The organism is Mesorhizobium sp. 43Arga, from assembly GCF_053714255.1.
The window spans coordinates 1-45,478 of record NZ_JBSKBO010000019.1 but is presented as its reverse complement, the minus strand read 5'-3'; the positions used below and the strand labels follow the sequence as shown (position 1 = coordinate 45,478).

The following is a 45,478-nucleotide window of genomic DNA, read 5'->3' as shown; positions in this document are numbered from 1 at the left end:
CAGCGGTCATTGAAATCGACCGCACTAAAGGCCGAATACATGACCGCTCCAGACTTACGCCGTCGCCGTCATTTTGCCTCTTGCCCAAAAGGGGCCGTCCATACATGACGACCTCATGTTTGGCTGCGTATGAACTCTGCGAAACCCTGCACCGCATTACGCATCGCCATCACATTTTCCGGCTCCCCCAAAATAGCCTCCAGCTCCGGCGGCCTCTTCCCCAGCAGGGCAATCTCCAGCACCGCATCCTCATACATCGCGAACGACATTGTCCGCATGATCTCGGCCAAAGCGGCGCGGGCGAACAGCGAACGCGGCGAGGCGTGGGCCAGCATGGCGGGCTTGGCGACGGCGGCGTCGCGCGAGACCAGCCAGTCGAGCGCGTTCTTCAGCCCGCCCGGCACGCCATGGGCATATTCGGGACAGGAGACGATGATGCCGTCGGCGGCGGTGACGGCGTCGATCAACTCGGCCGCTTCGCGCGGCGTGCGCTCGCCCTCGTCGTCGGGATTGAAGATCGGCAGACGGCCGAGCCCGTCATAGATTGTGACGCGGCAGCCTGAAGGCGCGTTGCGCGCCAGTGCCGCGGCCAGTGCGGAATTGGTGGAGGCGGCGCGCAGGCTGCCGGAGATGGCGAGGAGGTTCAGCACAGCGTGGGGACCGGTCCGACGCGAATCGCGCCGGGAAAACCTACCACATCGTCTGCTTGTATTCCTCGTCGAGCCAGCGGTCGGTCGCCTCGGCCGAATCGGCAACCACCAGCTGGTCGCGCAGGATCTGGCCGAGCGTCGGCAGCGTCGCGCGGTCGTACCAGGTGTCGGGCTTCCACAGATTGGAGCGCATGAAGGCCTTGGCGCAATGCATGTAAGCTGCCTTGACCGCAACCACGACGACGCTTTGCGGCTCCTTGCCGTCGACGGCGAGGCGCGGTCGACGGTGATGCGGGCATCGCCATTGACGCGCAGCGTTTCGTTCATGCCGGGGATCAGGAACAGCAGGCCGACCGAGGGATTGCGCAGGATGTTCTCCAGCGTGTCCAGCCGGTTGTTGCCGGGCCGGTCGGGGATGGCGATGGTCCTGTCGTCGAGAATGGCGGCGAAGCCGGGCTTGTCGCCTTTCGGCGTCACGTCGGCATTGCCTTGGTCGTCGGACGAGCCGATCAGCACGAAGGGGCTTTTGCCGATGAAGGAGCGGCAATGGCCGTCGAGCGCCTTCAGCTCCTTGCGGATGGAACCGTCGGTCGGGCGCGGCGTCTTGTAGATCGTCCTCAGCTCTTCACGCGTGGTGACGAAGTCCATGCCTCTCCCCCTTGTTTGCAGGCTCTACTTGCCGGCCTTCTCTTCCCCGCCTGCCTTGTCGTCCAGCGAATGGCGCAGGATCAGCGGCATCTGGCTGAAAGTGAACAGAAGCGTGATCGGCATGATGCCCCAGACCTTGAAGGTAACCCAGGCGTCGGTGGAAAAATTGCGCCACACCACTTCATTGACGATGGCCAGGAACAGGAAGAAGAGGCCCCAGCGGAAGGTGAGCTTGCGCCAGCCTTCGGCATCGAGCCTGAAGGCGGAATCGAAGACATAGCCGAGCAGCGACCTGCCGAAGAACAGGCCGCCGAGCAGCACGCCGCCGAACAGCGTGTTGACGATGGTCGGCTTCATCTTGATGAAGATGTCGTCCTGCAAATAGAGCGTCAGCGCGCCGAAGATGAAGACGACGACGCCCGACACCATCGGCATGATCGGCAGTGTGCGCGTCAGCAGCCACGAGGCGATCAGCGCGATTGCCGTGGCGGCCATGAACAGGCCGGTGGCGACGAAGATCGGGCCGCCAAATTCGCCCAGGACAGGGAATTTCTGCACCAGCCACTCGCCGCGCGCATTGGCGAAGAAGAAGACCAGCAGCGGCCCAAGCTCCAGCACCAGCTTGAGCACGGGATTGACGCCTTCCTTCTTCTCTTTTTGCGGGTCGGACGGATCGCGTTCGAGAATGGGTGGGTTCATGATCTTCCTTCTTACGCGCGATCCCGTTGAAAAGGATCATGCCGTTACGCCACTCCAGCGATCGCCCTGGCGAATTCGCTTGCGGAGAAAGGTTCGAGGTCGTCGACCTGTTCGCCGACGCCGATGAAATAGACCGGCAGTTTGTGCTTTGCCGCGATCGCCACCAGAATACCGCCGCGCGCCGTGCCGTCCAGCTTGGTCATCACCAGGCCGTTGACGCCGGCGATGTTGCGGAAGATCTCGACCTGGTTGAGCGCGTTCTGGCCGGTGGTGGCGTCGACCGTCTGCAGCACGGTGTGCGGCGCTTCCAGATCGAGCTTGCCGAGCACGCGCACGATCTTTTCCAGCTCCGCCATCAGTTCTGTCTTGTTCTGCAGGCGGCCGGCGGTGTCGATGATCAGCACGTCGGAGCCGGCTTCCTTGGCCTTCTCGAAGGCGTCATAGGCCAGCCCCGCGGCATCGGCGCCGAGCTTGGAGGCGATGACGGGCGACTTCGTCCGTTCGCCCCAGATCTTCAGCTGTTCGATCGCGGCGGCGCGGAAGGTGTCGCCGGCTGCGAGCATCACCGACAGGCCGCCATCGGTCAGTTTTGCCGCCAGCTTGCCGATTGTGGTGGTCTTGCCGGTGCCGTTGACCCCGACCACCAGGATGACATGCGGCTTGTGCGAGAGGTCGAGTTCCAGAGGCATGGCGACAGGGGTCAGCACCTTCTCCACCTCGGCCGCCATGATGGCGCGCACTTCGGTGTCGGAGACATCCTTGCCATAGCGGCTGGAAGCCAGCGCATCGGTGACGCGAAGCGCCGTCTCCATGCCGAGATCGGCGCGGATCAGCACGTCTTCCAGGTCCTGCAGCGTGTCCTCGTCCAGCTTGCGCCTGGTGAAGACGCCGGCGATGTTGCCCGTGAGCTCGCGCGAGGATCGGGCGAGGCCGTCGCGCATGCGCTGGAACCAGGAGCGCCGCGGCGCCGGCTCCGGCGCCTTCACCGGCTCGGCCTTCTGCTCGACCTTTTTGGTGACGGTCACCTTGCCAGGAGCGGGTGTCGGCTCCGGCAGAGGTTGAGGAGCCGGTGGCGGGGCGGGTTGTGGTTCGGGTGCTAGCTTAGCAATGGCAGGCCGTGGCTCGACGGGCGCGGGTGCAGCTTCGACCGGCGTGCGCTTTACCTCCCCCTCGAGGGTCCCGAGCGCAGCTCGGGGGTGGGGATGACCGGCGCCTACGCCGGTGCCATCACCCCTCCCCGCCACTTCGTGGCGACCCTCCCCATCAAGGGGAGGGTGGGGCGCTGGCGCAGCTTCGGCAGCCGGTGGCGGCACCTCGACCGGTACTGGTGTTTCCGCCGGAATCTCCGCAGGCGGCGCCGGCACTTCGATCGGCGCCGGTTCGGGCTGCCCTTCCGGGCGCGGCGGCGCAATCTCCGGCTCGGCAGGCGCGGGAGCAGGGATTTCTTGCGGCTGCGGTTCGGGGGCGGGCTCCGGGGCGGCAGGGGGAAGCGGAATTTCCTCGGGCGCCGGCGGCTCAGTAGGCGTTGGCGCGGGTGCCGGTTCCTCTTGCGGCGCGGGCCGCGGCAAGGGTTCCGGCTCAGACGGAATAATCGGCTCCGGCTGAGTCGGAATGGTTGGTGCGGGCTCGGGTGCTGGCTCTTCAGGTGCCGGCCGAGGCGCGAGCTTTACCTCCCCATCAAGGGGAAGGTGGGGCGCTGGTTCCAGCTCATCGCGCTTCAGAAATTCCGGGACGACCTGTTCGGCCGCCGGCTTCAGCGCATCGAGCTGGTCCCATTTGATCGGCGGCAGCGGGGCGGTCTCGTCGACGCGCTCCTCGACAACCTCTTTCTTGCCGAACGAAAATATCTTCTTGAAAAAACCAGCCATGCTTTGCGTTTCTCAGGCGGCGCGTGCGGCAAGCGGCACTGCGTTGAGCCGGGCGCCATCGTGGCCAGTAATTGTCGCTTCGACGATCTCGCCAGGCGTGCCGGTGCCGAGCGCGGCGAGGGTAAATCCTTCGGTGCGGCCAAGCCCGTCGCGCTCGATCAGGATCGACTGGCGCGTTCCGGGCAGCGAGGACAGATGGCGCCGATAGGCGGCTTCGCCGGCGGCGCGCAGCCGGGCGGCGCGCTGCTTGACCAGTTCACGGCGGACCTGCGGCATGCGCGCGGCAGGCGTGCCCTCGCGCGGTGAAAACGGGAAGACATGGAGATGGGTCAGGCCACATTCCTCGACGATTTTTATCGAGTTCTCGAACATGGCGTCGGTCTCGGTCGGGAAGCCGGCGATGATGTCGGCACCGAAGACGATCGCGGGACGCAATTTGCGCACATCCTCGCAGAAACGGATCGACTGGTCGCGCAAATGCCTTCGCTTCATGCGCTTCAGGATCATGTCGTCGCCCGACTGCAGCGACAGATGCAGATGCGGCATCAGCCTGGGTTCGGTGGCGATGGCATCGAGCAAATCCTCGTCGGCCTCGATGGAATCGATCGAGGATAGCCGCAGGCGCTTCACGTCTGGCACCTGCTTCAGGATGGTCTTCACAAGTTTGCCGAGCTTGGGCGCCCCCGGCAGATCGGCGCCGAAGCTGGTCATGTCGACGCCGGTCAGCACGATCTCGGCATAGCCATTGCCGGCGAGCCGCTTGACCTGCTCGACCACGGCGCCCATCGGCACCGAGCGGGAATTGCCGCGGCCATAGGGAATGATGCAGAAGGTGCAGCGGTGGTCGCAGCCATTCTGCACCTGCACGAAAGCGCGGGCGCGGCCCTCTATGGCATCGACCATGTGGCCGGCGGTCTCGCGCACCGAGAAGATGTCGTTGACGCGGGCCTTCTCGGTGTCGTTGACGCCGAAATCCGGCAGCGCGCGGTACGAGTTCGCCTTCAGCTTCTCTTCATTGCCGAGTACGAGATCGACCTCGTCCATGGCGGCGAATTTTTCGGGCTCGGTCTGCGCAGCGCAGCCGGTGACGATGATACGCGCATGCGGATTGTCGCGGCGCGCCTTGCGGATCGCCTGTTTGGCCTGTCGCACCGCCTCGCCGGTGACGGCGCAGGTGTTGAAGATCACGGCGCCGCCTTGCAGCGCGCCGAGCCCGGCACTCTCGGCCTCGCGCCGCATCACTTCGGATTCATAGGTGTTCAGCCGGCAGCCAAAGGTCACCACATCAATGCGGTTGGGGGCTTCGGAAAGGGAGCCGTCGAAGTCCGGGCTCCTGGGCAGAGCGACCGACATCAGGCCGCGCTTTCGGTGTCACGGGCCCAGGTGCCGGTCGAGGGATCGAAGCTGCCGGAAAATTCCCACTCGGCGGTACCGGTCAGGATGACGTGGTCGTCCTCGCGCCATTCGACATGCAGCGTGCCGCCGCCGGGGGTCAAAAGGTTGACGCCGCGGCCGGTGCGCCTGGTGCGGGCCGCGGCCACCACCGCTGCGCAAGCGGCGGAGCCGCAGGCCTTGGTCAGGCCGGCTCCGCGTTCCCAGGTGCGGATGATCATGCTCTCGGGTGAGGTCACCTGGGCAATGGTGATGTTGGCGCGCTCGGGAAAGATCGGGTGGTTTTCGAGCAACGGGCCGAAACGTTCGAGCTCATAGGACCAGACGTCGCGGTCGACCCAGAAGATGGCGTGCGGGTTGCCCATCGAGACGGCGGACGGCGAATGCAGCACCGGCGCGTCGATCGGGCCGATCTGCAATTCGATCATGCGGGTGTCGCGGAACTCCTCGGCAAGCGGAATCTCCTGCCAGCCGAAACGCGGCATGCCCATGTCGACCGAGATCGTGCCGTCGGCATGTTCCCGGGCGTTGAGGATGCCGGCGCGGGTCTCGAAGGTGAAGGTCTTTTGGCCGGTCTCGGCGGCGAGCGCCTGGACGACACAGCGCATGCCGTTGCCGCAGGCCTGCGCACTGGTGCCGTCGGAATTCAGGATGTCGACATAGTAGGCGGTACCCGGCGTCTTCGCGTCATGGATCGCCATGATCTGGTCGAAGCGGGTCGCGGCATCGGCGTTCAACGCAAGGGCCGCCGCCGCCGTCACCTGATCGGCACGGCCGCGCATATCGGCGACGATGATCTCGTTGCCGATGCCGTTCATCTTGGCGAAAGGGGCAGTGCTTGCCATTGCTCCGCGAAATTCCGTGTCCGTTTGGCGCTATATGGCGGAAACGGGCGGGAATTACCAGTGCGCAGGCATGTTCAGTCACGGCGCAGACGCCGGACTGGTCACGGCGCAGACGCCGGACTTAGGTCACCGCAAAGATGCCAAGCACGACCAACAGGAAGATGACCAGAACGATGCCGATGAGGATGCGCGCACCGGTGGCCGCGGCTCCGGCCAGCGCCGGCATGCCGAGCAGGCTGGCCGCGGCGGCGACGATGAGCAGGATGATGATCCATTTGAGCATGGGAATGCCTCGCAAGCCGATAGATCTTGAAGCTGCATGAAAACGCTTCTGTCGCGCTTGGGTTCCGCCGGCTGCGAGGCGATGGAAGAACCTAGCCCGCGATCTCGATATCGGTGCTGAACGGCGCCGTCTTGGTCGAGTTCTGGTCATGCATGAGGAAGTTGCACTTATATTTCCCGGGCGGCAGCCCATCGAGGGAAAGGTCGAGCTTGAAGAACAGTTCGCGGTTGTGCGAGCGGGAAGCGACCTGAACGCTGCCGATCTTCTCGAAGGTGCCCAAAGCTTCGCCCGAGTCCGAAAGCACGGTGAGGTCGACGGAAAGCGCGATCTGGCTGTTGCCGAGGCCGTCCGAGCCATAGCCATAGCCGACCGGTTCCATATAGAGCACGACCTTCTCGCCCGGCTTGTAAATGTGATTGGCGCGCTCGCTGTAGATGCCGAAGCCGCCGGCCGAATCGACCTGTTTGACATTCTGCACGGCGAGCGGCATCGCTTGCCACAAGGCCTCCTCGGCGCCGCGGAATTTCTCCAGCGCGCCGGCTCCGTCACCTGCCTGCAGCGCCTTTTCGGCGTCGGCGGCGCGATCCGTGATTTCACCCGCGAAAGCCGCCGGCGCCGAGATTGCCAGCACCATCAGCGCTGCAAGGATAGATTTCATCTGCATTCCCCTTTTTTGCTGGGCGGACCATCGGCGAAAATGATGGTGCCGTAAATGGCCAATGCGGACTTCAGCCGTGCCCGATCTCCGGCACATGCCAGACCTCGCCGGGTTGCAAGGCGCGAAAGCGCTCCTGCGGCAGGCCCTCGGCGTCCAGCGCCTCGGCCAGTTTGCGGACCGGCTCGTCCATCGGTTCGTCGGTGAGTTGGAAAGTGCCCCAGTGGCAGCCGGCGGCGAAGGCGGCCTTGCATAGCTTCATGCCTTGCACCGCTTCCTCCGGGTTCTGGTGCTGCGGCGCCATGAACCAGCGCGGCTCGTAGGCGCCGATCGGCAGGATGGCGAAGCGGAAGCCGCCATGTTTGTCCGCCATCAGCCGGTAGTTGATGCCGTCATGGAAGCCGGTATCGCCGGCGAAATAGAGTTTGCCACCCTGCGTCTCGACGACGAAGCCGGCCCACAGCGCCATGCGCCGGTCGCGGGCGCCGCGCGCCGACCAGTGATGCGCCGGCTCGATATGGATGGCGGCGCGGTCAGCGATGTCGATCCGGTCGCCCCAGTCATGCGCCGACAGGCGCATGCCGGGAACCGACTCGCCGATCAACACGTCGTTGCCGAGCGGCGTCAGCACCAGCGGATCATGCCTTTGCTTCAGCCGCTTCAGCGTGGCGAGGTCGAGATGGTCGTAGTGGTTGTGGCTGACCAGAACGAGGTCGATCGGCGGCAGATCGTCGAAGGCGATGCCCGGCGCATTGACGCGTTTTGGCCCGACGAAGGAAAATGGCGAGGTGCGTTGCGACCAGACCGGGTCGGTGAGGATATTCAGCCCAGCCGTCTGGATCAGCAAGGTCGAATGGCCGACCATGGTTACGGTGAGGTCGGTCCCTTCGACCTTCGCGGCCGGCCTTGCCTGCGGAAAGGGGCTCGGACTGGCCGCCGGCCATTTCGCGCGTTGGCCGTTGAACTGCCATTTCAGCAGATCGGTGAAGCGGCCGGGCATCCGACCGCCAGGGTTGAAGAACAAGGTGCCATCGAAATGGTCGCTGGGCGGACCGCTGTAATAGCGGTTGGCGGCTCTTTTGCTCGGGGCCAAGGTTTGCGCTCCAGCGGATTTCGGCTCCTAGACATAGGCCTTGCGCCGGTTGGCGCAAGCATTTGCGGGCGAGCGCTGTAGCGGCCGAGATCCACGAACTTGAGCGAAGAGGCAGATATGGCAGGTCGAGACTGCGATAAATTTGCAACAATCTTGCCGCAAACCCTATTTTAACCATATCGGGTTGAAATTTCGCCACCTTCTCCATCTTGGTGGGAGGTGATATTGCGCGGACGGCATCCCCCCAGCCGGGTCCCCGACGGAGGTTGTAATGAATTTTTCGAAAAGCGGTCTGGTGGCCGTATCGCTGGCGGCGCTCGTTGCGAGCGGCTGCTCGACCTCGCGCTTCTCGTCCATGGACGACCAGCAACCGGCGCCGCTGCAGCCGGCGCCGGCCGGCCAGGTAACCTCCAACCAGCTGCCGCCGCCGGCTTCGCCCGGCAGCACCGACCCGTCGAAGTTCCCGACCGCGCCGGCGAACACGCAGGTTGCGTCATTGCCGCCGGACGGCCAGGCGCCCGCCGGGGCCTCGGATCTCAGCGCGGCAGCCGTCGCCGGCGTCTGGAATGCCAGCGTTTCCGGGCAGAGCTGCAAGATCGCGACGCCGCAGACCAAGTTCGGCGCCGGCTTCCGCGCCGGGCCGCTGCATTGCCCTGCCCCGATCGACGGCATCAAGTCGTGGAACGTCGCCGGCAAGCAGCTGACGCTCTATGATGAGAATGGCGGCTCGCTGGCGCGGCTCTATTCCTCGGGCGGCTCGAAATTCGACGGCCAGACTTCCAACGGTCAGCCGATTTCGCTTACAAGGTAGCCCGATCTCCCCGGTGCATGTCGCCCAAACTGGGGCCCCGGTTTTGGGGCAACGACTTGCATGAGAAAAAACGACGTGACCGATGCATCTGCGTGACGGCCTCCAGACCCATGCGACCGTCAGGCAGCGCTACGACCACCTGGTGGAAACCGGCGCGATCGGACGCGATCCGGCGCAGGAGCGGATCGCCGTCGCGCTCGACCGGCTGACCGACGAGATCTCGGCCAAGCGGCTGGCGCACAAGTCCAGCGCGCTGGGCTGGCTGTTTGCCCGCAAGCGCGAGACGCATGAGGCCATCAAAGGCCTCTACATCCATGGCGGCGTCGGTCGTGGCAAGACCATGCTGATGGACATGTTCTTCGAGCTGCTGCCGGTCCGGCGCAAGCGCCGCGTCCATTTCAACGACTTCATGGCCGATGTGCAGGACCGCATCCAGAAGCACCGGCAGGCGCGCAAGAACGGCGACGTCAGAGAGGATGATCCGATCCCGCCGGTGGCCAAGGCGCTGGCCGAACAGGCCTGGGTGCTGTGCTTCGATGAATTCTCGGTCACCGACATCGCCGACGCGATGATCCTGTCCAGGCTGTTTTCGGCGCTGTTCGCCAATGGCGTGGTGCTGATCGCGACCTCGAACGTGGCGCCGGAAAATCTCTACCGCGATGGGCTCAACCGCCAACTCTTCCTGCCGTTCATCGGCATTCTGGAGCGGCACGCGCGGGTGCTGTCGCTCGACAGCGACAAGGATTACCGGCTGGAAAAGCTTGCCCGCACGCCGGTCTATGTCACGCCGGCCGACAACACGGCCGACCGGGCGCTGGATGAGGCCTGGCGGACGATGACGCGCGGCGCGCCGACCGCCGCGACCTCGCTGACGCTGAAGGGCCGACAGGTTCTAGTGCCGGCTGCGGCGGGCGACGCGGCGCGTTTTTCCTTCGCCGATCTGTGCGAAAAACCGCTCGGCGCGCGCGATTTCCTGGCGATCGCAGGCCGCTTCTCGACCGTCTTCATCGACCACGTGCCGGTGCTGGGCGAAGGCAAGCGCAACGAGGCCAAGCGCTTCATCCTGTTGATCGACACGCTTTACGATCATCATGTGCGGCTGGTGGTGAGCGCCGAGGCCGCGCCGCAGGAGCTTTATGTCGCCAGGCGCGGCGTCGAGGTATTCGAGTTCGAGCGCACGGCCTCACGCCTGATCGAGATGCAAAGCCGCGACTGGCTGGAGGACTGGGCGGAGCGGCGGAATGAAAGGGCGGCGCCGGCTGCGGCGCCGCAGGCTCAGGCCCTACCTTCGTCGTCCTAGGCTGCGGGACGCAAAGCAGAGCGGAGACCCTGTCCGCTAGGCGAGTGCCATGACCATGAAATGGCCGGGTCGGCTGAGATAGGCTGCCAATCGATCCGGCCTGACCGTTCGTCGAACACATCCTCGGCGATCCGCATCACAAGGGCGTCATCGCCGGCTTCAAGCCTTACGATCTCCATCTTCATTGTGTAAATTCTCCCAAGTAGGCTTACAAACTTTGACGTTTACGTAAGTCCCAACCCATCTAACCGATTGAAAATGTTCACTCCAAAATAATCGTTTGAATTTATTTTGCACCGGGGCTATTGGGTGCGGCGAAATCTCGCGGGTTTCCTCAGCATTCCGGCCTCTTCCTCGACGCCGTCATCAAGTCGTCAAAGATTTGGGCGCAGTCACAGACAAAGGGAAAACATCCACACATGGCACGCAACAAGATAGCGCTTATCGGCTCGGGCATGATCGGCGGCACGCTGGCCCACATGATCGGCCTCAAGGACCTCGGCGACGTGGTGCTGTTCGATATTGCCGAGGGTATACCGCAAGGCAAGGGGCTCGATATTGCGCAGTCGTCGCCGGTCGATGGTTTTGACTCCCGGCTGACCGGCGTCAATGACTATGCCGGCATCGAGGGTGCCGACGTCTGCATCGTCACCGCCGGCGTGCCGCGCAAGCCTGGCATGAGCCGCGATGACCTGCTCGGCATCAATCTCAAGGTCATGGAACAGGTCGGCGCCGGTCTGAAGAAGTACGCGCCCAAGGCCTTCGTCATCTGCATCACCAACCCGCTCGACGCCATGGTGTGGGCGCTGCAGAAGTTTTCCGGCCTGCCCAAGACCCATGTCGTCGGCATGGCCGGCGTGCTTGACAGCGCGCGCTTCCGCTATTTCCTGGCCGAGGAATTCAAGGTCTCGGTCGAGGACGTCACCGCCTTCGTGCTCGGCGGTCATGGCGATTCCATGGTGCCGATGATCCGTTATTCGACGGTGTCAGGCATCCCGCTGCCCGACCTCGTCAAGATGGGCTGGACCTCGAAGGAGAAGCTCGACCAGATCGTGCAGCGCACCCGCGACGGCGGCGCCGAGATCGTCGGCCTGCTCAAGACCGGCTCGGCCTATTACGCGCCGGCGGCCTCGGCGATTTCGATGGCCGAAGCCTATCTCAAGGACAAGAAGCGCGTGCTGCCTTGCGCTGCCCACCTCTCCGGCCAGTATGGCGTCAAGGGCACCTATGTCGGCGTTCCCGTGGTGATCGGCGCCGGCGGCGTCGAGCGCATCATCGAGATCGACCTCAACAAGAGCGAACAGAAGATGTTCGATAGTTCGGTGGCGACCGTGCAGGGCCTGACCGAGGCCTGCGTCAAGATCGCGCCGCAGCTCGCTTCGAAGTGAACCTCGCCAAAACGTCCACCCCGGCAAAACGGCAATCCTGGCAAAAAAGACTTGGAGATAGTTCCCGATGAACATCCATGAATATCAAGGCAAGGCGCTGCTGAAGAGCTTTGGCGCGCCGGTGGCCGAAGGCTTGCCGGTGTTCAAGGCGAGCGAGGCGGAAGCCGCCGCCAAGGCGCTGCCCGGCCCGCTCTATGTGGTGAAGAGCCAGATCCATGCCGGCGGCCGCGGCAAGGGCAAGTTCAAGGAACTGTCGCCTGACGCCAAGGGCGGCGTGCGGCTGGCGAAGTCGGTCGCCGACGTCGTCGCCAACGCCAACGAGATGCTTGGCCACACGCTGGTGACCAAGCAGACCGGCCCGGCCGGCAAGCAGGTCAACCGCCTCTATATCGAGGACGGCGCCGACATCGAGCGCGAGCTTTATCTGTCGATCCTGGTCGACCGTTCCGTCGGCCGCATCGCCTTCGTCGTTTCGACCGAAGGCGGCATGGACATCGAGGCGGTCGCCCATGACACGCCGGAAAAGATCATCACCGTCGCCATCGACCCGGAAAAGGGCGTGACAGTGGATGACGTGAAGGCGCTCAACACAGCCCTCAAGCTCGACGGCGACGCGGCCAAGGATGGCGGCACGCTGTTCCCGATCCTCTACAAGGCATTTGTCGAGAAGGACATGAGCCTGCTTGAGGTCAATCCGCTGATCGTCATGAAGAACGGCCGGCTGCGCGTGCTCGACGCAAAGGTGTCGTTCGACAACAACGCGCTGTTCCGCCACCCGGACGTGCTCGAACTGCGCGACACCACCGAAGAGGACGAGAAGGAGATCGAGGCGTCGAAATACGACCTCGCCTATGTCGCGCTCGACGGCAATATCGGCTGCATGGTCAATGGCGCCGGCCTCGCCATGGCGACGATGGACATCATCAAGCTCTATGGCGCCGAGCCCGCCAACTTCCTCGATGTCGGCGGCGGCGCGTCCAAGGAGAAGGTGACGGCGGCGTTCAAGATCATCACCAAGGACCCGGCGGTCAAAGGCATACTGATCAACATCTTCGGCGGCATCATGAAGTGCGACATCATCGCCGAGGGCGTGATCGCCGCGGTCAAGGAAGTCGGGCTGGAAGTGCCGTTGGTGGTGCGCCTGGAAGGCACCAATGCCGAACTCGGCAAGAAGATCATCAATGACAGCGGCCTCAACGTCGTGTCGGCCGATGATCTCGACGACGCGGCCAAGAAGATCGTCGCGGCGGTGAAGGGCTGAGCCTATGCCTCCGCGCAAGATAAACCTGGTCGAGGCGGCGGATCAAAAGATCAGCAAGGTCTTCGATCCGCACATTGCCGGCGACGTCAATGACAGCCAGGCGAAGGTCGCCAAGTTCGGCGCGACCTTCGACTGGCACGCGCATGACAATGAGGACGAGGCGTTTCTGGTGCTGCGCGGGCGTATCGCCATCGATTTCCGCGACGGTCCGGTCGAGCTCGGCGAGGGCGACTTCATCGTCGTGCCGCGCGGTGTCGAGCACCGGCCGCGCTCGCTCACCGCCGAGCCCGTGGTGCTGATGTTCGAGCCGGCGACGACGCTCAACACCGGCAACGCCAAGAGCGATCTCACCGTCACCGACCTGAAGCGGCTTTGACGATGAACGCTGCCTCCTTCTCCTCGCTTTCCGCCGATCACCAGCGCCTGCAGGCGCTGGTCGGCGCGTGGCGCGGCGAGGAAGAGGTGGCGGAAACACAATGGGCTGATGCCGGCACGGCGACATCAGAAGTTCTTGCAGAGGCGCAGTTCGGCGGCCTGTTCGTCGTGCAGCGCTATCGCCAGCGCCGCGACGGTACGATTTCCTTCGGCGCACACAACGTCTTCGGCTTCGACCAGCCGAACAGCCTCGTCACCATGCACCAGTTCGATTCGATGGGCTTTGTGCCGGCCTCGCCGGCCACGGGCACGTGGAACGGCAGCGAGCTCAATCTGGAGCGGTCGTCGCCGCGCGGCGCGGCGCGCTTGACGTATATTTTCGAAGATGCCGACACCTACCGCATGCGACTGCATTTCAAACCCGCCGGCAGCGATGGCTGGCAAGACATGGTGAGTGGCGTCTACCGGCGCGTCTCGCCTTCCTCGATCAACAGTTTTTAGAAAAGGGCTCCGATGTCCATTCTCGTCGACAAGAACACCAAGGTGCTGGTGCAGGGCCTGACCGGCAAGACCGGCACGTTCCACACCGAACAGGCGCTGGCCTATCACGGCACCAAGATGGTGGGCGGCATCCATCCCAAGAAGGGTGGCGAGACCTGGACCGGCTCGAAGGGCGAGAGCCTGCCAATCTTCGCCACCGTCGCCGAGGGCAAGGCAAGGACTGGCGCCAACGCTTCCGTCATCTACGTGCCGCCGGCGGGCGCCGGCGAAGCGATCCTGGAAGCGATCGAGGCGGAAATCCCGCTGATCATCTGCATCACCGAAGGCATACCGGTGATGGACATGGTGAAGGTCAAGGCGCGGCTAGACCGCTCGACCTCGCGGCTGATCGGACCAAACTGCCCGGGCGTTCTCACCCCCGACGAATGCAAGATCGGCATCATGCCCGGAAACATCTTCCGCAAGGGCTCGGTCGGCGTTGTTTCGCGCTCGGGAACACTTACCTATGAGGCCGTGTTCCAGACCACCAATGTCGGCCTCGGCCAGACCACCGCCGTCGGCATCGGTGGCGACCCGGTCAAGGGCACCGAGTTCATCGATGTGCTCGAGATGTTCCTCGCCGACGACGAGACCAAGTCGATCATCATGATCGGCGAGATCGGCGGTTCAGCCGAGGAAGACGCCGCGCAGTTCCTCAAGGACGAAGCCAAGCGCGGCCGCAAGAAGCCGATGGCTGGCTTCATCGCCGGACGCACGGCGCCGGCCGGGCGCACCATGGGTCATGCCGGCGCGGTCATCTCCGGCGGCAAGGGCGGCGCCGAGGACAAGATCGCGGCGATGGAATCTGCCGGGATAAAGGTATCGCCCTCGCCGGCACGATTGGGCACGACGCTGGTTGAAGCCATCAAGGGCTGAACGTCAGCGCCGTCAGTGGAATAAGAGCCAACGGCGGTTCGTTGGCTTTGAGGGGACAAGAAGGGCGGATGAATCGCCCACTATCGCGGCCCTGCCGCAAACGTAAGGAGACGGAGCCAGGCTCCGCTGAAACGACATGGCAAGACAAGATCAGGCCAACGACCAATTCTCGCTCACCTCGTTCCTCTATGGCGGCAACGCCGATTACATCGACGCGCTCTATGCCGCCTATGAGGACGATCCCGCCTCGGTCAATCCCGAATGGCAGGAGTTCTTCGCCGGGCTGAAGGACGATGCCGGCGATGTGCGCAAGAACGCCAAGGGCGCTTCCTGGGCCAAGCCTTCCTGGCCGCTGCAGGCCAATGGCGAATTGGTGTCGGCGCTCGACGGCAATTGGGGCATCGTCGAGAAGCACCTGGAAAAGAAGGTCAAGGACAAGGCGGTCACCAACGGCGTCGTGCTCTCCGATGCCGACGTGCACCAGGCGACGCGCGATTCGGTGCGCGCCATCATGATGATCCGCGCCTACCGCATGCGCGGCCACCTGCACGCCAATCTCGACCCGCTCGGCATCGCCAAGCCGCTCGAGGACTACAACGAGCTGTCGCCGGAGAATTACGGCTTCACCGCAGCCGATTACGACCGGCCGATCTTCCTCGACAATGTGCTCGGGCTCGAATTCGGCACCATCCGGCAGATGCTGGAGATACTCACCCGCACCTATTGCTCGACGCTCGGCGTCGAGTTCATGCACATCTCCGATCCAGAGGAGAAGGCCTGGATCCAGGCGCGCATCGAAGGCGCCGACAAGGAGATCTCCTTCACCAACACCGGCAAGAAGGCGATCCTGCAGAAGCTGGTCGAGGCCGAAGGCTTCGAGCAGTTCATCGACGTCAAGTACAAGGGCACCAAGCGCTTCGGCCTCGACGGCGGCGAATCGCTGATCCCGGCGCTGGAGCAGATCGTCAAGCGCGGCGGCCAGCTCGGCATGAAGGAGATCGTGCTCGGCATGGCGCATCGCGGCCGGTTGAACGTGCTCAGCCAGGTGATGGCAAAGCCGCACCGCGCCATCTTCCACGAGTTCAAGGGCGGCTCGGCCGCTCCCGACGAGGTCGAAGGCTCGGGCGACGTCAAGTACCATCTCGGCGCCTCGTCGGACCGTGAGTTCGACGGCAACAAGGTGCATCTGTCGCTGACCGCCAACCCTTCGCACCTGGAAATCGTCGACCCCGTGGTGATGGGCAAGGCGCGCGCCAAGCAGGATTATCTGTTCGGCCGCGGCCGCGAGGAGATCGTGCCGCTGGAAGAGCGCGCCAAGGTGCTGCCGCTGCTCCTGCACGGCGATGCCGCCTTCGCCGGCCAGGGTGTGATCGCCGAAATCCTCGGCCTGTCGGGCCTGCGCGGCCACCGCGTCGCCGGGACGCTGCACTTCATCATCAACAACCAGATCGGCTTCACCACCAATCCGCGCTTCTCGCGCTCGTCGCCCTATCCGTCCGACGTCGCCAAGATGATCGAAGCGCCGATCTTCCACGTCAATGGCGACGACCCGGAAGCCGTGGTGCACGCCACCAAGGTGGCGATCGAATTCCGCATGAAGTTCCACAAGCCGGTGGTCGTGGACATGTTCTGCTACCGCCGCTTCGGCCACAATGAGGGCGACGAACCGGCCTTCACCCAGCCGATCATGTATCGCAACATCCGCACCCACAAGACGACGGTGCAGATCTATGCCGATCGGCTGATCGCCGAGGGCCACATCACCCAGGCCGAGCTCGACCAGATGAGGGCCGACTGGCGTGCGCATCTGGAGCAGGAATGGGAAGTCGGCCAGCATTACAAGCCCAACAAGGCCGACTGGCTGGATGGCGCCTGGTCTGGCCTGCGCACGGCCGACAACCAGGACGAACAAAGGCGCGGCAAGACCGCCGTGCCGGTCAAGACGCTGAAGGAAATCGGCAAGAAGCTGACCGAGGTGCCGAAGGGTTTCGAGGCGCACAAGACCATCATCCGCTTCCTCGAAAACCGCCGCGAGGCGATCGAATCCGGCGAAGGCATCGACTGGTCGACGGCGGAGGCGCTGGCTTTCGGCGCCATCCTGCTCGACGGCAACCCGATCCGCCTGTCGGGGCAGGATTCCGAACGCGGCACCTTCTCGCAGCGCCATTCCGTGCTCTACGACCAGCGCGACGAGACTCGCTACATCCCGCTCAACAATCTGTCGGCGGCACAGGCCGGCTACGAAGTCATCAATTCGATGCTGTCGGAAGAGGCGGTGCTGGGCTTCGAATATGGCTACAGCCTGGCCGAGCCGAAGGCGCTGACCTTGTGGGAAGCGCAATTCGGCGACTTCGCCAACGGCGCCCAGGTGGTGTTCGACCAGTTCATCTCGTCTGGCGAGCGCAAGTGGCTCAGAATGTCGGGCCTCGTCTGCCTGTTGCCGCATGGCTATGAAGGCCAGGGTCCCGAACATTCCTCGGCCAGGCTGGAGCGCTTCCTGCAGCTCTGCGCCGAAGACAATATGCAAGTGGCCAACTGCACCACGCCGGCCAACTACTTCCACATCCTGCGCCGGCAGCTGAAGCGCGACTTCCGCAAGCCGCTGATCCTGATGACACCGAAGTCGCTGCTGCGCCACAAGCGGGCGGTGTCGACGCTGCCGGAAATCTCAGGCGAAAGCTCGTTCCACCGGCTGTTGTGGGACGACGCGCAGCTGTTGCCCAACCAGGCGATCAAGCTCACCAAGGACTCGAAGATCCGCCGTGTCGTGCTGTGCTCGGGCAAGGTCTATTACGACCTCTACGAGGAGCGCGAGAAGCGCGGCATCAACGATATCTATCTGCTGCGCGTCGAACAGCTCTATCCGTTCCCGGCCAAGGCGCTGATCACCGAATTGTCGCGTTTCCGCAACGCCGAGATGGTGTGGTGCCAGGAGGAGCCCAAGAACATGGGCGCCTGGTCATTCATCGACCCGTATCTGGAATGGGTGCTGGCGCATATCGACGCCAAGCATCAGCGGGTGCGCTACACCGGCCGGCCTGCGGCCGCGTCGCCGGCGACCGGCTTGATGTCCAAGCACCTTGCCCAGCTCGCCGCCTTGCTCGAAGACGCGCTCGGCGAATAAAGCAGGCGAATAGAACAGAACCGACAAGAACGGACAGGCACAATGGCTACCGAAATCCGCGTTCCCACTCTCGGCGAATCCGTCACCGAGGCGACCATCGGCAAATGGTTCAAGAAGGTCGGCGATGCCATTGCCGTCGACGAGCCGCTGGTCGAGCTCGAAACCGACAAGGTGACGGTGGAAGTTCCGGCCGCCGCAGCCGGCACGCTGGGCGAAATTGTCGCCAAGGAAGGCGAGACGGTCGGTGTCGGCGCGCTGTTGGGCTCGATCGCGGCCGGTGGCTCTGCTCCGGCGACCAAGCCACAGGCGGTGTCGCAGGCCTCATCGCCGGATGCGGCGTCGACCACCAAGCAGGCCGCGGCCGAGACCGCCAAGATCGCCGGCGATGCCGGCGCGGTCGAGCCGCGCAACATGCCGCCGGCGCCGGCCGCCGCAAAACTGATCGCGGAGAACAATCTGTCGGTCGACCAGCTGTCCGGTTCGGGCAAGCGCGGCCAGGTGCTGAAGGGCGACGTTCTCGACGCCATCGCCAAGGGCGCGCCGTCGCAGCCGGCCGAGACGCCGAGGGCGGCTCCGGCACCGATTGCCGTGCGTGCGCCATCCTCCGGTGACGATGCCTCGCGCGAAGAGCGCGTGCGCATGACCAAGTTGCGCCAGACCATCGCGCGCCGGCTCAAGGAAGCGCAGTCGACGGCCGCCATGCTCACCACCTTCAACGAGGTCGACATGTCGGCGGTGATGGCGCTGCGGACCAAGTACAAGGATGTGTTCGAGAAGAAGCACGGCGTGAAGCTCGGTTTCATGGGCTTCTTCACCAAGGCCGTCACGCATGCGCTGAAGGAAATCCCGGCAGTCAATGCCGAGATCGACGGCACCGACATCATCTACAAGAACTTTGCCCATGTCGGCGTCGCCGTCGGCACCGAGAAGGGCCTCGTCGTCCCGGTCGTGCGCGACGCCGACCAGATGTCGATCGCCGAGATCGAGAAGGAGATCGGCCGGCTGGGCATCGCCGCGCGCGACGGCAAGCTGTCGGTCGCCGACATGCAGGGCGGCACCTTCACGATTTCCAATGGCGGCGTCTATGGCTCGCTGATGTCGACGCCGATCCTCAATGCGCCGCAGTCGGGCATTCTGGGCATGCATAAGATCCAGGACCGGCCTGTCGTGGTCGGCGGCCAGATCGTGATCCGGCCGATGATGTATCTGGCGCTGAGCTACGATCACCGCATCGTCGACGGCAAGGAAGCGGTCACCTTCCTGGTGCGCGTCAAGGAAAGCCTGGAGGATCCGGAACGGCTGGTGCTTGATCTCTGAGGCCGTCGGATGGCGGCTCGTGGCAGAGGCGGCCAATGATGGCCCGTTTGCTTGGGGCTGCCAAACCGGTTGTGCTGATGGCCGGCATGGTGCTGGCTCCCCCAACTGCCCGTGCCGCCTGTCCGATCGAACTCGCCGTCTATGGTGATGCGCAAAGCGGCAGCGAGATCGATTTTACGCCGACCGGCACCTCGGCGACCGTCACCAACACGTTCCGCGTGATCCTCGACAACAATGTCGTGCTGAACGGCATCGTCATGTGGAACGAGGGCGTGGCACGGCCGAACGGCGCGCTGATGTACAAATGCCCGGCCGGCGCCGAGCTCGTCGCCTGCACCCCCTGGCACGGCGTCATCTATACGTCCGACGACAAGGGCAGCATCGGGCTTTTGCCGGCGGAAGGCGTCGAGGCGCCGAAGACGCTGATCCTGCCGGATCTCGGTCCGGCGCTGCGTCAGTCCTCGGCCTATGGCGGCAGTGGATTCTCGAAAGTGCCGTGGGACGTGTTTACGCTGAAGGGATGCCAGGAATGAGCGAGGCGCAAAAAGTGCTGCTGGTCACCGGCGGCAGCCGCGGCATCGGCGCCGCCGTCTGCCGGCTCGGGGCGAAGGCCGGTTATCGCGTCGCGGTCAACTACGCCTCGTACAAGGCTGCCGCCGACGTGCTGGTCGGCGAAATCAAGGCTGCCGGCGGTGAAGCGTTCGCGGTCAAGGGCGATGTCGGCAGCGAGGCCGATATCATCTCCATCTTCGAGGCGGTGGATCGCAGCTATGGCCGGCTCGACGCCGTCGTCAACAATGCCGGCATCGTCGACGCCAAGGCGCGCGTCGACGAAATGAGCGCGGCACGGCTCGAGCGGATGATGCGCATCAATGTCGTCGGTTCCATCTTGTGCGCCCGCGAGGCGGTCAAGCGCATGTCGACGCGCCATGGCGGCAAGGGCGGAGCGATCGTCAACATCTCCTCGGCGGCGGCGGTGCTGGGCGCGCCGGACAATTATGTCGACTATGCCGCGTCCAAGGGCGCCATCGACACGTTCACCATCGGGCTCGCCCGCGAGGTGGCGCTGGAAGACATCCGCGTCAACGCGGTGCGGCCGGGCATCATCGACACCGACATCCATGCTTCCGGCGGACAGCCGGATAGGGTGGCGCTGATCCAGGACACGCTGCCGATGAAAAGAGCGGGCACCGCGGATGAAGTCGCGGGTGCTGTCCTCTATCTTCTATCCGACGCCGCGTCCTATACGACAGGCGCGATCCTGAATGTCAGCGGCGGCCGCTGAGCGCTCTCAAGCAGTTCGAGCATGATGTTATCCGAAAACCGCGTCACACTTTTCGGCATCATGCTCAAAACAGAAGGACACTATCATGGCTTATGACGTCGTTATCATCGGATCGGGACCCGGCGGCTATGTCTGCGCCATCAAGGCGGCGCAGCTCGGCCTGAAGGTGGCGGTGGTCGAGAAGAACGCGACCTTCGGCGGCACCTGCCTCAACATCGGCTGCATCCCGTCCAAGGCGCTGCTTCATGCCTCCGAAATGTTCGCCGAGGCCGGCCATTCCTTTGACACGCTGGGCGTCGAGATACCGGCGCCTAAGCTCAATCTGACAAAAATGATGGCGCATAAGGATGCGACGGTGTCGTCCAACGTCAACGGCGTCGCCTTCCTGTTCAAGAAGAACAAGATCGACAGCTTCCGCGGCACCGGCAAGGTGGTGGCGGCCGGCAAGGTGTCGGTGACGGGCGAGGATGGCAAGGTCGAGGAGATCGAGACGAAGAACATCGTCATCGCTACCGGCTCCGATGTCGCCGGCATCCCCGGCGTCAAGGTCGATTTCGACGAGAAAATCATCGTGTCTTCGACCGGCGCGCTGTCGCTGGACAAGGTTCCCGGCCATCTGGTGGTGGTCGGCGGCGGCGTCATCGGGCTCGAGCTCGGCTCGGTCTGGGCGCGGCTCGGCGCCAAGGTCACCGTCGTCGAGTTCCTCGACACGATCCTCGGCGGCATGGACGGCGAGGTCTCCAAGCAGTTCCAGCGGCTGCTCTCCAAGCAAGGCTTCGAGTTCAAGCTCGGCGCCAAGGTCACCGGCGTCGCCAAGGCCAAGAAAGGTGCAACCGTCACCTTCGAGCCGGTCAAGGGCGGTGCAGCCGAGACCATCGCTGCCGATGTCGTGCTGATCGCTACCGGGCGTCGTGCCTATGCCGACAGTCTCGGGCTGAAAGAAGCCGGCGTCGAGGTCGACGAGCGCGGCCGCGTCAAGACCGACGGGCACCTCAAGACCAACGTTGCCGGCATCTATGCCATCGGCGATGTCATCGCCGGGCCGATGCTGGCCCACAAGGCCGAGGACGAGGGCGTGGCGGTGGCCGAAACCATCGCCGGCCAGGCCGGCCATGTGAACTACGAGGTCATTCCGAGCGTCGTCTACACCAGCCCGGAAATCGCCTCGGTCGGCAAGACCGAGGAGGAACTGAAGAAGGCCGGCATCGACTACAAGGTCGGCAAATTCCCGTTCAGCGCCAATGGCCGCGCGCGCGCCATGCTGCACACGGACGGTTTCGTGAAGATCCTCGCCGACAAGCAAAGCGACCGGGTGCTCGGCGTGCACATTGTCGGCTTCGGCGCCGGCGAGATGATCCACGAGGCAGCGGTGCTGATGGAGTTCGGCGGCTCGTCGGAAGATCTCGCCCGCACCTGCCACGCGCATCCGACGATGTCGGAGGCGGTGAAGGAAGCGGCGCTGGCCACGTTCTTCAAGCCGATCCATATCTAGAACACCCAGCGCTTCGCAGCGCCATCATCCAAAACAAAACGGCCCGCCTTTCAGCGGGCCGTTCGTATCTGGTGTCGAGCCGATCAGTTGGCTGGAGCCGGCGCAGGGGCCGGGGCCGGGGCAGGTGCCGGAGCCGGAGCGGGCGCAGGTGCCGGAGCAGGTGCCGGGGCTGGTTCGGCTGGCTTGGCCGGTTCAGCCGGCTTCATCGGTTCGGCTGGCGCAGGTGCCGGGGCCGGTGTGCTGGCCGCTGGCGGTTCGGCGGGTGCCGGATGCTCGCCGCGTCTGCCGAAGACGTAGTACGCGACAATCGCCAGAATAACGACGACCAGAGCAATCAGCCAGGGGCTGCCACCGCCACCGCCGCTTGGCCTGTCGTTTGATGGATTCGCCATAAAAGTGTCCTCCGTGGATGAAAATGATCAATCAACAGCCATCAACGTGCAACCGTTGAATGGGTTTCACGCTAGGGAAGGAAAACGCCGAAAACGCTGCGTTTAGGGCCCCCACTGCCATCCGACTCAATTGACGGCGGTGACAGTATAGCCGGCTTTACGAAAATCCTCGACCGGTCCCTCTGCGGGCCGGCGGCGTTTCGCCACGCAGTCTCCCAAACCAACCGATGCTATCGTTGGTTGCGAGGGATTTGCCGGTATGATGCCCACTGCACAGACTTTTGCCGATCCCGAAGGCGTTCTTGCAGGCGCTCAGTTCGCCGACCGATACGTGCTGACAACCGATGGTCTTGCGCTGACCGCAATTGGCGCGGCCGAGCGCGTCCTGGGGCGGACACCGCTATGGATCGGCCGGCTTACGCAGCTGCGCAACCTAGCCGTCAGGCCATTTGGCCTGAAAACGGGGGCGGAACCCGACGCGCCGCCGGAAAGCAGGATTGGCATATTTCCGCTCATCAGCCAGGCGCCCGGCAGGGTCGTCCTTGGCCTGGACGACCGGCATCTCGATTTCCGCATTCTGGTGGAAGTGAACGACCTCGGCGCGGGCGGGCAGGAGGTGGCCGCGTCGACGATCGTGAAGACGCACAATCTGTTTGGGCGGACCTATCTCGCCATCGTCAAGCCGTTTCACCGCATCATCGTTCCGGCGATGCTGGCTCAAGTCTTGATCAAGTAGGGGTTAAAGCCCTACGGCGGTGACGGTGTAGCCGGCCTTGCGAAAATCCTCGACGAGTCCCTCGGGACCGGGGAGGTGCAGCGCGCCGACCGCCATGAAGGCATTGCCCCTGGCCAGGATCGGCCCGGCATGATCGACCATCACCTTGTTGCGGCTCGTGATCATGGTTTCCTCGAAGGCGGCATAGCCCGAGGCGTCATTCTGCTCTTCCGGCATGGCGGCACGGAACAGCGGCCAGAACATGCCGGTGTCGCCGCGCTGGTAGAGCACGATCATGGTCTCGTTGATATCGTTGACCTTGTCGCCGAGCTTCAGTGTGTCGACCAGGCCCTTCATGTGGAAGGCAAGCGGCAGCGAGGCCATGGCGCGCAGCTGGCTCTCGGCCGTTTCCAACCCTTCCACCGGCTTGCCGGCCGCCTTGGCGCTCTCTGCCAGCTTGACGTCGAGCACCGGCGCCCCGCCAGACTGGCGTGCGAGTTCGCAGGCCGGAAGCGCCATCATCGCCGACAGCATCCACGGCTTCATCTTGGCGACTGTTGCCGGCGGGATGCCGCGCGCGTCGAGTGCTGCGTTCATCGCCGCCGCTTCGTCCGGCTTCAGCAAGGAGGACAGCGTCGTGGAGTCGGTGAACATCATCAGGTCCGGCTCCTTCAGCATCGCCGTCATCATCTTCTGCTTGTCGAGCACGTCGGTGGTTTCGATGATGAGGGTGCCGGCAGAGTCAAAGGCCTTCTGTGCCTCGGGCGGCAGCGTGGTGACGCGCGGGTCGGTCATGTGCATGGTGCCGAACAGGTAGGATGGCTGTTCGCCCGATTTCTCCAGCTTCCACAGCAAGCCCTTGCCATTTGGCGTGGCGGCGGCTTCCGCCTCGATCTTGCTGTAGGTGGCAGGGCTGCTCTTCTGCAGGGCTGACAGCATGTCGGCGCCGCTGCAGGTCGGGATTTCCGCATGCGCCCTGCCGGCCGCGAACAGCAGAACGCCAAGGAAAGACAGGAAAAACAGCACGTTGAGCGCGACAAGCAGCTTCAGCGAGATGGAAGCCGCACGGTCGACGATGGCAATGACGCGTTTCATGATCCCATTCCTAGGACTGAAAAGCGGCAAAACGGTTAACTGATATCGCGAAATTGAAGGGTTTATGCTCTCGGATGGGCCGATTCGTAGATTTCGAGCAGCCTTGCGGTGTCGACGCCTGTGTAGATCTGCGTCGTCGACAGGCTGGCGTGGCCGAGCAGTTCCTGGATGGTGCGCAGATCGCCGCCGCGGCCAAGCAGATGGGTGGCGAAGGAGTGGCGCAGCGCGTGCGGCGTCGCGGTGTCGGGCAGATTGAGCGCCGAGCGCAGCTTGGCCATGTCGCGCTGGATGATGGCCGGGTTGAGCGGGCCGCCGCGCGCGCCGCGAAACAGAAGTCCCTTGGGGTCGAGATGATAGGGGCAGAGCCGGCGGTATTCGGCGATTGCCCTGAGCGCCACTGGCAGCACCGGCACCAGCCGCGTCTTGCCGCCCTTGCCGGTGACGCGCAGCACAGTGTCGGCCTCGGACGCCAGATCGGCGCCGGCGAGGCCGAGCGCTTCCGAAATGCGCAAGCCCGAACCGTAGAGCAGCGTCAGCACGGCGGCGTTGCGGGCGGCAATCCAGGGCTCTTCGGCCAGCTGGCCTTCCACCGACACAATCCGTTTGGCGTCGCTTGCCGTCAGCGGTTTTGGCAGCGATTTGGGCTGGCGCGGCGCGCGCAGCGCAGCGGCGCCAGCGGCGTTGACCAGGCCACGGCGTTCGAGAAAACGCAGCAGCGAGCGGATGCCGGCGAGACCTCGACCCAACGTGCGGGCGCCGGCGCCGGCGTTGCGGCGAGCGGCAAGAAAGCCGCGCAGGTCGGCCGGGCGCAGATTGGCGATGTCGGAAATGCCGGGCGAGCCGCCGCAATGGCCAGTGAGGAAATGCAGGAACTGGCGCGTGTCGCGCTCGTAGGCCTCGACCGTCTCGGGCGACAGCCGGCGCTCACGCGCCAACATCTTCAGCCAGCTTTCGCGCGCCGCCTGGAGATCGGCTTTCGCCGGGATGAGGAATTCCTGCATGGCGGTATTTTCTTGTATCCGGGTTAGGAAGCGGTGAAGAGCCCGTCATTGAAATGACGGCCGCGTGGGGTTAGAGCAGGCCAAAGGATATTCGCGATGAGCAAGCCGCAAAACCCTGTCCAGATGGCCGTTATCGGCGCCGCCCATGGCATCAAGGGCGAACTCAGGGTGAAGACCTTCACCGGCGATCCGATGGCGCTGGCCGATTATGGACCGCTTTATGCCAGGGATGGCCGCGCCTTCCAGATCACAGACATAAGGCCGGCCAACACCGTCGTCGTGGTGCGTTTCAAGGGCATCAGCGACCGCAATGCCGCCGAAGCGCTCGCCGGCACGGAATTGTTCGTCGACCGCTCGATGCTGCCGGACGATGGCGAGGAGGATGAATTCTACCATGCCGACCTGGTCGGACTGGAAGTTCGCGACGATACCGGCACTGCGCTCGGCAAGGTGGTCGCCGTGCATAATTTCGGCGGCGGCGATATTCTCGACGTGACGCTTGCCGGCCGCAAGGGCGTGCTGATCCCATTCACGCAGGCCGCCGTGCCTGATGTGTCGATCGCCGAGGGCTTTGTCCGCGTCGACCCGGTGGCGGCCGGGCTGGTCGAGGACGAGGATGGCGATGCGCCGCGTGAGGAAGACTTCGACCCGAAGGGCAGGCCGCGCGGACCGCGCGACGCCGGGGGCAACCGGTGACCTTCAAAGCCTCGGTGCTGACGCTCTATCCCGAGATGTTTCCGGGCGCACTCGGCCTGTCGCTGGCGGGCCGCGCGCTCGAGGCGGGTACGTGGTCGCTGGAAGCGATCCAGATCCGCGATTTCGCCACCGACAAGCACCGCACCGTCGACGACACGCCGGCTGGCGGCGGCGCCGGCATGGTGATGCGTGCCGATGTTTTGGCCAGGGCAATCGACCATGCCTCGCCGCCGGGCGATGCGCGCCCGCGCCTTTTGATGAGCCCACGCGGCAAACCGCTGACGCAGGCGCGGGTGCGCGAGCTTGCCGCCGGGCCCGGCGTCGTCATCCTGTGCGGCCGCTTCGAGGGCGTCGACCAGCGGCTGATCGAGGCGCGGGGATTGGAGGAAGTCTCGATCGGCGATTTCATCCTCTCCGGCGGCGAGCCGGCGGCGCTTGTGCTGCTCGACGCGGTGGTGCGGCTGCTGCCCGGTGTGATGGGCAATGCGGTGTCGGGCGAGGAAGAGAGTTTTGAAAACGGCCTGCTTGAACATCCGCACTACACCAGGCCGCAGGAATTCGAAGGGCGTGAGATCCCCGAGGTGCTGATCTCGGGCAATCACAAGAAGATCGCGCAATGGCGACGCGCCCAGTCGGAGGCGCTGACCAGGGAGCGGCGGGCGGATCTCCTCAGTGCTCAGCCCTTGCCGAAATAGTAAAACGCCAGAAACAGGCCGACGGCGACGACGAAGCCGCGTACCATGTTTTGCGGCACGCGCTTGGCGATCCATACGCCGGCATTGCCGCCGAGTGCGCCGCCCGGGATCATGACGATCGCCTGCGGCCAGGCGACGACGCCACCCGAGACGAAGACGATGATCGCCACCGCGGCGACGACCACGGCCAGCATGTTCTTCAAAGCATTCAGCCGGTGGTAGTCGCCGGCCTGCGTCAGGCCAAGCGTCGCCAGCATCATCACGCCCATGCCGGCGCCGAAGAAGCCGCCATAGATGGCGGTGACGAACTGCGCCAGCAAACCGGCGAGCGAGCCGACCGCCGCTTCATGACCGGGTTTTGGCGCTGGCTTCAGCCACGGCCCGGCGGCAAACAGGGCGGTTGCCCCCAAAAGCAGCCATGGCACCAGGGCGCGGAAGGACGGGTTGGACAGTGCCAGAAGGATGAAGGCGCCGGCCAGCGCACCGGCCGCCGAGATCAGGCAGAGCAGCAGGGCACCGCGCCAGAAGTGCCGGATATCGGTCCAGTAGGCGAGCGTCGAGGTGATGTAGCCCGGAAACTGGGTGACCGAGGAGGTGGCGTTGGCGACGATCGGCGGCACGCCGACCAGTGTCATGGCGCCGAAGGTGATGAAGGTGCCGCCCGCCGGCGACCGCGTTGGCGGTGCCGGACAGGAAGCCCGCCAGGAACAGCAGGATGGCGTCGAAGACAGACATGGCATGCCGCCGCGGAAAACTCTGTTATGTCAGGCTTAGAAAGGCCTGAGGGCCGACGCAACCCGGCACGAAGCGATTACGATGGTGCCATGTCGGCAAAAAAGACTCGTGCGCGGGCGTGACAAAGCGCTGAAATAGCTGTATGTGCCCGCCCGTACCGCCAGAAGAATCTGCCGGACCCGTCAACAATGACGGTGTAGTCGCCCCTGTCCGATGTCTTGCAGACGAATGTCTTAGTGGCAAAGGGCATAGCCGAGCGGTCAATCGAACTGCAAGGCGAGTGTTGGACGCTCTGACTGTCGGAAGAACAAGAAGTGGATTACCCAAGATGGATCTCATCCGTCAGCTCGAGGCCGAGCAGGCCGCCAAGATCGAAGCCAAGCGCAAGCTCCCCGAATTCCAGCCCGGCGACACCGTGCGCGTCCAGGTCCGCGTGACCGAAGGCACCCGCACCCGCGTCCAGGCCTATGAAGGCGTCGTCATCGCCCGCTCCGGCGCCGGCTTCCAGGAAAATTTCACCGTCCGCAAGATCTCCTACGGCGAAGGCGTCGAGCGCGTTTTCCCGGTTTTCTCGCCGATGGTCGAGGGCGTCGAGATCGTCCGTCGCGGCAAGGTGCGTCGCGCCAAGCTCTATTACCTGCGCGATCGTCGCGGCAAGTCGGCCCGTATTTCGGAAAACACCGGCGTGCGCGCCCGCAAGCTCAACGATGAGGAGCGCGACGCGCTGAACGCCGAGAAGGCCCGCATCGAGGCCGAGAAGGTCGCCGCCGCCCAGGCACTAGCCGCCGAGACGGCCGCCAAGGAAGCCGCCGAGAAGAAGGCCGCCGCCGAGGCTGAGGCAGCCAAGGCCGCCGAGGCGACCCCGGCCGAATAAGGCTTTCGACGGACGAGTTTTGAAAAGGCGGCTTCGGTCGCCTTTTTTCGTTTCACCAGACTGTGAACGCTTTCAGCCTCCGAAAAAAGGATCGGACTGTTGACGGTATGTTATCTTGTGTACTAAATAATCGTGCACAATGTAGCTGGAGATTTGAAATGGCACTCTACACCACACAGGCTCACGTCACCGGCGGCCGCGCCGGCCATGGCGAGACCAGCGACGGCCTGCTCAAGGTCGACCTGGCGATGCCCAAGGAACTCGGCGGGCCGGGCGGCGCGACCAATCCCGAGCAGCTTTTCGCCATCGGCTACGCCGCCTGCTTCGAAAGCGCCATCCGCTTCATCGCGCGCAAACAGAAGCTGCCGCTCACGGATGCCGGGGTAACCTCCACCGTCAGCCTGCTTCCCAATGGCGAGGGCTTCAAGCTCGGTGTCGCGCTCGCGGCGCAGACGAAAGGCCTTGATCAGGCGGCCGCGGAAGCGCTTGTATCGGAAGCGCACAAGATCTGCCCCTATTCCAACGCCATCCGGGGCAATGTCGAGGTGGCGCTTTCGGTAAAGGCGGCATGACGGGGAAGACCACAAAGAACACCAGCGCCGTCCCGGCGGAGACCGACGGGACGGCGAGGGTACCGCGGCTCGATCAGCAGCTCTGCTTCGCGCTCTATTCGGCGAGCGGACTGATGACCAAGCTCTATCGGCCGTTGCTCGATCCGCTCGGCCTGACCTATCCGCAATATCTGGCCATGCTGGCGCTGTGGGAGCACGCGCCGAGCACTGTAGGCGCGCTTGGCGAGGCGCTGGGCCTCGATTCCGCGACGCTGACGCCGCTGCTCAAGCGGATGGAGGCGGGTGGGCTCGTTACCCGCCGGCGCGATGCCGCCGACGAACGCCGCGTGCTGGTGGCTCCGACGGCCAAGGGCCACGCTCTGAGTGCGCGAGCGCAGGATGTGTCCGCGGCGCTCGCCTGCAGCGTGCCGCTACAGCCCGGTGAAGCCAAAGTCCTGCACGCGACGCTTACCCATCTCGTTGCCGGTCTGCGTAACGCTGTAGCGGAAGACGCCTCGGCCGATGCGGCGGCGCTGGTTTCTGGTTCGAGATAGCCAGATCATCCCGAAATCCTCGAATTCAGGGCATCCGAATCCCTTTTCGCGCGCGCTGACGCAGCGGACCGTCTTGCATGGCGCAAGCGGAAAGCTAAAGTCGGCGCCGGATTTCCTGCAAGCCCATCCGGGCGCCATCAATTTTCCGGGAGTGTGTGATGACCAAATCGAAACTGCTGCTGGCCGGCCTGCTTGCCCTCGTGCTGGCGCCCATTGCCGCCTTCGCGCAGGCGCTGCCCGATCTCGGCGGCAAGACGGTTGTGGTGGTGACCGAAAACGCCTATCCGCCGCTGCAGTTCATCGATCCCAAGACGGGAAAGCAGATCGGCTGGGAATATGACGCGATGAACGAAATCGCCAAGCGGCTCAATTTCAAGGTCGAGTATCAGAACACCTCCTGGGACGCGATGATCCAGGCGGTTTCCGACAAGCAGTACAATATCGGCATGACCGGTATCACCATCAAGGACGACCGCAAGGAGAAGGTCGATTTCTCCGATCCCTATATGCGCTCGGAGCAGTTCATGCTGGTGCGCGGCGACGAAAGCCGCTTCACCGACGCCAAGACCTTCGGCGCCTTCAAGGACGGGCTGATCGGCGCGCAGCCCGGCACGACGCCCTTCTACACCGCCGTCTACAGCGTGCTCGACGGCAATGAGCAGAACCCGCGCATCAAACTGTTCGAGACTTTCGGCGCCACGGTGCAGGCGTTGAAGTCGGGCGACGTCGATGTCGTGCTGACCGACGGCACCGCCGGCAAGGGCTATGTCGATGCTTCCGAGGGCAAGCTCAAGCTGATCGGCGGTCCGCTCGGCACCGAGGACTTTGGCTTCATCTTCCCGAAGGGATCGGACCTGGTGAAGCCGGTCAACGCCGCGATCGCCGCGCTCAAGGCTGACGGCACGTTGGATGCGCTGAACAAGAAGTGGTTCCTTGACTACAAGATGGGGCAGTAGGCCCTGTTGTCGCGCGTGTGGGGTAATGCGCGGGAAATCGCGCTGAGTTTGCACTTGGCGCTATCCTTCTGATGGAGGGCCATTCCACCGCCAAAGCCGAATTCCCCTGGTGGCTTGCGGCAGCCGCCGTGCTTGCACTGGCGGCGGCCTTGTTCATTGCAGCCAGCGATCTCTATGCCCAGGTCTTCGCCACGGTCGCCAAGGGCATCGGCATCACCGTCTTCGTCACCGTCGTCGCCTTCGCCATGGCGTCGATCATCGGTCTCGGCGTTGCGCTGATGGGCTTGTCGGGCTCGTCCTGGCTTCGCCAGATCGCGCGCTTCTATGTCGAGATCATCCGCGGCGTGCCGATCCTGGTGCTGTTGTTCTGGATCGCCTTTGCCGGTGCGCCGGCCTTCGTCGCGGCCTGGAACGCGCTGACCGCGCCGCTGCAAGGTGCCGGCTATCTCGGTGAACTCCTGGTGCGCGACGTGTCGCTGTTGTGGCGCGCCATCATGGCGCTGACCATCGGCTACTCCGCCTTCATCTCGGAGGTCTTCCGCGCCGGCATCCAGGCGGTCGAGAAGGGCCAGATCGAGGCGGCAAAGGCGCTTGGGCTGAGCCGTGCGCAACGCTTCCGGCTGATCGTCTTTCCGCAGGCGATCCGCACCATATTGCCGCCGCTCGGCAATGATTTCGTCGCTCTGGTCAAGGATTCCTCGCTGGTCTCGGTGCTCGGCGTCGCCGACATTACCCAGATGGGCAAGATCTATGCCGCCGGCTCATTCCGCTTCTTCGAGACCTATTCGATCGTGGCCTATATTTATCTCATCCTGACCGTCGGCCTGTCGCTGGCGCTCAGGGCGCTGGAGCGGCGCCTGCGCCGCCAGCACGAGGAATAGTCTTGGGACTCAGACAGGGTTACGATCCTGTCGACATCGAGGGAGGTCTCATGATCGTCGACAAGGCCAATGCGGCGCTGGATTCCGTCTATGGCGCAGACACGCCGGAAACGCTGGCGCAGGCCTATGCCGCCTGGGCCGCGACCTATGACAGCGAGACCGCCTCGCTCGGTTATCTCCTGCCGTTCCTGATCGCAGCCTGGGTGGCGCGCTATGTTCCGGCTGGCGAAGGGCCGCTGCTCGACGCCGGCTGCGGCACCGGCCTGTCGGGGCCGTCGCTGAAGGCGTTGGGCTATGGCGATATTGCCGGCCTCGACCTGTCCGACGACATGCTGAAGATCGCCGGCAGCCGCAACGCCTATAGCGAGCTGAAACGGGCGATGCTGGGCGGACCGCTACCCTGGCCGGATGGTCATTTCCGCGCCTTCTTTTCCACCGGCGTCTTCACCATCAGCCATGCACCGGCGTCGAGCCTGCACGAACTGGTGCGCATCACCAAAAAGGGTGGCCACGCCATCTTCACCGTGCGCGACCAGGTGTTTGAGAGCGGCGGTTTTCAGGCGGTGTTCGACGAGTTGGAGCAGGCGGGCAAATGGCGGCTGGCCGAGCAGAGCCCGTGGTTCAGGTGTTACGCCATCGCCGAACCGGATGCGCTGGTGAAGACGTTTGTGTTTGAGGTGATGTGAGTGGCCGACGTTGGCGCGAGTTGGCCGACCTTGATGCCCTTCCTCTCCTGAAGGTGTGGAAGTGAGGACGGGGAACCCGGATTCTGCCGCACCACGCCGCAATTGCCGAAAAGCCAAAACATTGGTATGAGCCACGCCATGGAAGAGCTTTTTGGCGATCCGGCCTACAAGGGCTTCGTGCTGCAGGACAGAAAACGCCTGCCGTCGCGCTTCTCGGCGCGCGTCTGCGGCGCTTTGACCAGCCGACTTAGCTAGGCCGCTTTCGCCGGGCCAAGGGCTTGCGGCGTTACACTCTTCCCATTCTCATATCGACGGATTTACGCACATGAGCGCACCGCGCACCCTCTACGACAAGATTTTCGACGACCACGTCGTCGACCGCCAGGACGACGGCACCTGCCTGCTCTATATCGACCGCCACCTCGTCCATGAAGTGACCAGCCCGCAGGCCTTCGAAGGCCTGCGCATGAGCGGCCGCAAGGTCCGCCATCCGGAAAAGACGCTGGCCGTCGTCGATCACAACGTCTCGACCTCGCCCGAGCGCAAGTTCGGCATCAAGAACGAGGAAAGCCGCATCCAGGTCGAGGCGCTGGCCAAGAACGCCAAGGACTTCGGCGTCGAATATTATTCCGAGAACGATATCCGTCAGGGCATCGTCCACATCATCGGCCCGGAACAGGGCTTTACGCTGCCAGGCATGACCATCGTCTGCGGCGACAGCCATACCTCGACGCATGGCGCGTTCGGCGCGCTGGCGCATGGCATCGGCACGTCGGAAGTCGAGCATGTGCTGGCGACGCAGACGCTGATCCAGCGCAAGGCCAAGAACATGCTGGTGCGCGTCGACGGTCAGTTGCCGGAGGGCGTCACCGCCAAGGACATCATCCTCGCCATCATCGGCGAGATCGGCACCGCCGGCGGTACCGGCTATGTCATCGAATATGCCGGCGAGGCGATCCGCTCGCTGTCGATGGAAGGCCGCATGACGATCTGCAACATGTCGATCGAGGGCGGCGCGCGCGCCGGCCTGATCGCGGCCGACGAGACCACCTTCGCCTATGTCAAGGACAAGCCGCGCGCGCCGAAGGGCGCTGCCTGGGATGCCGCGCTCGCCTACTGGAAGACGCTGCAGTCCGACGAAGGCGCGCATTTCGACAAGGTGATCGTGCTCGACGCGGCCAAGCTGCCGCCGATCGTCTCCTGGGGCTCCTCGCCCGAGGATGTGGTTTCGGTGCAGGGCGTCGTTCCCAATCCGGAAGAGATCACGGACGAGAACAAACGCACCTCGAAGATCCGCGCGCTCGACTATATGGGCCTGACGCCGGGCACCAAGATCACCGACATCGCGCTCGACCGCGTCTTCATCGGCTCCTGCACCAATGGCCGCATCGAGGATCTGCGCGCCGCCGCCAAGGTGATTGCGGGCAAGACCGTCAATCCGCGTGTCAACGCCATGATCGTGCCGGGCTCCGGCCTGGTCAAGGAACAGGCGGAAGCCGAGGGTCTCGACAAGATCTTCCGCGCCGCCGGTTTCGACTGGCGCGAGCCGGGCTGCTCGATGTGCCTGGCCATGAACGACGACCGGCTGAAGCCGCATGAACGCTGCGCCTCGACCTCGAACCGCAATTTCGAGGGAAGACAAGGCTTCAAGGGTCGCACCCATCTGGTGTCGCCGGCCATGGCGGCGGCGGCGGCAATCGCCGGCCACTTCGTCGACATCCGTGACTGGAAATAACCTCCGGTCCACACGTTCCGATGACTGCCAGACCCCGGACCGCGTTACGGCTCCGGGGTCTTTTTCATTCGCGCGACACGCATATTCGCCCGGGCTTAACCGCTTGTTTGGGCTTGCGCTCTAAGGTCTTCCCTGACGTCAAGCAAGGGGAAGTCACGGTCTTTTGGACACCGGCCTGTTGATAGCGCTGCTCAATCCGACGATCGCGCTGGCCCTCGGCGCGGCCTTCTTCGTGCTATGGGCCTATCAGCGCCACCGGCCCTATCTGGCCGTGCTGGCGCTCAGCTACTGCGCTTCGGCACCGGGCTTTCTGTTCCAGTATTTCACCTTGCCCATCGGCATGGTGCTGACCAAGCTGGTGTCCAACATTTGCTTCGCCATCGCCGGCTGCTGCCTGTCGGGCGCCATCGTCGCCCGCTATGGCCGCAAGGTGCCCTATGTCGGGATCGGCGTGCTGGCCGGTGGTGGGCTAGCCTCGTTCTGCTGGTTCCTGTTCGTCGCGCCGGATCTCACCTGGCGTATCCTGGCGATGAATTTCGGCTTCGGCGGGCTCAGCCTTCTAGTGGCCGCCGAATTGCGGCCGGTGCGCAACAACGGCCCGACCGAGAAAATCCTGTTCGTGCTGTCGCTGCTGTCGAGCCTCAACTTCTTCGTGCGCACTTTGATCGTCGTCATCGCACACGGGCCGTTCACCAGCTATGACGGGTTCTACGGCTCCTCCTACTGGACGACGGCGCTGCTGTCGCATGCGCTTTTGTCGCTGCTCATCGCGCTTTGCCTGTTCACCGCGGCGGCCCTCGACGTCATGAAGGCCCTGAAAGCCGAGACGCATACCGATCCGCTTTCGGGGCTGCTCAACCGGCGCGGCTTCGAGGAGCGCGCGGCCCATCTTCTGCGACACTGCGCGGTGGCCAGGTTCCCGGTCGCGCTGGTGCTGGCCGACCTCGATCATTTCAAGGCGCTCAACGATGTGCACGGGCATGCCGCCGGCGATCGGGTGATCGCCGATTTCGCCGCCAAGCTCCGGTCTGCCACCGGCGCGCGCGGCGCTGCCGGACGTATCGGCGGCGAGGAGTTCGCCGTGCTCCTGCCCTTGAGCGATCTCGCCGCCGCGCGGCTGTTCGCCGAGGCGGTGCGCACGCTCTACTCGGCCGGCGGCATCGACGGGCTTCCCGCCGGCACCAAGGTCACCGCCAGTTTCGGCGTGGCGGCCCGCAGCGGCGAGGAAGCGCTCGAGCCGCTGATGCGGCGTGCCGACGAGGCGCTCTACAAGGCCAAGAAAAACGGCCGCGACAGCGTGCGCCTGTCCTACGAACGGCCCGAAACGCTGTTCGTGCCTGAGCCGTCCAGGGCCGGCTGAAGCCGTGCGTGCCAGCCCCGTTAACGTCTTTTTCGCCCGTCGGTGTTTAGGTGAGGCACGGGGTGCGAAAGAGATGAGCGGCGCGAACTTCATCCTGTTGATCAATCTGTCGGTTGCCGGCCTTCTGGCGGCATCCTTCATGGCGGTCGCGTTTCATGATGTCGGCCGCGCCCCGGCGCGCTGGTTTGCTTCCGGCTATGTCCTGGGCATGGTCTATTCGGCGATCGAATTCAGCATTCCAGCCTTCAGCGATGCCCGGCTGCCGGTGGTCACCGCCTTCGCGGTTTTCCTTGGCGCGACAATGGCCTTCAACGTCGGGCTGGCCCGCAAATATGGCGTCGCGCCGCCAAGGTCGCCGATGCTGTTCTTCCTGATCGCCGCCACCATCGTCGTCTATTTCGTACAGGACCTGCCGCGCCAGTCGCTGGTCCGCATGATGGCCTACCAGCTCCCCTATGCCGTCATGCAAGTGGTCGGATTGGCCATCGTGTGGTCGTCCAGGCAAACGCGTGGCCGGCTCGATCGCATCCTGATGGCGGTGCTCGCCGCCAGCGCTGTGCAGTTCGCTTCAAAACCGTTCATCGCGCATGCGCTCGGCGGCTGGGGCGCCAATCCGCAGGCCTATCTGCAAAGCAGCTACGCGCTGGTGTCGCAATCGCTCGGCACCGTCTTTGCCCTGGCCATGGCGCTGCTGACGCTGGCCATCCTTGTCCGCGATGTGTTGGCCGAAGTGACGTCGAGATCGGAGACCGATACGCTTTCCAGACTGCTCAACCGCGGCGCCTTCGCGCGCCAGGCCGAGCAGGCGGTGCTTGGCGCCATGCGGCAAAGCGTGCCGGTCGCGCTGGTCATCGCCGATCTCGATCATTTCAAGAGCATCAACGACAATTTCGGCCATGCCTCCGGCGACCGGGTGATCGAGACGTTTGCCGGTTTCCTACGCGAAGCCGCCGCCGGGCACCATGTCGCGGGCCGCATCGGCGGCGAGGAATTCGCCATCATCCTGCCGGGGACCAATCTGGCCGCCGCCCGGCTGTTCGCCGAGGGCACGCGCAGCGCGTTCGGCGCGTTGCCCATCGGCGGGCTGCCGGCGGACAATCGCTGCACGGCGAGTTTCGGGGTTGCCGAACTTCATCCCGGCGAAACCATCGCCGATCTCATGCGGCGCGCCGATGAGGCGCTCTACCTGGCCAAGAATGCCGGGCGCGACTGCGTCCGTATCTCGGCCGGGCCGGGAGGCGAGTGGTCGTCCAGCGCAATCGTCGTCAATTCCAGATCGGAATGAGGTCTGGTTGAATCGCCACCCTAATCCCTCTCTTCGCCGTTTCCGTGAAGCGGCGAACTGCACCAGAGCGTTTCACCGTTCCATGGAAACGGCGAACCACTCTAACTCTTTGTTTTGACGCAATTCCCAAGGGAAAGCGCTACGCGCTTTTCCCGAGGAAAACCGCTCACACTTTTCCTGGAATTGCTTTAGCGGCAGGGGCTGAGTTCGGGCATCTCGCCGTCGGAAAGCCCGTACATATAGCTGCGGCCTTTGACGAAGACCGGCGGCCGATAGCAATCGCCGTAGCCCGAAATCTCGTCGGATTCGTTCTGGTAAATCACCTTGGGCTGGCCGGCGCTGGTGTAGTCGGACAGCTTCTTGGCCAGCTTGCCTTCGCCCACGATGATGCGCTTGTAGCCGGCGGCGCTGTCGATGACGAGATTGCCGAAGGAATCGGCATAGACGCGATCCTGGTGGCGTCCATTGGCCAGCGTGGGCGTCGCCAGGCCGGCGAGCGAAACCGCCACCATGAGCGCCGAGAGGCGTGATCTGCTTGAGTTCGAACGCATGGTCTTCCCGATGGTTAGAGGCCAAAGCGCGTCGAGACGCGCTTTTTGTTTCCCGTTGGATGCATGTCGTTGCCCCAAAACCGCTGACGCGCTTTTGGGCGACATGCATGGCTCCTCGAATCAGAAATTAACCCTTTCTTAACCTTTGTTAAGAGGCCGGCGCGTTGCGCGGCGATGTCTTGTCAAACATGGTTAATTTCCGACTGGAGGGAAAACCCGATAGCCATCATTCGGCCATGCTTGGCGGCACCATCGCGGCCGGCCTCGAATGGACCCGAGGGTGATCTCGGGGCAACCTTGATCTTGGCGCAGCATCGTGGCTAGTCTGCCGCGCGGGAGGACAGCATATATGGCGCTACGCCTGACGGTTTGGGTGTCCGTTTTCCCGTTGCTTGCAATCGTTTCGGCCTGTGTGCCGCAGGACCGCGCGCCGAAGGCGGCCAATATCGTCTCGCCCGCGCCGGCTCGGCAGTCCGTCGCAGCGGCGGCCACCCCGGCATCCGCGCCTCCAGCTCCGGCAACAAAGATCACCACCGATCTCACCGCGCCGCGATCCACAGTGGGTACGGCGACCTATGGATGCGGCAATGGCAGCGCGATCACCATTCAGAATCTCGGCTCGTCGTTGCGTGTGATCGAGCCGAATGGCGCGACAGAAGAGTTTGCGGCGTCGCCCGCCAACCAGTCCAGCCGCTACCAGGAAGCCGCCACGCATAACGCAATCGTGATCGACGGGCGTGAGGCGCTGGTGATGAAGAGGGGCTCGACGCCGCAGACCTGCAAGCGCTAGGCCGCATGGCCAAGAAGTCGCGTATGCTGCACTGCAGCGATATCGAGCCGGCTTTGGGTCCTCCACCCCTAATCGATTGAAGCCCCGACCTGCCTTTTAGTCAGACTAAATTACGTTTTCGAAACGGTTTTCTGGCTTTGACGCGGTGCAAAAAGAGCATTAGAAACCGGCTGTCCGAAGTCGCAACCGGAAGCGGCAATGCCGCATTTTCACCTGCGGCTAAAGCGCGTCGCGCCGAAACGGATTCACGCGATGCGCTTTGGATTCTTGTTATGCATGCCGTCCTCCCAAAACCGAGGTCACTTTTGGGCGACATGCATGAGGACGCCGAACTGGGGGAGCCATGAGCAAATCACCAGCCACCCGCGAATTCGCCAGACGTGAACGGCCGCTTTCGCCGCACCTGACGATCTACCGGCCGCCGATCACGATGACGATGTCGATCATCCATCGCATCACCGGCGGGGCGCTTTATTTCGGCACGCTGCTGGTCGCGGTCTGGTTGATGGCGGCGGCGAGCTCGCAAGCGACCTTCGACTGGGTCAACTGGGCCTTCGGCACCTGGCTCGGCCGGCTGATCCTGTTCGGCTACACCTGGGCGCTGATGCATCACATGCTGGGCGGCGTGCGCCACCTTGTCTGGGATACGGGCGCCGGCCTCGAAAAGCACACGGCCTCGAAGATTGCCTGGGCGACGCTTGTCGGCTCGGTCCTGCTCACCTTGCTGATCTGGATCGCCGGCTACATGGCGCGAGGAGCCTGATCATGAGCGGCAAGAACACTACCGACATGCGCACGCCGCTGGCGAAAGTCCGCGGTCTCGGCTCCGCCCGCGAGGGCACCGGCCATTTCTGGCGCCAGCGCCTGACCGCCATCGCCAACATCCCGCTGACGCTGTTCTTCGTCGGGTTCCTGATCGCGCTCAACGGCGCCGGCTATGCGGAAGTGCGCGCGGCGCTCGCCAATCCGTTCGTGGGGCTGATGCTGGCCCTGGTGCTGATCTCCGGGCTGATCCATATGCGGCTCGGCATGCAGGTGATCATCGAGGATTACATCACCAGCGAAGGCCTGAAGCTGGCGACGATCGCGCTCAACACATTTTTCACCGTAGCGGTCGGCGTCGCCTCGATCTTCGCCCTGCTCAAGCTGGCATTCGGAGGCTGAGTTGGCCAAGGACGCGAAATCAGCCAAAATGGCAGGCTATAATTTTGTCGACCACAAATTCGACGTGGTGGTAGTCGGCGCCGGGGGCGCGGGCCTGCGCGCCACGCTCGGCTTGGCCGAACAGGGCCTGCGCACCGCCTGCATCACCAAAGTGTTCCCGACGCGCTCGCACACGGTCGCCGCACAAGGCGGCATTGCCGCTTCGCTGTCCAATATGGGTCCCGATTCCTGGCAGTGGCACATGTACGACACCGTCAAGGGGTCGGACTGGCTCGGCGATGTCGACGCCATGGAGTATCTGGTGCGCGAAGCGCCGGCCGCGGTCTACGAGCTCGAGCACTATGGCGTGCCGTTTTCGCGCACCGAAGAGGGCAAGATCTACCAGCGGCCGTTCGGCGGCCACATGATGAACTATGGCGAAGGCCCGCCGGTGCAGCGTACCTGTGCCGCCGCCGACCGCACCGGCCACGCCATCCTGCACACGCTCTACGGCCAGTCGCTGAAGAACAACGCGCAGTTCTTCATCGAGTATTTCGCCCTCGACCTGATCATGGAGCCGGATGGCACCTGCACCGGCGTCGTTGCCTGGAACCTCGATGACGGCACCATCCACCGCTTCTCGGCCAAGATGGTGGTGCTGGCCACCGGCGGCTATGGCCGCGCCTATTTCTCGGCCACCTCGGCGCACACCTGCACCGGCGACGGCGGCGGCATGGCCGCGCGCGCCGGCTTCCCGCTGCAGGACATGGAATTCGTGCAGTTCCACCCGACCGGCATCTACGGCGCCGGCTGCCTGATCACCGAAGGCGCGCGCGGCGAGGGCGGCTATCTCGTCAACTCCGAGGGCGAGCGCTTCATGGAGCGCTACGCGCCGTCTGCCAAGGACCTTGCCTCGCGCGACGTCGTCTCGCGCTGCATGACGCTGGAGATCCGCGAAGGGCGCGGCGTCGGCAAGAAGAAGGACCACATCTTCCTGCATCTCGACCATCTCGATCCGGCCGTGCTGCACGAGCGGCTGCCCGGCATTTCGGAATCGGCCAAGATCTTCGCCGGCGTCGACCTGACCAAGGAGCCGATCCCGGTGCTGCCGACGGTGCACTACAATATGGGCGGCGTGCCGACCAATTACTGGGGCGAGGTGCTGAACCCGACGACGCGCAGCCCCGACAAGGTGTCGCCCGGGCTGATGGCGGTCGGCGAAGCCGGCTGCGCCTCGGTGCACGGCGCCAACCGGCTGGGCTCGAACTCGCTGATCGATCTGGTGGTGTTCGGCCGCGCCGCGGCGATCCGCGCCGGCCAGGTCATCGACCGCAAGTCGGCGATCCCGTCGCCCAATGAAGCCTCGGTCGAGAAGATCATGGACCGCTTCGACGGACTGCGCCATGCCAACGGCTCGACGCCGACGGCCGTGCTGCGCGAGAAGATGCAGAAGGCGATGCAGGAAGACGCCGCCGTGTTCCGCACGCAGGAATCGCTGGAGAACGGCTGCAAGCGCATTTCGCAGATCTGGGGCGAGCTCAAGGACGTCAAGGTCTTCGACCGCTCGATGATCTGGAATTCCGACCTGGTCGAGACACTGGAGCTGGAAAACCTGATGGCCAACGCGATTACCACCGTCTACAGCGCCGAGGCGCGCAAGGAGAGCCGCGGCGCGCATGCGCGTGAAGACTTTTCCGCGCGCGACGACGCCACCTGGCGCAAGCACACGCTGGCCAGGGTGAGCGAAGACGGCAAGGTGACGCTCAGCTACCGGCCGGTGCACACAGAGCCGCTTCTGGCGGAAAAGGACGGCGGCATCAGCCTCGCCAAGATCGCGCCCAAGGCCAGGGTGTATTGACGATGGCGCCGGCGGTCACGGGATATTCCGGCACGCCTCTTCCGGCCAAGCTCGGCCTGAAGGATGGCATGGTTGCCGCGTTCATCGCGCTGCCGGCGGAGCTCGATGAATTGGCCGTCGCCGTCAATTTCGCCGAGGTCGACCGGCTTGCCGAATGGTCCGACATTTCAGGCAGCCATCAAAGATACGACGCGGTGCACGCCTTCACCAGGCAGCGCGCCGAGATCGAGCATCGCCTTGGCGATGTCGAGGCGGCGATCAAGCGCGACGGCATGGTCTGGGTGTCCTGGCCGAAGAAGGCATCGAAAGTGCTGACCGACGTCACCGAGGGTGTCGTGCGCACCGAAGCGCTGAAGCGCGACCTTGTCGACGTCAAGGTCGCCGCCGTGAATGAAGTCTGGTCCGGGCTGAAGCTCGTCATCCGAAAGGGCCTGAGGTAATGGTCGAACTGACGCTCCCCAAAAATTCGAAGATCCAGCAAGGCAAGACCTGGCCGAAGCCGGAAGGCGCCACGAATCTGCGGGAATACCGCATCTACCGCTGGTCGCCGGATGATGACGAAAACCCGCGCATCGACACCTATTTCGTCGACATGGACGATTGCGGGCCGATGGTGCTCGACGCGCTGCTGTGGATCAAGAACAAGATCGACCCGACGCTGACCTTGCGCCGCTCCTGCCGCGAAGGCATTTGCGGCTCCTGCGCCATGAACATCGACGGCTCCAACACGCTGGCCTGTACCAAGGGCTGCGACGACATTTCCGGTGCGGTGAAAGTCTACCCGCTGCCGCATATGCAGGTGGTGAAGGACCTGGTGCCCGACCTTACCAATTTCTACGCCCAGCATGCCTCGATCGAGCCTTGGCTGAAGACGGTGTCGCCGCAGCCGGCCAAGGAATGGCTGCAGAGCCATGAGGACCGCGAGAAGCTCGACGGGCTCTACGAATGCATATTGTGCGCCTGTTGCTCGACCTCGTGCCCGAGCTATTGGTGGAACGGTGATCGCTATCTCGGCCCGGCGACGCTGCTGCAGGCCTATCGCTGGCTGATCGACAGCCGCGACGAGGCCAAGGGCGAGCGACTCGACAATCTCGAAGACCCGTTCCGGCTCTATCGCTGCCACACCATCATGAACTGCGCGCAGACCTGCCCCAAGGGCCTCAACCCGGCCAAGGCGATCGCGGAGATCAAAAAGATGATGGTGGAGCGGCGGGTCTGACCGCGATCGCTTTTCCTTTTTGCGCGCCTTCGGCGACGCGGCTGCGGAGATCAAGAAGATGATGGTGGAGCGCAGAGTCTGAAGCTGACGTTACCCGCTGACTTCTCCCCGGATGCCGTCGCGGCCATCCAGGCGCGACTCGATCTGGTGCGAAGCCAGGGTGTAAAAATCGTGTTCGCCATTGAAAGCGGCAGCCGCGCTTGGGGGTTTCCGTCTCCCGACAGCGACTATGACTGCCGTTTTGTCTATATCAGGCCGGTGTCGGATCACCTCGTCCTGCAACAGCCGCGCGACGTTATCGAGTTTCCGATCGAAGGCGAGATCGATGCTGGGGGCTGGGATCTGCGCAAGGCCTTACTGCTGGCGCTGGGTGGCAATGCAGTCATTGTCGAGTGGGCAAAGTCACCTATCGTCTATGAGGAAGTCGCGGGATTTCGCGCGCGCCTTCTCGACCTGCTGGGCGAGATCGTCGATCCAGTAAAGGTATCCCACCACTATCTCGGCCTGGCGCGCTCGCAAGTGGCCAAGATCGGCCGTTTTTCAGGCGAGGTGAAGCTGAAGAAGCTGTTCTATCTGATCCGCCCGCTGGTGGCTCTCGACTGGATGGAACAGCGTAGCTTTGGCTGCCTGCCGCCGATGAATCTTGGCGAATGCCTGGACCAGACGGACGTGCCGGCGCCGGCAGTCGACGAAATCCGCAGCCTGATCGAGCGGAAAAGCCGGACGCGGGAGATGGGGTCCGGTCTTATCCCGACCGCGATCGCGCGCTATCTCGAAGCGCGCTATGGTCACCATGCAATGAACCTTGCCGCCCCGATGCGGGATGATGCCCGCCAGGCGCGCAGACATGCCCTTGCAACCGCGTTTTATTGCCAGGAGGCCGAACAACTTTCATGAGCGAAAACCTTCCCATCCTCTCCCCAATCGAAGCGCGCGTGCTCGGCTGCCTGATCGAGAAGAAGGAGCTGACGCCGGATGTCTATCCGCTGACGCTCAACGCAGCCCTTGCCGCCGCCAACCAGAAGACGGCGCGGGACCCGGTCATGGCGGTGGAGCAGACGGAGGTGCACCGCGCCCTGAAGCTGCTCGAGCAGAAGGGGCTGGTGCGGCAGATGTTCGGCTCGCGCGTCGAGCGCTACGAGCATCAGATGGCGCAGCGCTTCTCGCTGACCACGCCGCAGACCGCCCTGATCGGCCTGCTCCTGCTGCGCGGACCGCAGACGGCGCATGAGCTCCTGGCTCGAGCCGAGCGCATGGCGCGGTTTTCATCGATCGAAGATCTGCGGGGTGAACTCGACATGCTGATCGGCCGGCGGCCGCCGCTGGTCCAGGAAATCCCGCGCGGGCCAGGCCAGCGCGAGGATCGCTACGTGCATCTTCTCGCCGGCCCGGTGGAGGTCGCGGCTTTATCGGCGCAACGCAGTGCGCCGGCCATGCCTCACTCCGACCTCGAAGCGAGGGTGGAGGCGCTGGAGCAGGAAGTCGCGACCCTTCGCGCCCGGTTTGACGCGCTGGGCGGCTGAGGCCGCCAGCAAGGCCGCCATGGTCCGTCATGAAAACGCCGGCTCTCAGGCCGGCGTTCGCTCCTTCAGGTCACCCTGATCAGCCGAGCCTGGCGTCGAGCGACACCTTTATGGCGCCAAGCGCCTTGGAGACGGGGCATTCGGCCTTGGCCTTCTCGGCCAATTCCTTGAATTTCGCCGCATCGATGCCGGGCACCTTGCCGACCAGCGTGATCGCGCTGCCGGTGATGCCGGTGCCCGGAACCAGCGTCACAACCGCCTTGGCGTCGAGTTCGGCGGCGGGCGTCCCGTTCTCGGCCAGGAAGTGCGAAAGCTGCATGGCGTAGCAGCCGGCATGCGCCGCCGCGATCAGCTCTTCCGGATTGGTGCCGGATTTGCCGCCTTCATCCTCGAAGCGCGCCTTGAACGAATAGGGCGTGCCCTTGAGCGTCCCGCTCTGGCTGTCGAGCGTGCCCTTGCCTTCTTTCAGATTGCCTTTCCAGACGGCGGTTGCGGTGCGGTCCATGAAGTCCTCCTTGGTTGTCGTGAACTTGGTCCAGGTGAAGCCGGGCGTTCGGTCAACTATAGCGCGGGTGGGCGCGAAGACCACTGCACTGTTTGAGCCACGGCACGATGACGGCGCATTTGCCTTCGCAAAAAAATCTAGGCTGCCCGAAAAAAATGTTCGCGCAAAAATGTCGACTTCCATCCAGCCCGCCCGTCCTTCGGGCGGCCATGGGGTTTATGGCCTGATGGAGGTTCACATGGACAATCTGTTTTTCGCACTTTGGAAGAGCCCGGGCCACAGGGCCGCGCGACAGGAAGACTTCTGGCTGGATCCGCCGGCGCCCGTCTTCGCCAGGCTGCTGGCGGCGGTCGCCATCATCGGGGTCGCGACATGCCTTCTAGACCATGCGGCGGCAATCGACGGCAAGGCTGACACACTTGTCATCGCATCCTATGATTCGTCTCAGCAGGGGAGCTCGCAATGAAATATGTCTGCCTGGTCTATGGTGAGGAAAAAGACCTCTACGCATTGACGGTGGAGCGCGGGGCCAAGCTCGACGCTGATTCGCTGGCTTATGACAGGTCCTTGGACCAGGAGGGCAAGCTGATCATCGCGCAGGCGCTGCAATCGGTGAGAACGTCGAAGTCGGTGCGACGGCGCGAGGGCAAGCGCCTCGTCACCGACGGCCCCTTCGCCGAGACCAAGGAGCAGCTGCTCGGCTTCGTCATGGTCGAGGCCGACAACCTTGACGAAGCGCTCGACATCGCCGCCGGTATTCCGCTGGCCGAACTCGGTACGATCGAGGTCCGGGCGATCTACGACATACCGGGGTCATAGGCGGCGCCTGGCTTGGCGGCTGGGCCTGCAAACCGGCTTGTTTGATCGCCTGAGCTTCACCTGCCGCAAATTGAGTTTTCTTCGCCAGGGGCAACCCGTGCGTGTTGAAGCAACGCGACAGTTCTCCTATCGTCGCATGGGTTCCTGGGGGATTTCGACATGCCTTTCCTGATTGCTGTCCTTGGCGTGCTGGGAGCGGCTGCGTTCTGGTGGTACCGGATGAAGGCCATGAACGATGCCGCGCGCGAGGTCGCCGATGTCGTCGGGCGCGTGCAAGGCAACATCAGGCGCAAGAAGCTGCGCAAGCAGGCGGCTCTGTCGCCGCTGACGGCGATCGACGATCCGGTGGTGGCCGCCGCAACGCTGATCACCGCGATCGTTTCCGAGAACGGCCCCGTGCTGCCGCAGCGCGAGGCCGTCATCCGCGCGGTCATCTCCGAGATCGCCGACAAGAAGAAGACCGACGAGGCGGTGATCTACGCCAAATGGGCGGCCGCGCAGATCGATGACACCACGATCGTCATCGACAAGCTGGCGCCGTTCCTGCGCGAACGTCTCGACGTCGCCGAGCGCAACGACCTGCTGCAGATGGTCAACCGAGCGGCGCAAGGCGGCGAGAAGAAACTGGAGATAGCCGATCAGCGCATTCTGCGGCTAAGGCAGAAGCTGGGTTTTGAGGTGAATTGAGCTAACGCGGCGGCGGCCGGATCGCTTGCCTTCGCGATTGGCGGGACCGCCCGTCGCTTCGTCATGTATGGACGGCCCCTTTTGGGCAAGAGGCAAAATGACGGCGACGGCGTAAGTCTGGAGCGGTCATGTATTCGGCCTTTAGTGCGGTCGATTTCGATGACCGCTGACCAACAAGGGTTACGCGGATCGGTTCCAATCATTCTAGCGCGCTTTGGTGTCGCGATGACGAAGGCGGAGTGTGCCGATCCAGGTCCTGACCATTTTGCC

At 64.0% G+C, this 45,478-nt stretch carries 45 protein-coding genes and 4 pseudogenes; 35 read left to right on the top strand and 14 right to left on the bottom strand.

Going from position 1 to position 45,478, the window contains the following annotated elements; genetic code table 11:
- Window positions 1-113 precede the first annotated feature (113 nt).
- The 9 genes and pseudogenes from ACWGS8_RS33265 to ACWGS8_RS33225 all read right to left on the bottom strand — a co-directional run.
- A pseudogene (locus ACWGS8_RS33265) lies at window positions 114-632 on the bottom strand (NADPH-dependent FMN reductase); the annotation flags it as partial.
- A gap of 58 nt (window positions 633-690) precedes the next feature.
- Window positions 691-1,298: pseudogene (locus tag ACWGS8_RS33260) on the bottom strand (pyridoxamine 5'-phosphate oxidase family protein).
- Between the two features lie 24 nt (window positions 1,299-1,322).
- Complete coding sequence (locus tag ACWGS8_RS33255) at window positions 1,323-1,997, bottom strand: septation protein A (protein WP_454584899.1); 675 nt, start codon at window positions 1,995-1,997, stop codon at window positions 1,323-1,325.
- A 44-nt stretch (window positions 1,998-2,041) separates the two neighbouring features.
- Window positions 2,042-3,865 carry a signal recognition particle-docking protein FtsY gene (gene ftsY, locus ACWGS8_RS33250; protein ID WP_454584898.1) on the bottom strand — a complete coding sequence of 608 codons (1,824 nt, stop codon included), beginning with the start codon at window positions 3,863-3,865 and terminating at the stop codon, window positions 2,042-2,044.
- A gap of 12 nt (window positions 3,866-3,877) precedes the next feature.
- Window positions 3,878-5,218, bottom strand: coding sequence for a tRNA (N(6)-L-threonylcarbamoyladenosine(37)-C(2))-methylthiotransferase MtaB (mtaB, locus tag ACWGS8_RS33245; protein ID WP_454584897.1), 1,341 nt, complete (start codon window positions 5,216-5,218; stop codon window positions 3,878-3,880).
- The gene (gene dapF, locus ACWGS8_RS33240) at window positions 5,218-6,102 is read right to left on the bottom strand and encodes a diaminopimelate epimerase (protein WP_454584896.1); all 885 of its coding nucleotides are present in this window, start codon (window positions 6,100-6,102) and stop codon (window positions 5,218-5,220) included. The genes mtaB and dapF overlap by 1 nt, the downstream gene beginning before the upstream one ends.
- A gap of 121 nt (window positions 6,103-6,223) precedes the next feature.
- Window positions 6,224-6,385 carry a DUF1328 family protein gene (locus ACWGS8_RS33235; RefSeq protein WP_082525393.1) on the bottom strand — a complete coding sequence of 54 codons (162 nt, stop codon included), beginning with the start codon at window positions 6,383-6,385 and terminating at the stop codon, window positions 6,224-6,226.
- A 91-nt stretch (window positions 6,386-6,476) separates the two neighbouring features.
- A complete protein-coding gene (locus ACWGS8_RS33230) occupies window positions 6,477-7,043 on the bottom strand; it encodes a hypothetical protein (protein WP_454584895.1) in 567 nt (188 codons plus the stop codon).
- A 70-nt stretch (window positions 7,044-7,113) separates the two neighbouring features.
- Entirely contained in the window at window positions 7,114-8,133 is a 1,020-nt protein-coding gene (locus ACWGS8_RS33225; protein WP_454584894.1) for an MBL fold metallo-hydrolase, read from the bottom strand.
- 271 nt (window positions 8,134-8,404) lie between these two features.
- Here ACWGS8_RS33225 and ACWGS8_RS33220 point away from each other — a divergent pair, with 271 nt between their 5' ends.
- The 13 genes and pseudogenes from ACWGS8_RS33220 (at window position 8,405) to ACWGS8_RS33160 (ending at window position 23,030) form a co-directional block, all read left to right on the top strand.
- Window positions 8,405-8,944 carry a protease inhibitor Inh/omp19 family protein gene (locus ACWGS8_RS33220; protein ID WP_010912341.1) on the top strand — a complete coding sequence of 180 codons (540 nt, stop codon included), beginning with the start codon at window positions 8,405-8,407 and terminating at the stop codon, window positions 8,942-8,944.
- Between the two features lie 82 nt (window positions 8,945-9,026).
- On the top strand, window positions 9,027-10,244 hold the full coding sequence (gene zapE / locus ACWGS8_RS33215) for a cell division protein ZapE (RefSeq protein ID WP_454584893.1): 1,218 nt from the start codon (window positions 9,027-9,029) through the stop codon (window positions 10,242-10,244).
- A gap of 419 nt (window positions 10,245-10,663) precedes the next feature.
- Window positions 10,664-11,632: a malate dehydrogenase gene (gene mdh, locus ACWGS8_RS33210; protein WP_019862040.1), complete on the top strand. Its 969-nt coding sequence runs from the start codon at window positions 10,664-10,666 to the stop codon at window positions 11,630-11,632.
- 67 nt (window positions 11,633-11,699) lie between these two features.
- Complete coding sequence (gene sucC, locus ACWGS8_RS33205) at window positions 11,700-12,893, top strand: ADP-forming succinate--CoA ligase subunit beta (RefSeq protein ID WP_454584892.1); 1,194 nt, start codon at window positions 11,700-11,702, stop codon at window positions 12,891-12,893.
- Between the two features lie 4 nt (window positions 12,894-12,897).
- A complete protein-coding gene (locus ACWGS8_RS33200; RefSeq protein ID WP_064981484.1) occupies window positions 12,898-13,269 on the top strand; it encodes a cupin domain-containing protein in 372 nt (123 codons plus the stop codon).
- 2 nt (window positions 13,270-13,271) lie between these two features.
- The gene (locus ACWGS8_RS33195) at window positions 13,272-13,769 is read left to right on the top strand and encodes a DUF1579 family protein (protein WP_454584891.1); all 498 of its coding nucleotides are present in this window, start codon (window positions 13,272-13,274) and stop codon (window positions 13,767-13,769) included.
- A gap of 12 nt (window positions 13,770-13,781) precedes the next feature.
- The gene (sucD, locus tag ACWGS8_RS33190; RefSeq protein ID WP_095774800.1) at window positions 13,782-14,684 is read left to right on the top strand and encodes a succinate--CoA ligase subunit alpha; all 903 of its coding nucleotides are present in this window, start codon (window positions 13,782-13,784) and stop codon (window positions 14,682-14,684) included.
- 136 nt (window positions 14,685-14,820) lie between these two features.
- Entirely contained in the window at window positions 14,821-17,808 is a 2,988-nt protein-coding gene (locus tag ACWGS8_RS33185) for a 2-oxoglutarate dehydrogenase E1 component (protein WP_454584890.1), read from the top strand.
- 42 nt (window positions 17,809-17,850) lie between these two features.
- A complete protein-coding gene (gene odhB, locus ACWGS8_RS33180) occupies window positions 17,851-19,125 on the top strand; it encodes a 2-oxoglutarate dehydrogenase complex dihydrolipoyllysine-residue succinyltransferase (protein WP_454584889.1) in 1,275 nt (424 codons plus the stop codon).
- 77 nt (window positions 19,126-19,202) lie between these two features.
- Window positions 19,203-19,658 carry a hypothetical protein gene (locus tag ACWGS8_RS33175; protein WP_454584902.1) on the top strand — a complete coding sequence of 152 codons (456 nt, stop codon included), beginning with the start codon at window positions 19,203-19,205 and terminating at the stop codon, window positions 19,656-19,658.
- Window positions 19,655-20,410: an SDR family oxidoreductase gene (locus ACWGS8_RS33170; protein WP_454584888.1), complete on the top strand. Its 756-nt coding sequence runs from the start codon at window positions 19,655-19,657 to the stop codon at window positions 20,408-20,410. The genes ACWGS8_RS33175 and ACWGS8_RS33170 overlap by 4 nt, the downstream gene beginning before the upstream one ends.
- Before the next feature lie 76 nt (window positions 20,411-20,486).
- Window positions 20,487-21,902 (top strand): annotated as a pseudogene (lpdA, locus tag ACWGS8_RS33165) (dihydrolipoyl dehydrogenase); the annotation flags it as partial.
- A 651-nt stretch (window positions 21,903-22,553) separates the two neighbouring features.
- Window positions 22,554-23,030 (top strand): DUF2867 domain-containing protein, encoded by a 477-nt coding sequence (locus ACWGS8_RS33160; protein WP_454584887.1) that lies wholly within the window; start codon window positions 22,554-22,556, stop codon window positions 23,028-23,030.
- Between the two features lie 3 nt (window positions 23,031-23,033).
- On the opposite strand, the gene ACWGS8_RS33155 is transcribed toward ACWGS8_RS33160, so the two are convergent.
- The gene (locus ACWGS8_RS33155) at window positions 23,034-24,104 is read right to left on the bottom strand and encodes a TraB/GumN family protein (protein WP_454584886.1); all 1,071 of its coding nucleotides are present in this window, start codon (window positions 24,102-24,104) and stop codon (window positions 23,034-23,036) included.
- A 62-nt stretch (window positions 24,105-24,166) separates the two neighbouring features.
- A complete protein-coding gene (locus tag ACWGS8_RS33150; RefSeq protein WP_454584885.1) occupies window positions 24,167-25,105 on the bottom strand; it encodes a tyrosine recombinase XerC in 939 nt (312 codons plus the stop codon).
- A 96-nt stretch (window positions 25,106-25,201) separates the two neighbouring features.
- On the opposite strand from ACWGS8_RS33150, the gene rimM reads away from it, so the two are divergent.
- Complete coding sequence (gene rimM, locus ACWGS8_RS33145; protein ID WP_095792248.1) at window positions 25,202-25,801, top strand: ribosome maturation factor RimM; 600 nt, start codon at window positions 25,202-25,204, stop codon at window positions 25,799-25,801.
- Entirely contained in the window at window positions 25,798-26,496 is a 699-nt protein-coding gene (trmD, locus tag ACWGS8_RS33140) for a tRNA (guanosine(37)-N1)-methyltransferase TrmD (RefSeq protein ID WP_454584884.1), read from the top strand. Before rimM ends, trmD begins: the two co-directional genes overlap by 4 nt.
- Here trmD and ACWGS8_RS33135 read toward each other — a convergent pair.
- A pseudogene (locus ACWGS8_RS33135) lies at window positions 26,478-27,231 on the bottom strand (sulfite exporter TauE/SafE family protein). The gene trmD and the pseudogene ACWGS8_RS33135 overlap by 19 nt on opposite strands.
- A 328-nt stretch (window positions 27,232-27,559) precedes the next feature.
- On the opposite strand from ACWGS8_RS33135, the gene rplS reads away from it, so the two are divergent.
- The 9 genes from rplS (at window position 27,560) to ACWGS8_RS33090 (ending at window position 36,113) form a co-directional block, all read left to right on the top strand.
- Complete coding sequence (gene rplS / locus ACWGS8_RS33130) at window positions 27,560-28,105, top strand: 50S ribosomal protein L19 (protein WP_454584883.1); 546 nt, start codon at window positions 27,560-27,562, stop codon at window positions 28,103-28,105.
- A gap of 158 nt (window positions 28,106-28,263) precedes the next feature.
- Window positions 28,264-28,677, top strand: a complete 414-nt coding sequence (locus tag ACWGS8_RS33125) for an organic hydroperoxide resistance protein (RefSeq protein ID WP_454584882.1) — start codon at window positions 28,264-28,266, stop codon at window positions 28,675-28,677.
- Complete coding sequence (locus ACWGS8_RS33120; protein WP_454584881.1) at window positions 28,674-29,210, top strand: MarR family winged helix-turn-helix transcriptional regulator; 537 nt, start codon at window positions 28,674-28,676, stop codon at window positions 29,208-29,210. Before ACWGS8_RS33125 ends, ACWGS8_RS33120 begins: the two co-directional genes overlap by 4 nt.
- A gap of 158 nt (window positions 29,211-29,368) precedes the next feature.
- Window positions 29,369-30,166 (top strand): basic amino acid ABC transporter substrate-binding protein, encoded by a 798-nt coding sequence (locus tag ACWGS8_RS33115; protein WP_454584880.1) that lies wholly within the window; start codon window positions 29,369-29,371, stop codon window positions 30,164-30,166.
- A gap of 71 nt (window positions 30,167-30,237) precedes the next feature.
- Window positions 30,238-31,047 carry an amino acid ABC transporter permease gene (locus ACWGS8_RS33110; RefSeq protein WP_454584879.1) on the top strand — a complete coding sequence of 270 codons (810 nt, stop codon included), beginning with the start codon at window positions 30,238-30,240 and terminating at the stop codon, window positions 31,045-31,047.
- A 50-nt stretch (window positions 31,048-31,097) separates the two neighbouring features.
- Window positions 31,098-31,733 (top strand): class I SAM-dependent DNA methyltransferase, encoded by a 636-nt coding sequence (locus tag ACWGS8_RS33105; RefSeq protein WP_454584901.1) that lies wholly within the window; start codon window positions 31,098-31,100, stop codon window positions 31,731-31,733.
- A gap of 325 nt (window positions 31,734-32,058) precedes the next feature.
- Complete coding sequence (leuC, locus tag ACWGS8_RS33100; protein ID WP_454584878.1) at window positions 32,059-33,468, top strand: 3-isopropylmalate dehydratase large subunit; 1,410 nt, start codon at window positions 32,059-32,061, stop codon at window positions 33,466-33,468.
- A gap of 163 nt (window positions 33,469-33,631) precedes the next feature.
- On the top strand, window positions 33,632-34,828 hold the full coding sequence (locus ACWGS8_RS33095) for a GGDEF domain-containing protein (RefSeq protein ID WP_454584877.1): 1,197 nt from the start codon (window positions 33,632-33,634) through the stop codon (window positions 34,826-34,828).
- A 73-nt stretch (window positions 34,829-34,901) separates the two neighbouring features.
- Window positions 34,902-36,113 (top strand): diguanylate cyclase, encoded by a 1,212-nt coding sequence (locus tag ACWGS8_RS33090; protein WP_454584876.1) that lies wholly within the window; start codon window positions 34,902-34,904, stop codon window positions 36,111-36,113.
- A 188-nt stretch (window positions 36,114-36,301) separates the two neighbouring features.
- On the opposite strand, the gene ACWGS8_RS33085 is transcribed toward ACWGS8_RS33090, so the two are convergent.
- Window positions 36,302-36,664 carry a hypothetical protein gene (locus tag ACWGS8_RS33085; RefSeq protein ID WP_454584875.1) on the bottom strand — a complete coding sequence of 121 codons (363 nt, stop codon included), beginning with the start codon at window positions 36,662-36,664 and terminating at the stop codon, window positions 36,302-36,304.
- A gap of 349 nt (window positions 36,665-37,013) precedes the next feature.
- Here ACWGS8_RS33085 and ACWGS8_RS33080 point away from each other — a divergent pair, with 349 nt between their 5' ends.
- From ACWGS8_RS33080 to ACWGS8_RS33045, 8 genes are all read left to right on the top strand, one after another.
- Entirely contained in the window at window positions 37,014-37,454 is a 441-nt protein-coding gene (locus ACWGS8_RS33080) for a hypothetical protein (RefSeq protein ID WP_454584874.1), read from the top strand.
- Between the two features lie 343 nt (window positions 37,455-37,797).
- Window positions 37,798-38,217 (top strand): succinate dehydrogenase, cytochrome b556 subunit, encoded by a 420-nt coding sequence (gene sdhC, locus ACWGS8_RS33075; protein ID WP_019862010.1) that lies wholly within the window; start codon window positions 37,798-37,800, stop codon window positions 38,215-38,217.
- Between the two features lie 2 nt (window positions 38,218-38,219).
- Window positions 38,220-38,618, top strand: a complete 399-nt coding sequence (gene sdhD / locus ACWGS8_RS33070; RefSeq protein ID WP_454584873.1) for a succinate dehydrogenase, hydrophobic membrane anchor protein — start codon at window positions 38,220-38,222, stop codon at window positions 38,616-38,618.
- A 28-nt stretch (window positions 38,619-38,646) separates the two neighbouring features.
- The gene (gene sdhA / locus ACWGS8_RS33065) at window positions 38,647-40,455 is read left to right on the top strand and encodes a succinate dehydrogenase flavoprotein subunit (protein WP_454584872.1); all 1,809 of its coding nucleotides are present in this window, start codon (window positions 38,647-38,649) and stop codon (window positions 40,453-40,455) included.
- 2 nt (window positions 40,456-40,457) lie between these two features.
- Window positions 40,458-40,895, top strand: coding sequence for a DUF3052 domain-containing protein (locus tag ACWGS8_RS33060; RefSeq protein WP_454584871.1), 438 nt, complete (start codon window positions 40,458-40,460; stop codon window positions 40,893-40,895).
- Window positions 40,895-41,674 (top strand): succinate dehydrogenase iron-sulfur subunit, encoded by a 780-nt coding sequence (locus ACWGS8_RS33055; RefSeq protein WP_010912301.1) that lies wholly within the window; start codon window positions 40,895-40,897, stop codon window positions 41,672-41,674. Before ACWGS8_RS33060 ends, ACWGS8_RS33055 begins: the two co-directional genes overlap by 1 nt.
- A gap of 78 nt (window positions 41,675-41,752) precedes the next feature.
- Entirely contained in the window at window positions 41,753-42,571 is an 819-nt protein-coding gene (locus tag ACWGS8_RS33050) for a nucleotidyltransferase domain-containing protein (protein ID WP_454584900.1), read from the top strand.
- Window positions 42,568-43,197, top strand: coding sequence for a YceH family protein (locus ACWGS8_RS33045; RefSeq protein WP_454584870.1), 630 nt, complete (start codon window positions 42,568-42,570; stop codon window positions 43,195-43,197). The genes ACWGS8_RS33050 and ACWGS8_RS33045 overlap by 4 nt, the downstream gene beginning before the upstream one ends.
- A 79-nt stretch (window positions 43,198-43,276) precedes the next feature.
- On the opposite strand, the gene ACWGS8_RS33040 is transcribed toward ACWGS8_RS33045, so the two are convergent.
- On the bottom strand, window positions 43,277-43,702 hold the full coding sequence (locus tag ACWGS8_RS33040; protein ID WP_454584869.1) for an OsmC family protein: 426 nt from the start codon (window positions 43,700-43,702) through the stop codon (window positions 43,277-43,279).
- Between ACWGS8_RS33040 and ACWGS8_RS33035 the strand changes: the two genes are divergently transcribed.
- From ACWGS8_RS33035 to ACWGS8_RS33025, 3 genes are all read left to right on the top strand, one after another.
- Window positions 43,701-44,168 (top strand): hypothetical protein, encoded by a 468-nt coding sequence (locus tag ACWGS8_RS33035; protein WP_454584868.1) that lies wholly within the window; start codon window positions 43,701-43,703, stop codon window positions 44,166-44,168. The two genes, ACWGS8_RS33040 and ACWGS8_RS33035, sit on opposite strands and share 2 nt — an antisense overlap.
- Complete coding sequence (locus ACWGS8_RS33030; RefSeq protein WP_454584867.1) at window positions 44,165-44,521, top strand: YciI family protein; 357 nt, start codon at window positions 44,165-44,167, stop codon at window positions 44,519-44,521. Before ACWGS8_RS33035 ends, ACWGS8_RS33030 begins: the two co-directional genes overlap by 4 nt.
- A gap of 159 nt (window positions 44,522-44,680) precedes the next feature.
- On the top strand, window positions 44,681-45,208 hold the full coding sequence (locus ACWGS8_RS33025) for a hypothetical protein (RefSeq protein ID WP_454584866.1): 528 nt from the start codon (window positions 44,681-44,683) through the stop codon (window positions 45,206-45,208).
- Window positions 45,209-45,478: the final 270 nt, after the last annotated feature.

What these genes read in the sequence shown, in the direction of transcription:
- sdhC (WP_019862010.1), top strand. Translation starts at nt 37,798, where the DNA reads ATGAGCAAATCACCAGCCACCCGCGAATTCGCCAGACGTGAACGGCCG.
- sdhA (WP_454584872.1), top strand. Translation starts at nt 38,647, where the DNA reads ATGGCAGGCTATAATTTTGTCGACCACAAATTCGACGTGGTGGTAGTC.
- ACWGS8_RS33110 (WP_454584879.1), top strand. Translation starts at nt 30,238, where the DNA reads ATGGAGGGCCATTCCACCGCCAAAGCCGAATTCCCCTGGTGGCTTGCG.
- ACWGS8_RS33160 (WP_454584887.1), top strand. Translation starts at nt 22,554, where the DNA reads ATGATGCCCACTGCACAGACTTTTGCCGATCCCGAAGGCGTTCTTGCA.
- ACWGS8_RS33080 (WP_454584874.1), top strand. Translation starts at nt 37,014, where the DNA reads ATGGCGCTACGCCTGACGGTTTGGGTGTCCGTTTTCCCGTTGCTTGCA.
- ACWGS8_RS33220 (WP_010912341.1), top strand. Translation starts at nt 8,405, where the DNA reads ATGAATTTTTCGAAAAGCGGTCTGGTGGCCGTATCGCTGGCGGCGCTC.
- sdhD (WP_454584873.1), top strand. Translation starts at nt 38,220, where the DNA reads ATGAGCGGCAAGAACACTACCGACATGCGCACGCCGCTGGCGAAAGTC.
- ACWGS8_RS33185 (WP_454584890.1), top strand. Translation starts at nt 14,821, where the DNA reads ATGGCAAGACAAGATCAGGCCAACGACCAATTCTCGCTCACCTCGTTC.
- mdh (WP_019862040.1), top strand. Translation starts at nt 10,664, where the DNA reads ATGGCACGCAACAAGATAGCGCTTATCGGCTCGGGCATGATCGGCGGC.
- sucC (WP_454584892.1), top strand. Translation starts at nt 11,700, where the DNA reads ATGAACATCCATGAATATCAAGGCAAGGCGCTGCTGAAGAGCTTTGGC.
- ACWGS8_RS33030 (WP_454584867.1), top strand. Translation starts at nt 44,165, where the DNA reads ATGAAATATGTCTGCCTGGTCTATGGTGAGGAAAAAGACCTCTACGCA.
- ACWGS8_RS33045 (WP_454584870.1), top strand. Translation starts at nt 42,568, where the DNA reads ATGAGCGAAAACCTTCCCATCCTCTCCCCAATCGAAGCGCGCGTGCTC.
- ACWGS8_RS33055 (WP_010912301.1), top strand. Translation starts at nt 40,895, where the DNA reads ATGGTCGAACTGACGCTCCCCAAAAATTCGAAGATCCAGCAAGGCAAG.
- ACWGS8_RS33195 (WP_454584891.1), top strand. Translation starts at nt 13,272, where the DNA reads ATGAACGCTGCCTCCTTCTCCTCGCTTTCCGCCGATCACCAGCGCCTG.
- ACWGS8_RS33235 (WP_082525393.1), bottom strand. Translation starts at nt 6,385, where the DNA reads ATGCTCAAATGGATCATCATCCTGCTCATCGTCGCCGCCGCGGCCAGC.
- ACWGS8_RS33255 (WP_454584899.1), bottom strand. Translation starts at nt 1,997, where the DNA reads ATGAACCCACCCATTCTCGAACGCGATCCGTCCGACCCGCAAAAAGAG.
- odhB (WP_454584889.1), top strand. Translation starts at nt 17,851, where the DNA reads ATGGCTACCGAAATCCGCGTTCCCACTCTCGGCGAATCCGTCACCGAG.
- ACWGS8_RS33040 (WP_454584869.1), bottom strand. Translation starts at nt 43,702, where the DNA reads ATGGACCGCACCGCAACCGCCGTCTGGAAAGGCAATCTGAAAGAAGGC.
- ACWGS8_RS33120 (WP_454584881.1), top strand. Translation starts at nt 28,674, where the DNA reads ATGACGGGGAAGACCACAAAGAACACCAGCGCCGTCCCGGCGGAGACC.
- rplS (WP_454584883.1), top strand. Translation starts at nt 27,560, where the DNA reads ATGGATCTCATCCGTCAGCTCGAGGCCGAGCAGGCCGCCAAGATCGAA.
- ACWGS8_RS33125 (WP_454584882.1), top strand. Translation starts at nt 28,264, where the DNA reads ATGGCACTCTACACCACACAGGCTCACGTCACCGGCGGCCGCGCCGGC.
- ACWGS8_RS33230 (WP_454584895.1), bottom strand. Translation starts at nt 7,043, where the DNA reads ATGAAATCTATCCTTGCAGCGCTGATGGTGCTGGCAATCTCGGCGCCG.
- ACWGS8_RS33105 (WP_454584901.1), top strand. Translation starts at nt 31,098, where the DNA reads ATGATCGTCGACAAGGCCAATGCGGCGCTGGATTCCGTCTATGGCGCA.
- ACWGS8_RS33175 (WP_454584902.1), top strand. Translation starts at nt 19,203, where the DNA reads ATGGCCGGCATGGTGCTGGCTCCCCCAACTGCCCGTGCCGCCTGTCCG.
- ACWGS8_RS33150 (WP_454584885.1), bottom strand. Translation starts at nt 25,105, where the DNA reads ATGCAGGAATTCCTCATCCCGGCGAAAGCCGATCTCCAGGCGGCGCGC.
- sucD (WP_095774800.1), top strand. Translation starts at nt 13,782, where the DNA reads ATGTCCATTCTCGTCGACAAGAACACCAAGGTGCTGGTGCAGGGCCTG.
- ACWGS8_RS33170 (WP_454584888.1), top strand. Translation starts at nt 19,655, where the DNA reads ATGAGCGAGGCGCAAAAAGTGCTGCTGGTCACCGGCGGCAGCCGCGGC.
- ACWGS8_RS33115 (WP_454584880.1), top strand. Translation starts at nt 29,369, where the DNA reads ATGACCAAATCGAAACTGCTGCTGGCCGGCCTGCTTGCCCTCGTGCTG.
- ACWGS8_RS33085 (WP_454584875.1), bottom strand. Translation starts at nt 36,664, where the DNA reads ATGCGTTCGAACTCAAGCAGATCACGCCTCTCGGCGCTCATGGTGGCG.
- ftsY (WP_454584898.1), bottom strand. Translation starts at nt 3,865, where the DNA reads ATGGCTGGTTTTTTCAAGAAGATATTTTCGTTCGGCAAGAAAGAGGTT.
- ACWGS8_RS33200 (WP_064981484.1), top strand. Translation starts at nt 12,898, where the DNA reads ATGCCTCCGCGCAAGATAAACCTGGTCGAGGCGGCGGATCAAAAGATC.
- rimM (WP_095792248.1), top strand. Translation starts at nt 25,202, where the DNA reads ATGAGCAAGCCGCAAAACCCTGTCCAGATGGCCGTTATCGGCGCCGCC.
- zapE (WP_454584893.1), top strand. Translation starts at nt 9,027, where the DNA reads ATGCATCTGCGTGACGGCCTCCAGACCCATGCGACCGTCAGGCAGCGC.
- ACWGS8_RS33060 (WP_454584871.1), top strand. Translation starts at nt 40,458, where the DNA reads ATGGCGCCGGCGGTCACGGGATATTCCGGCACGCCTCTTCCGGCCAAG.
- mtaB (WP_454584897.1), bottom strand. Translation starts at nt 5,218, where the DNA reads ATGTCGGTCGCTCTGCCCAGGAGCCCGGACTTCGACGGCTCCCTTTCC.
- leuC (WP_454584878.1), top strand. Translation starts at nt 32,059, where the DNA reads ATGAGCGCACCGCGCACCCTCTACGACAAGATTTTCGACGACCACGTC.
- ACWGS8_RS33025 (WP_454584866.1), top strand. Translation starts at nt 44,681, where the DNA reads ATGCCTTTCCTGATTGCTGTCCTTGGCGTGCTGGGAGCGGCTGCGTTC.
- dapF (WP_454584896.1), bottom strand. Translation starts at nt 6,102, where the DNA reads ATGGCAAGCACTGCCCCTTTCGCCAAGATGAACGGCATCGGCAACGAG.
- ACWGS8_RS33155 (WP_454584886.1), bottom strand. Translation starts at nt 24,104, where the DNA reads ATGAAACGCGTCATTGCCATCGTCGACCGTGCGGCTTCCATCTCGCTG.
- ACWGS8_RS33090 (WP_454584876.1), top strand. Translation starts at nt 34,902, where the DNA reads ATGAGCGGCGCGAACTTCATCCTGTTGATCAATCTGTCGGTTGCCGGC.
- ACWGS8_RS33035 (WP_454584868.1), top strand. Translation starts at nt 43,701, where the DNA reads ATGAAGTCCTCCTTGGTTGTCGTGAACTTGGTCCAGGTGAAGCCGGGC.